Origin of the sequence: Segatella baroniae B14 (assembly GCF_022024235.1) — a bacterium.
GTDB classification, from domain to species: Bacteria; Bacteroidota; Bacteroidia; order Bacteroidales; family Bacteroidaceae; genus Prevotella; species Prevotella bryantii.
This window is the reverse complement of the sequence record NZ_CP091799.1, coordinates 555,687-613,357: the sequence shown is the minus strand read 5'-3', so window position 1 is coordinate 613,357 and position 57,671 is coordinate 555,687. Positions and strand designations below refer to the sequence as shown.

Annotated in this window: 45 protein-coding genes and 4 tRNA genes (2 of these 49 cut by a window edge); 25 read left to right on the top strand and 24 right to left on the bottom strand. The window is 36.9% G+C overall.

All coding sequences use genetic code 11. The annotated features are described in order from the left end of the window. The 6 genes from L6469_RS02565 to L6469_RS02540 all read left to right on the top strand — a co-directional run. A protein-coding gene (locus L6469_RS02565) for a DUF4301 family protein (RefSeq protein WP_006282290.1) crosses the window boundary here: on the top strand, nucleotides 1-890 show its 3' portion. Its footprint begins 640 nt before the window's first position; 890 of the gene's 1,530 nt are visible here — the last part of the coding sequence; its start codon lies beyond the left edge, outside the window; it ends in the stop codon at nucleotides 888-890. Nucleotides 891-1,466: 576 nt separating this feature from the next. Then, on the top strand, nucleotides 1,467-3,680 hold the full coding sequence (locus L6469_RS02560) for a RelA/SpoT family protein (RefSeq protein WP_006282291.1): 2,214 nt from the start codon (nucleotides 1,467-1,469) through the stop codon (nucleotides 3,678-3,680). 84 nt (nucleotides 3,681-3,764) lie between these two features. Beyond that, nucleotides 3,765-6,158 (top strand): carboxypeptidase-like regulatory domain-containing protein, encoded by a 2,394-nt coding sequence (locus L6469_RS02555; RefSeq protein ID WP_006282292.1) that lies wholly within the window; start codon nucleotides 3,765-3,767, stop codon nucleotides 6,156-6,158. A 69-nt stretch (nucleotides 6,159-6,227) separates the two neighbouring features. Next, nucleotides 6,228-7,793 carry an acyl-CoA carboxylase subunit beta gene (locus L6469_RS02550; protein ID WP_006282293.1) on the top strand — a complete coding sequence of 522 codons (1,566 nt, stop codon included), beginning with the start codon at nucleotides 6,228-6,230 and terminating at the stop codon, nucleotides 7,791-7,793. Between the two features lie 29 nt (nucleotides 7,794-7,822). Next, complete coding sequence (locus L6469_RS02545) at nucleotides 7,823-7,972, top strand: hypothetical protein (RefSeq protein WP_006282294.1); 150 nt, start codon at nucleotides 7,823-7,825, stop codon at nucleotides 7,970-7,972. 34 nt (nucleotides 7,973-8,006) lie between these two features. Beyond that, nucleotides 8,007-8,432 carry a biotin/lipoyl-containing protein gene (locus L6469_RS02540; protein WP_006282295.1) on the top strand — a complete coding sequence of 142 codons (426 nt, stop codon included), beginning with the start codon at nucleotides 8,007-8,009 and terminating at the stop codon, nucleotides 8,430-8,432. Between the two features lie 140 nt (nucleotides 8,433-8,572). On the opposite strand, the gene panD is transcribed toward L6469_RS02540, so the two are convergent. Both panD and panC read right to left on the bottom strand, forming a co-directional pair. Next, complete coding sequence (gene panD, locus L6469_RS02535) at nucleotides 8,573-8,917, bottom strand: aspartate 1-decarboxylase (RefSeq protein ID WP_006282296.1); 345 nt, start codon at nucleotides 8,915-8,917, stop codon at nucleotides 8,573-8,575. Nucleotides 8,918-8,919: 2 nt separating this feature from the next. Continuing rightward, a complete protein-coding gene (panC, locus tag L6469_RS02530) occupies nucleotides 8,920-9,777 on the bottom strand; it encodes a pantoate--beta-alanine ligase (RefSeq protein ID WP_006282297.1) in 858 nt (285 codons plus the stop codon). Between the two features lie 171 nt (nucleotides 9,778-9,948). Here panC and L6469_RS02525 point away from each other — a divergent pair, with 171 nt between their 5' ends. Genes L6469_RS02525 through L6469_RS02515 form a run of 3 tightly spaced genes read left to right on the top strand, consistent with a single transcriptional unit; the run spans nucleotide 9,949 to nucleotide 12,450 of the window. Then, entirely contained in the window at nucleotides 9,949-10,755 is an 807-nt protein-coding gene (locus tag L6469_RS02525) for a glycogen/starch synthase (RefSeq protein ID WP_027453722.1), read from the top strand. A 33-nt stretch (nucleotides 10,756-10,788) separates the two neighbouring features. Continuing rightward, nucleotides 10,789-12,312: a DUF4270 domain-containing protein gene (locus tag L6469_RS02520; protein ID WP_006282299.1), complete on the top strand. Its 1,524-nt coding sequence runs from the start codon at nucleotides 10,789-10,791 to the stop codon at nucleotides 12,310-12,312. A 6-nt stretch (nucleotides 12,313-12,318) separates the two neighbouring features. Continuing rightward, on the top strand, nucleotides 12,319-12,450 hold the full coding sequence (locus tag L6469_RS02515) for a hypothetical protein (RefSeq protein ID WP_006282300.1): 132 nt from the start codon (nucleotides 12,319-12,321) through the stop codon (nucleotides 12,448-12,450). A gap of 65 nt (nucleotides 12,451-12,515) precedes the next feature. Here L6469_RS02515 and L6469_RS02510 read toward each other — a convergent pair whose 3' ends face one another. From L6469_RS02510 to L6469_RS02500, 3 genes are read right to left on the bottom strand one after another with little or no spacing between them, the layout of a single operon-like run. After that, nucleotides 12,516-14,870, bottom strand: a complete 2,355-nt coding sequence (locus L6469_RS02510; protein WP_006282301.1) for an ATP-dependent helicase — start codon at nucleotides 14,868-14,870, stop codon at nucleotides 12,516-12,518. A gap of 45 nt (nucleotides 14,871-14,915) precedes the next feature. After that, complete coding sequence (mtgA, locus tag L6469_RS02505; RefSeq protein ID WP_006282302.1) at nucleotides 14,916-15,656, bottom strand: monofunctional biosynthetic peptidoglycan transglycosylase; 741 nt, start codon at nucleotides 15,654-15,656, stop codon at nucleotides 14,916-14,918. Beyond that, nucleotides 15,653-16,342: an OmpA family protein gene (locus L6469_RS02500; RefSeq protein ID WP_006282303.1), complete on the bottom strand. Its 690-nt coding sequence runs from the start codon at nucleotides 16,340-16,342 to the stop codon at nucleotides 15,653-15,655. The genes mtgA and L6469_RS02500 overlap by 4 nt, the downstream gene beginning before the upstream one ends. Before the next feature lie 121 nt (nucleotides 16,343-16,463). Between L6469_RS02500 and proS the strand changes: the two genes are divergently transcribed. From proS to L6469_RS02480, 4 genes are all read left to right on the top strand, one after another. Further along, on the top strand, nucleotides 16,464-17,945 hold the full coding sequence (gene proS / locus L6469_RS02495; RefSeq protein ID WP_006282304.1) for a proline--tRNA ligase: 1,482 nt from the start codon (nucleotides 16,464-16,466) through the stop codon (nucleotides 17,943-17,945). Between the two features lie 66 nt (nucleotides 17,946-18,011). Continuing rightward, a complete protein-coding gene (locus L6469_RS02490; protein WP_027453718.1) occupies nucleotides 18,012-18,239 on the top strand; it encodes a FeoB-associated Cys-rich membrane protein in 228 nt (75 codons plus the stop codon). A gap of 84 nt (nucleotides 18,240-18,323) precedes the next feature. Then, nucleotides 18,324-18,394 (top strand) — tRNA-Cys (locus L6469_RS02485). Nucleotides 18,395-18,584: 190 nt separating this feature from the next. Continuing rightward, nucleotides 18,585-18,655, top strand: a tRNA-Cys gene (locus L6469_RS02480). Nucleotides 18,656-19,159: 504 nt separating this feature from the next. Here the strand turns inward: L6469_RS02480 and nqrF are convergent. Genes nqrF through L6469_RS02450 form a run of 6 tightly spaced genes read right to left on the bottom strand, consistent with a single transcriptional unit; the run spans nucleotide 19,160 to nucleotide 24,927 of the window. Next, nucleotides 19,160-20,428 carry an NADH:ubiquinone reductase (Na(+)-transporting) subunit F gene (gene nqrF / locus L6469_RS02475; RefSeq protein ID WP_006282305.1) on the bottom strand — a complete coding sequence of 423 codons (1,269 nt, stop codon included), beginning with the start codon at nucleotides 20,426-20,428 and terminating at the stop codon, nucleotides 19,160-19,162. 28 nt (nucleotides 20,429-20,456) lie between these two features. After that, nucleotides 20,457-21,083, bottom strand: a complete 627-nt coding sequence (nqrE, locus tag L6469_RS02470; protein ID WP_006282306.1) for an NADH:ubiquinone reductase (Na(+)-transporting) subunit E — start codon at nucleotides 21,081-21,083, stop codon at nucleotides 20,457-20,459. A gap of 18 nt (nucleotides 21,084-21,101) precedes the next feature. Then, a complete protein-coding gene (locus L6469_RS02465) occupies nucleotides 21,102-21,731 on the bottom strand; it encodes an NADH:ubiquinone reductase (Na(+)-transporting) subunit D (protein ID WP_006282307.1) in 630 nt (209 codons plus the stop codon). Nucleotides 21,732-21,755: 24 nt separating this feature from the next. Then, on the bottom strand, nucleotides 21,756-22,388 hold the full coding sequence (locus tag L6469_RS02460) for an FMN-binding protein (protein ID WP_006282308.1): 633 nt from the start codon (nucleotides 22,386-22,388) through the stop codon (nucleotides 21,756-21,758). Between the two features lie 13 nt (nucleotides 22,389-22,401). After that, the gene (locus L6469_RS02455; RefSeq protein ID WP_006282309.1) at nucleotides 22,402-23,559 is read right to left on the bottom strand and encodes an NADH:ubiquinone reductase (Na(+)-transporting) subunit B; all 1,158 of its coding nucleotides are present in this window, start codon (nucleotides 23,557-23,559) and stop codon (nucleotides 22,402-22,404) included. Nucleotides 23,560-23,577: 18 nt separating this feature from the next. Next, on the bottom strand, nucleotides 23,578-24,927 hold the full coding sequence (locus L6469_RS02450) for a Na(+)-translocating NADH-quinone reductase subunit A (protein WP_006282310.1): 1,350 nt from the start codon (nucleotides 24,925-24,927) through the stop codon (nucleotides 23,578-23,580). Nucleotides 24,928-25,373: 446 nt separating this feature from the next. Here L6469_RS02450 and L6469_RS02445 point away from each other — a divergent pair, with 446 nt between their 5' ends. From L6469_RS02445 to L6469_RS02430, 4 genes are all read left to right on the top strand, one after another. Next, complete coding sequence (locus tag L6469_RS02445) at nucleotides 25,374-29,618, top strand: translocation/assembly module TamB domain-containing protein (protein WP_237851119.1); 4,245 nt, start codon at nucleotides 25,374-25,376, stop codon at nucleotides 29,616-29,618. Between the two features lie 146 nt (nucleotides 29,619-29,764). Next, a complete protein-coding gene (locus L6469_RS02440) occupies nucleotides 29,765-30,037 on the top strand; it encodes an ACT domain-containing protein (protein WP_006282313.1) in 273 nt (90 codons plus the stop codon). A 21-nt stretch (nucleotides 30,038-30,058) separates the two neighbouring features. Continuing rightward, nucleotides 30,059-31,465 carry a PFL family protein gene (locus tag L6469_RS02435; protein WP_006282314.1) on the top strand — a complete coding sequence of 469 codons (1,407 nt, stop codon included), beginning with the start codon at nucleotides 30,059-30,061 and terminating at the stop codon, nucleotides 31,463-31,465. Nucleotides 31,466-31,962: 497 nt separating this feature from the next. Continuing rightward, on the top strand, nucleotides 31,963-33,423 hold the full coding sequence (locus L6469_RS02430) for a sodium:solute symporter (RefSeq protein ID WP_027453715.1): 1,461 nt from the start codon (nucleotides 31,963-31,965) through the stop codon (nucleotides 33,421-33,423). Nucleotides 33,424-33,526: 103 nt separating this feature from the next. Here L6469_RS02430 and L6469_RS02425 read toward each other — a convergent pair whose 3' ends face one another. Beyond that, nucleotides 33,527-34,393, bottom strand: a complete 867-nt coding sequence (locus L6469_RS02425) for a hypothetical protein (RefSeq protein WP_006282316.1) — start codon at nucleotides 34,391-34,393, stop codon at nucleotides 33,527-33,529. A gap of 376 nt (nucleotides 34,394-34,769) precedes the next feature. Beyond that, entirely contained in the window at nucleotides 34,770-36,467 is a 1,698-nt protein-coding gene (gene ettA / locus L6469_RS02420; RefSeq protein WP_006282317.1) for an energy-dependent translational throttle protein EttA, read from the bottom strand. A gap of 578 nt (nucleotides 36,468-37,045) precedes the next feature. Between ettA and L6469_RS02415 the strand changes: the two genes are divergently transcribed. The 3 genes from L6469_RS02415 (at nucleotide 37,046) to L6469_RS02405 (ending at nucleotide 40,456) form a co-directional block, all read left to right on the top strand. Then, nucleotides 37,046-38,308, top strand: a complete 1,263-nt coding sequence (locus tag L6469_RS02415; RefSeq protein ID WP_006282318.1) for a D-alanyl-D-alanine carboxypeptidase/D-alanyl-D-alanine-endopeptidase — start codon at nucleotides 37,046-37,048, stop codon at nucleotides 38,306-38,308. Between the two features lie 6 nt (nucleotides 38,309-38,314). Next, complete coding sequence (locus L6469_RS02410) at nucleotides 38,315-39,133, top strand: Cof-type HAD-IIB family hydrolase (protein ID WP_074802979.1); 819 nt, start codon at nucleotides 38,315-38,317, stop codon at nucleotides 39,131-39,133. Between the two features lie 288 nt (nucleotides 39,134-39,421). Beyond that, nucleotides 39,422-40,456 carry a hypothetical protein gene (locus L6469_RS02405; RefSeq protein ID WP_223918697.1) on the top strand — a complete coding sequence of 345 codons (1,035 nt, stop codon included), beginning with the start codon at nucleotides 39,422-39,424 and terminating at the stop codon, nucleotides 40,454-40,456. 84 nt (nucleotides 40,457-40,540) lie between these two features. On the opposite strand, the gene L6469_RS02400 is transcribed toward L6469_RS02405, so the two are convergent. The 4 genes from L6469_RS02400 to L6469_RS02385 all read right to left on the bottom strand — a co-directional run bounded on the left by L6469_RS02400 (nucleotide 40,541) and on the right by L6469_RS02385 (nucleotide 46,918). Then, on the bottom strand, nucleotides 40,541-41,695 hold the full coding sequence (locus tag L6469_RS02400; protein ID WP_074802981.1) for a hypothetical protein: 1,155 nt from the start codon (nucleotides 41,693-41,695) through the stop codon (nucleotides 40,541-40,543). A gap of 85 nt (nucleotides 41,696-41,780) precedes the next feature. Further along, complete coding sequence (locus L6469_RS02395) at nucleotides 41,781-42,902, bottom strand: OmpA family protein (RefSeq protein ID WP_006282322.1); 1,122 nt, start codon at nucleotides 42,900-42,902, stop codon at nucleotides 41,781-41,783. A 34-nt stretch (nucleotides 42,903-42,936) separates the two neighbouring features. After that, the gene (locus L6469_RS02390; RefSeq protein WP_006282323.1) at nucleotides 42,937-44,850 is read right to left on the bottom strand and encodes a hypothetical protein; all 1,914 of its coding nucleotides are present in this window, start codon (nucleotides 44,848-44,850) and stop codon (nucleotides 42,937-42,939) included. A gap of 313 nt (nucleotides 44,851-45,163) precedes the next feature. Further along, entirely contained in the window at nucleotides 45,164-46,918 is a 1,755-nt protein-coding gene (locus tag L6469_RS02385; protein WP_039870354.1) for a sugar-binding domain-containing protein, read from the bottom strand. 199 nt (nucleotides 46,919-47,117) lie between these two features. On the opposite strand from L6469_RS02385, the gene L6469_RS02380 reads away from it, so the two are divergent. Continuing rightward, on the top strand, nucleotides 47,118-48,023 hold the full coding sequence (locus L6469_RS02380; RefSeq protein ID WP_006282325.1) for a YitT family protein: 906 nt from the start codon (nucleotides 47,118-47,120) through the stop codon (nucleotides 48,021-48,023). 439 nt (nucleotides 48,024-48,462) lie between these two features. On the opposite strand, the gene L6469_RS02375 is transcribed toward L6469_RS02380, so the two are convergent. Next, nucleotides 48,463-49,848 carry a DUF5723 family protein gene (locus tag L6469_RS02375; RefSeq protein ID WP_176759727.1) on the bottom strand — a complete coding sequence of 462 codons (1,386 nt, stop codon included), beginning with the start codon at nucleotides 49,846-49,848 and terminating at the stop codon, nucleotides 48,463-48,465. 55 nt (nucleotides 49,849-49,903) lie between these two features. After that, nucleotides 49,904-51,715: a hypothetical protein gene (locus tag L6469_RS02370; protein ID WP_006282327.1), complete on the bottom strand. Its 1,812-nt coding sequence runs from the start codon at nucleotides 51,713-51,715 to the stop codon at nucleotides 49,904-49,906. Nucleotides 51,716-51,901: 186 nt separating this feature from the next. Between L6469_RS02370 and L6469_RS02365 the strand changes: the two genes are divergently transcribed. Further along, nucleotides 51,902-52,273, top strand: a complete 372-nt coding sequence (locus L6469_RS02365) for a hypothetical protein (RefSeq protein ID WP_027453707.1) — start codon at nucleotides 51,902-51,904, stop codon at nucleotides 52,271-52,273. A 78-nt stretch (nucleotides 52,274-52,351) separates the two neighbouring features. After that, nucleotides 52,352-53,098 carry a polysaccharide biosynthesis/export family protein gene (locus tag L6469_RS02360; protein ID WP_006282328.1) on the top strand — a complete coding sequence of 249 codons (747 nt, stop codon included), beginning with the start codon at nucleotides 52,352-52,354 and terminating at the stop codon, nucleotides 53,096-53,098. A 223-nt stretch (nucleotides 53,099-53,321) separates the two neighbouring features. On the opposite strand, the gene L6469_RS02355 is transcribed toward L6469_RS02360, so the two are convergent. Then, nucleotides 53,322-53,852: a M15 family metallopeptidase gene (locus L6469_RS02355; RefSeq protein WP_006282329.1), complete on the bottom strand. Its 531-nt coding sequence runs from the start codon at nucleotides 53,850-53,852 to the stop codon at nucleotides 53,322-53,324. A 624-nt stretch (nucleotides 53,853-54,476) separates the two neighbouring features. Between L6469_RS02355 and L6469_RS02350 the strand changes: the two genes are divergently transcribed. Beyond that, nucleotides 54,477-54,550: transfer RNA gene (locus L6469_RS02350), tRNA-Arg, on the top strand. A 30-nt stretch (nucleotides 54,551-54,580) separates the two neighbouring features. Beyond that, nucleotides 54,581-54,655 (top strand) — tRNA-Arg (locus L6469_RS02345). 254 nt (nucleotides 54,656-54,909) lie between these two features. Here L6469_RS02345 and L6469_RS02340 read toward each other — a convergent pair. The 4 genes in view from L6469_RS02340 to L6469_RS02325 are tightly spaced (at most 51 nt apart) and all read right to left on the bottom strand, a layout consistent with a single transcriptional unit that may run on beyond the window. Beyond that, nucleotides 54,910-55,359 (bottom strand): hypothetical protein, encoded by a 450-nt coding sequence (locus tag L6469_RS02340; RefSeq protein ID WP_006282330.1) that lies wholly within the window; start codon nucleotides 55,357-55,359, stop codon nucleotides 54,910-54,912. A gap of 28 nt (nucleotides 55,360-55,387) precedes the next feature. Continuing rightward, nucleotides 55,388-55,762 (bottom strand): hypothetical protein, encoded by a 375-nt coding sequence (locus L6469_RS02335; RefSeq protein WP_006282331.1) that lies wholly within the window; start codon nucleotides 55,760-55,762, stop codon nucleotides 55,388-55,390. Nucleotides 55,763-55,813: 51 nt separating this feature from the next. Then, the gene (locus tag L6469_RS02330) at nucleotides 55,814-56,359 is read right to left on the bottom strand and encodes an RNA polymerase sigma factor (RefSeq protein WP_006282332.1); all 546 of its coding nucleotides are present in this window, start codon (nucleotides 56,357-56,359) and stop codon (nucleotides 55,814-55,816) included. A 27-nt stretch (nucleotides 56,360-56,386) separates the two neighbouring features. Next, nucleotides 56,387-57,671, bottom strand: the 3' portion of a protein-coding gene (locus L6469_RS02325) for a L,D-transpeptidase family protein (RefSeq protein ID WP_006282333.1). The gene runs 239 nt beyond the window's last position; 1,285 of the gene's 1,524 nt are visible here — the last part of the coding sequence; its start codon lies off the right edge, out of view; the stop codon is at nucleotides 56,387-56,389.

Genomic DNA, 57,671 nt, shown 5'->3' with positions numbered 1-57,671 from the left:
CAGACAAAGCTCCTATCTATGAGAAGAAGTTTGGCATCAAATATAATATTTCTTTTTCTGAACAAAAAGCTAGTACCGATACTATAGCTGCCAATGAGGATAATACTCCATTCCGTAACGAAGACGGCTCACTTTTGTTCCGTCCAGGTGGCCATGGCGCACTTATCGAGAATCTAAATGCTATTGATGCCGACGTCATATTCATTAAGAATATCGACAATGTTGTTCCAGACAGACTGAAGCAAGATACCGTAACTTGGAAACAGGTTATTGCAGGTGTACTTATCTCATTGCAGAAAAAAGCTTTTGAATATCTTCAAATTCTCGATAGTGGTAGCTATAACCACGATAAACTTGAAGAAATTATTCGCTTTATTCAGCGCGATCTATGCTGCAGAAGAACAGATATTAAAGAATTAGAAGATGCAGATTTAGTCATCTACTTACGGAAAAAGCTTAACCGACCAATGCGTGTATGCGGTGTCGTTAAAAATGTAGGTGAACCTGGCGGTGGTCCGTTCCTTACATACAATCAAGACGGTACTATCAGCTTACAGATTCTTGAATCTTCTCAGATTGATCAAAATAACGAAGAATACCTTAAAATGTTTAAAAACGGCACTCATTTCAACCCGGTAGATTTGGTTTGTGCTACAAAAGACTACAAAGGTAATAAGTTTGATTTGCCAAAATACGTAGATGAAACGACAGGGTTTATCAGCAGTAAGAGTAAGAATGGCAAACAACTGAAAGCACTAGAGTTGCCAGGACTTTGGAATGGTAGCATGAGCGACTGGAACACAGTATTTGTAGAAGTGCCTTTAAGCACATTCAACCCAGTAAAAACTGTCAACGACTTACTAAGAGACGCTCATCAAGGCAAAGCATAAAACAATACAAAAAGGGGCTTGATTATTGATATCAAAGCCCCTTTTTTAGATCCTTAAAGTTGAAGTTTAATTTCCTTTATCAGTTGTACCATAGCGATTTAGGTTTCATAGTACTTTAATTGTACCAGATTTCTCCACCAAGTTTCTCTTCTAAACATTCTTTTTTTGTATGAACTTTTGAGTAATCCTTGAAGATAACTTGCTTTTTTGAGTCATTAATTTTCATGATGTAAACGATTAAAATGAGTTAATATTAAATGTATGTGAGTAAATGAATTATTGTTTATATTTTCGCTCTACTTAAGTTTGCTGCAAATATATATAAAAATAAAATAAAAAGCAAGCTATATCGTTACAAATTATAGGTTTTAACTCTTTTTCAAAGATAATACCAGCTTCAACCAAATAACTCAAAATTAAATGAAATCCACATATCATCATGTTTAAATAGAAATTATTCCATACATTTCTGAATTCGCGATGTTCTTATCTAATAAAGCAAGTTAAATGTTTAAAAAATAGAGCCTATATTCAAAATTTTAAGTAACTTTGTAGAAAACAAACCATAAAAAGCTTATGTCCGAAACAAAATTCGAATTCACTGCTGAAGAGAGAGAAGAAACAACTCAGCTACTTGAACATGTCAAGCAGGCCATCGGAGACACTCTTCAGGAAAATGACGAAAAGAAAATATACGAACACATCAAAGAAGGATTAGAACGAGGGCAGTTTCAACGAGACATTTTCGGACTCAACCCTATCCTTCATGCTCTAAGAACAGCAAAAATAGCTGTAGATGAGATTAACTTAAAACGCGATGGTGTATTATCTATACTTGCTTATTACAGCGTAGTCAATGGTTATAATACCATTGACGACATGCAAGCTAAATTTGGAGATAGCGTCGCTCATATTATACGTGGGCTCGTCCGCATACATGATCTATACAAGAAAAACCCAGTAATAGAAAGTGAAAATTTCCGTAATCTACTCATATCGTTTTCTGAAGATATGCGAGTTATTCTGATTATGATAGCAGACCGAGTAAACGTCATGAGACAGATTAGGGATACTAACGCCGTAGAAGCCCGCCATCAAGTAGCTGAAGAAGCAAGTTATCTGTATGCGCCCCTCGCCCATAAATTAGGTTTGTATACTTTAAAAAGTGAACTAGAGGATTTGTCTCTTAAATACCTTGAGCATGATGCTTACTATATGATCAAGGATAAACTGAATGCGACTAAGGCAACACGTGATGCTTATATAGCTCGTTTTATCAAACCTGTTGAAGAGAAATTGAAAGCTGCAGGATTAAAATTTCATATCAAAGGAAGAACCAAAAGTATACACTCTATTTGGCAAAAGATGAAAAAGCAGAAATGTGGATTCGAAGGTATCTATGACCTCTTTGCTATCCGCATTATTCTTGACTCTCCTTTTGATAAAGAAAAGATGCAATGCTGGCAGGTATATTCCATTATAACAGACATGTATCAACCTAACCCTAAACGATTACGCGATTGGTTAAGTGTTCCTAAAAGTAATGGTTACGAGTGTCTGCATATCACGGTTCTTGGTCCAGAAAATAAATGGGTTGAGTGTCAGATTCGTACAGAAAGAATGGACGAAATCGCAGAACATGGTCTTGCAGCTCATTGGCGTTACAAAGGCATCAAGAGTGAAGGAGGCATAGATGGTTGGCTGGCTAACATACGTTCTGCATTGGAAAGCAAAGATGACTTGCAACTCATGGATCAGTTCAAACTCGATCTCTATGAAGACGAGGTTTATGTTTTCACACCAAAGGGAGATTTATTAAAATTTCCAAAAGGTGCAACCATACTCGACTTTGCTTACCATATTCACTCCAACATAGGTAACACCTGTATCGGTGGTAAGGTAAATGGTAAAGCTGTCAGTTTCAGAACACCAATGAAATCTGGTGATACCATTGAGATTCTAACACAAAGCAATCAAAAGCCAAAAGACGAATGGGTAAAAATAGTTCAGACGTCACGAGCTAAAGCCAAAATAAGACTAGCATTAAAAGAGACCCAACGCAAAGAAGGTCTTTATGCTAAAGAAATTCTGGAACGAAGATTTAAGAATAAGAAGGTTGATTTGGAAGAAAGTCTGATTGCACAAGTGATCAAAAAAATGGGTTACAAAGAAAACTCAGACTTCTACAAAGATATCGCAGAAGAAAAACTCGATCCTAATACTGTTATCGATCGATATATCGAACTTCAAGAGCACAAAGAAAAAACAGGCGATGGCGTTCCGGCTGTGAGTGCTGAAAAATTTGAGTTTGAAAATCCAAACGAAGAAGTTCTCAAACAGAAGGAAGACGTACTGACTATTGATCAAGACTTAAAAGGTATAGACTATAAACTTGCAAAATGTTGTCATCCTATCTATGGCGATTCTATATTCGGTTTCGTAACGGTTAATGGTGGTATCACGATTCACAGAACTGACTGTCCGAATGCCCCAGAGTTACGTTCTCGATTTGGCTATCGCATAGTTAAAGCAAAATGGAGCGGAAAAGGTAGCAGTCAATATGCCATTAGCTTACGTATAGTAGGTAATGATGACATTGGTATCGTAAGCAACATTACGAATCTTATCTCAAAAGAAGACAAGTTGACGATGCGCAGTATACGTATCGACAGTAATGACGGCCTCTTTTCCGGTAATATTGTAGTACAACTTGATGATACCAGTAAACTTAATGCCCTGATCAAGAAATTAAGTGCCATCAAAGGTGTTAAGCAAGTTACAAGACTATAAACAGGTTATTCATCTCTAGATAAATAAGTAAGTTACAAGGTGTGCATCATGCAATAATGCACACCTTGTAACGTTATAATACTAATGAAAAGAACTATTTTATTCGTCACAATAATATGGTTGAGTGCCTTGCAGGCTATCGCTCAACAATTCATACTCCAAGGGAAGGTTATGGATCAGGATATGAACCCCGTAGAACTGGCCACAGTAGCTTGTATAAAACAAGGTAAAGTTACAATGACCTCACTAAAGGGCGAATATTCCATAACCTTACAATCAGCAGATTCTGTCGTTATCCGCTTTTCAATGGTAGGCTATAAGACTAAGACAAGAGTTCTTCGTAGACCTAGAGGAAAACAAACCCTACAAATTCAACTTTTCAGTGATAACACCCTAAGCGAAGTTGAAGTTCAAGGAGAGCGAATACAAACTGGCCAAAATCAAGAACTGAATAAAGAAGATTTGAAAAAAATGCCATCGGCAAATGGCAATGCCGTAGAAGCTCTTATACAGTCACAAGCAGGTGTTTCTACGCATTCTGAATTATCATCACAATATAATGTTAGAGGTGGTACATTCAACGAAAACTCTGTATACATCAATGGTGTAGAAATATTCAGACCTTTCCTTGTTCGCTCTGGACAGCAAGAAGGACTTAGTATCATCAACCCATATATGGTAGACCGTATTCATTTCTCTACCGGTGGCTTCGCTGCCAAATATGGTGATAAAATGAGTTCTGCATTAGATATCACCTACAAAAATCTTACACCTAAAAACGGGCATAAATTTACACACGAAGGAAACATAAGTGCTAGTTTATTAGGAGCAGATACTTATTTCGGATTTGGAACAAAAAAAATAAGTTGGCTCAACTCTATAAGATATAAAACCAATAAATATCTCATGGGAAGTACTGAGACTTCCGGTGAGTACCGTCCCAATTTTCTTGATTTCCAAACCTACTTAAACTATCGTCCTAATGAAAGATGGAAAATTGATATTATTGGCAATATTTCTGATAACCATTACAATTTTAAGCCTAAAGACAGAGAAACCTCTTTTGGCACACTGGAAAATATAACTAAATTCAGAGTATATTTTGACGGCGAAGAAAAAGACCATTTTCTCACCTACTTCGGCACTGTCGGACTTACACGTTTTATCAACAAACAAACAAGTGTTTCACTTATAGGTAGCGCCTTCAGCACAAAAGAGCAAGAGACATACGACATACAAGGACAATATTGGCTTGATGATACAGAAACAACGCAAAACTTAGGTGTGGGAACCTACTTCCAACATACACGAAATTATCTGAAAGCAAATGTTCTCAGCGCTAAACTCATGTTACAACACAAAAGCAAAATACATGAAGTAGAAGCTGGACTTAATTGGAAAAAAGAACATGTAGAGGAAAACTCACTTGAATATGAAATGCGCGACTCTGCCGGGTATAGCATACCCCATACAGGTACAGATCTCAACATGATTTATTCGCTCAAAGCACAAAATACACTTGACGCAAATCGCATCGAGGTATACGCCCAAGATACTTACCGCTTTTCTAGCAAAGGCGAGCATACCCATTTCACGCTTAACTATGGTGTGCGCATGAGCCATTGGAACTTTAATAAAGAAACTATTTTAAGCCCACGTGTATCACTCGGCATCATACCTGCTTACAGCGAAAACACAACATTCCGCATAGCAACAGGCTTATACTACCAGACCCCATTTTTCAAGGAACTGCGCGATACTACAATAACAAATGGTATTACTACAGCCACCCTGAATCGTAAAATCAAAAGTCAACAGAGTATTCACTTCATCTTAGGATACGACTATCGTTTTAAACTCAACAACCGCAGATACAGATTTAGTAGTGAACTGTACTATAAAGCACTACGAAATCTGGTACCATATTCTGTCAACAATGTACAGGTTATCTATTATGGCGACAATAAGGCCACAGGACACGCCATGGGATTAGACATGAAACTCTATGGAGAATTTGTACCAGGAACAGATAGCTGGCTTAGTTTATCACTGATGAATACTCGCATGAATTTTAATGGCGTAAGCATGCCACTGCCAACAGATCAACGGTATGCCATTAATCTCTTCTTCACTGACTACATGCCTGGTACCGAAAAATGGAAAGTTAATCTAAACATAGCCGTTGCCGATGGACTACCCTTCTCTGCACCACACAAGGAATTAGAACGTAATAATTTCCGTGCACCAGCTTACAGACGTGTAGATTTAGGTATGAGCTATCGATTACTCGACAATGAAAAGCGTGAAAAGAAGACCATCTTCAAGAATATATGGCTCGGACTGGACGTCCTCAACCTTTTCGATATCAACAATGTTAACAGCTATATATGGATAACAGATGTCACCAACCAACAATATGCCGTACCAAACTATCTGACAGGCCGACAAATTAATGGGCGCATTAGTTTTGATTTCTAATAAAATATTAGTATCTTTGCACGGTTATTATAAAATACGACTAAACGGAAAAATAATATAAATTATATTATGAGTAAGCAATTAGAAAAGATTAAAGAACTGATCGCTAAGCGCGAACAGGCACGTCTTGGTGGTGGCCAAAAAGCTATCGACAAACAGCACGCACGTGGTAAATACACAGCACGTGAACGTATCGACATGCTCGTTGATGAAGGTAGCTTCGAGGAATATGATATGTTTAAGCTCCATCGCTGTCATAACTTTGGCATGGAGAAGAAACAATACCTCGGCGATGGTGTCGTAGCCGGTTCAGCAACTATCGATGGTCGATTAGTATATGTTTATGCTCAGGACTTTACCGTTAATGGTGGTTCACTTTCAGAGACCATGGCAGAAAAAATCTGCAAGGTTATGGATATGGCCATGAAAATGGGTGCTCCTGTTATCTGCATGAATGACTCTGGAGGAGCACGAATACAGGAAGGTATCTCAGCTCTCGCTGGTTACGGTGAACTTTTTGAACGTAATATTCTTGCCAGTGGTGTAGTTCCTCAGATTTCAGCCATCATGGGTCCTTGTGCCGGTGGTGCAGTTTACTCTCCTGCTCTTACCGACTTCATCATCATGAAGGAAGGTACATCGTACATGTTCCTTACAGGTCCAAAGGTAGTAAAGACTGTAACTGGTGAGGATATCGATGCAGAGCATCTTGGTGGTGCTTCAGTACACGCTTCTAAGAGTGGTGTTACTCACTTCACTGCTAAAACTGAGGAAGAAGTATTTGAGTTGATTAAGACTTTGCTTTCTTATCTTCCATCAAATAATATGGAAGAAGCTCCTCGCACAGAATGTACAGACCCTATCAATCGTATGGATGACAGTTTGAACGCTATTATCCCAGAAGACCCTAACCAGGCCTATGATATGTATAAGGTTATTGCAGCAGTTACCGACAATGGCGAGTTTTTTGAGGTTCAGCCTAAATTTGCAAAAAATATAATCACAGGTTTCGCTCGTTTCAACGGTCAGAGTGTAGGTATCGTTGCAAACCAGCCAGCAGCATACGCAGGTGTTCTCGATGTTAACGCTAGCCGTAAAGGTGCACGCTTTGTACGCTTCTGTGATGCATTCAACATTCCTATTGTTTCTTTGGTAGACGTTCCAGGTTTCTTACCAGGTACAGGTCAGGAGTACAATGCAGTTATCCAGCATGGTGCCAAATTGCTTTATGCTTACGGTGAAGCTACAGTGCCTAAGATTACGATTACTCTCCGTAAGAGCTATGGTGGTAGTCACATTGTTATGGGCTGCAAGCAGCTTCGTGCTGACCTCAACTTCGCATGGCCTTCTGCAGAAATCGCAGTTATGGGTGCTAGTGGTGCTGTTGCTATTCTTTGTGGTAAAGAGGCTAAAGCAGTTAAGGAAGAAGGTGGAGATGTTAAGGCATTCCTCGCTGAAAAAGAAGATGAATATACTGAGCAATTTGCAAATCCTTATCAGGCAGCTCAGTTCGGTTACATCGATGATGTTATCGAACCAAGAAACACTCGTTTCCGTATCTGCCGCGGTTTAGCACAACTCCGTACAAAACGCCAGACTCTTCCTGCTAAGAAGCATGGTTGCGAGCCAATGTAATCGAGTCACATATACTAAAATCAATAGTTATGGATAAGAATATATATGCAGCCATTGCTATGGCTATCTATGAATACCAGGGCAATAATGTTCACGATAAGGAATCAGGTATTATCACTATTAAACCAAAGGAAACTTTATGGAACGCTAAGCCATTTGGTATTACTCCTAGGCCATAAGCAATACATCAATAACATTTAAAGAAGAAATTCAATGAAAGAATTCAAATATACAATCGACGGAAAAGAATACAATGTTTCCATCAATGAAGTTGATGAAAATTATGTAGCTTCTGTATCAGTCAATGGCGAAAATTATCAGGTGCAGTTAGAGAAACCTGAAGAGCCAGAAAAGAAAAAACCGGTATTGGGTCAGCCTGTTGCTGAAGAGAGTGGAGATACAACTCCTGCAGCAAACATCAATGCTAATAACGCTATCAAAGCTCCATTACCTGGTACCATCACTGGTATCAATGTTGAAGTGGGCCAGGAAGTAAAGGCTGGTGATACAGTAGTTATTCTCGAAGCTATGAAAATGGCCAATAATATCGAAGCAGAAAAAGACGGTAAGGTTACAGCTATCTGCGTAAAAGTAGGTCAGGCCGTCCTCGAAGAAGATCCACTGGTTGTTATCGAATAATAACCAAAAATCAAAATATTTCATAAAGGAATGAAGTCAAAAACTTCATTCCTTTTTATATTCATTCAACATCAAAAAAAAGAGCCAATCGTTAAATAACGACCGACTCTAACTTCTGCTCTCGACAATTTATATTTCTTTTAAAGCTTGTTTCCTTCTTTTGGGAATATTACAGTTGGCTTAAAGGTCTTAGCCTCTTCAAAATCCATAATTGCATAAGCTATGATAATAACAGTATCACCAACCTGAACCTTACGTGCAGCAGCTCCATTCAAACAAATAGCACCAGAACCACGCTCACCCTTTATAATATAAGTCTCTAGACGCTCACCATTATTATTATCAACAATCTGAACTTTCTCGCCAGCAATCAATCCTGCAGCATCCATCAAATCTTCATCGATGGTAATGCTTCCCATGTAATTCAAGTTAGCTTCAGTAACCGTCGCACAATGCAGTTTTGATTTTAACACTTCGATTTGCATGACTAGTTTTTATTTTTATATGTAATATGATCGATTAAACGAATTGGTGTTTTACCACAGTATACTGTGATACAACCAGCGATATATGGAGCATCCCAACTTTCTACATCTGTAAGCATATTACCATCGACTATAGAAAAGTATTCAACCTCCAAACCTTCAACAGCATTAATATCAGCTACTACTTTATCATGAGTTTCCTGTACAGTATGACTCTTAGCATATTCAACACTTGCTACAAGCGTAGCATATATTTTAGGAGCTATAGCACGCTCATCATCTGTTAATAACGTATTTCTACTACTTTTCGCTAATCCATTAGTTTCACGAACAGTTGGACATTCAACTATCTCCACATCAGAATTAATGTACTTAACCAACTGCTTGATAACAGCAATCTGCTGCCAATCTTTTTCTCCAAAATAAGCTCTATCTGGCTTAACTATATAAAAAAGGCGACTAACCACTTGGCATACGCCATTAAAATGCCCAGGACGACGAGCACCTTCCATAACAGTTGTAACAGGAGGAAACTCAAAGTGACGCTGATCAGGAGTAGGATACATCTCCTCGACTGTTGGTGCGAACACGATATCTGCGCCACAAGATTCAACCAATGCACAATCAGCATCAAGTGTACGTGGATAACGCTCCAAATCACCTTTATCATTAAATTGAGTAGGATTCAGGAAAACAGACACCACTGTTATATCATTATCCTCAACGCTCTTTTTGATAAGTGAAGCATGTCCCTCATGAAGGGCACCCATTGTAGGGACAAATCCTACCATCTTCTTACCTTCACGGCGAACATCAAAAAGTTCGTTCTGGAGGTCAACAATTCTATTGAATACTTTCATTTCGCAAAATAAGTTTTCTCAATCGGTTTGCAAAATAACAACTTTTTTCTTAAATAAGAAAGAAATATTATAAAAATATGCCAAAAATGGTCACAATTATCGGTTTTAATAGATTTTATGACAAAAAAAGAACTTTTTTTTGTACCTTTGCAACACTATAAAAGTTATAAAATGGCAAAGAAAGTATTATTCATTAACCAGGAAATTACTCCGTACGTACCAGAGACAGAAATGTCTATATTAGGTAGAGACCTACCACAGAAGACACAAGAAGCAGGATTTGAGATCCGCACATTCATGCCTAAGTGGGGTACAATTAATGAACGTAGGGGCCAATTACACGAAGTAATTCGCCTTTCAGGAATGAATCTTATTATCGATGAAACGGACCACCCACTAATCATTAAGGTGGCTTCAATACCTACCTCAAGATTGCAGATTTACTTCATCGACAACGATGACTATTTCCAAAAGCGACAAATGAGTGCAAATGAAAGTGGCGATGACTATGCAGACAATGGTGAACGAGCTATTTTCTATGCTCGTGGCGTATTGGAAACTGTTAAGAAATTGCGTTGGACACCTGATATTATCGTATGTCAAGGATGGATTAGTGCAGTTGTTCCTTTTTACATTAAGAAAGCTTTCAATGAAGAACCTTCATTTGCAAATGCTAAAGTTATCACTTCATTCCACGAAAATCAGCTGAAGAGTGATCTTGGCGAAGACTTTACTAAATTAGTTGATTTCAAAGAAGCACAAAGCAGTTTACTCGAAGGTTATGCAAAACCGTTTGATTTTATGGAATTAGGTAAACTAGCTATCGACTATAGTGATGGCATCATTGAAGCTGGTAAAGACGTTAATCCAGAACTTTTGGCATATGCCAAGGAGAAAAACATTCCTGTAATGAGCAATCCTGGCGATGACTATGCTCAGTCTTATGCTGACTTCTTTAATAAGATAGCCGGTGAATAAAAAATATATATATTATATCATTTATAATATCACATGAATTTTAAATCTTTGGCAACTATTGCTGCCGTTGCTTTTGCATTTACAGCATGCGACGACACAACCGACACTATTGGCGGAAGCCTTACTGATGATATGGATAACATCATTGTATCTACAGATACATTTGGTGTAATTTCTGATTCTTATGTACCAGATTCTGTGTTGGCAAATAATACGACTGGCTATCTGGGACGAGTAAAAGACCCAGAAACGATGAGTTACATTACAGGTAACTATATGACGCAGTTGCATGTTCTTGAGGACGAAGCATACTTTGTTGACTCTACATACATGCTCAATGACTCTGTAAGAGTTACACGCAAAATCAATAGAGATACCGATGGTTCCGTTATCGTGGATTCTACAAGCGTTCTCGTCTACTATAATAGTTTTTACGGAGATAGCTTGACCAATATGAAAGCATCTATCTATCCGATGGACAAGCCGATGGAAGAAGGTGTGAATTATTATACCACTTTTAATCCTAAAACTGCAGGCTATGTAAATGAAAAGGCTATTAGCTCTCGCGTGTATACTGCTGCAGACTTTAATAGAACTAACGGATTAGGTGATTTAACTGGTTATCAACACTTTACAAGATTTTGGCTAAACGATAACTATACTAAAGATGGTGTCACTTACAAGAACTATGGTGACTATATCGCAAAGATGTATAATAAAGAGCCGAAGAATTTTAAAAATAGTTACAAATTTAATCACTACGTATCTCCAGGTCTATATTTCGAGCATACTGCAGGTACAGGAAACATGCTATACATTTATAATGCTCGTTTAACAATGTTCTATGATACTACTGTAAAATACGATACCATTTCAGGTGTAAAACAGGGAAATTCTAGTACTGTTAAATATGTTTCGTACGATTTTCTCGATGGAACCTCAGAGGTATTGCAGCATACAAGCATAGCTAACAATAAAGAGCTAATGACACAAATGGCAGCAGATCAGAGCTGTACTTATATCAAGACTCCCGCCGGACTGTTTACTACTGTAACATTGCCTATCGAGGAAATTATGCGCAATCATGAAAATGATTCAATTAGTAGTGCGAAAATGGTAATAAGACGTATCAATAATCAAACTTCAGAAAAGTACGAATTACCAATCCCTACTACACTGATGATTATTCCTGTAGACAGTATGAAATCATTCTTTGAAAATAGAGATATTATTAATTATCGCACATCCTACTATACAACTTATACTTCAACTTCTACAAGTACAGTTTCTAATGCTTACAACTTCAATAACATTTCAGGCATTGTAACTAGCATGTGGAAGGCAAAACAGAATGGTACAAATAGTGAGAACTGGAATAAAGCAATCATCGTACCTATTACGATTTCTACGACGACAAATAGTTCTACAACAACTATTTCTAAGGTAACAAATGATATGTCGTTAGGAAGTACCAAATTAGTTAGAGGTACAAGTTTCGATAAAAATGAATCTCCAATAACAATCAGTGTTATTTATAGTAGATTCGATAAAGAATAAATCTATATGGCTGATAATTATCTAGAGCGTCATCGCGAAGATTATGAAAAAAGGAAAGCGGCTTGGCTTCGACGTAAACAAAGATTACCCAAGACAAATTCTAGAAATATCGAAAAGCCTGATGATGAAAGTCTATAAGAACTTTAAAAGGCATCCTTTATTTTAAAGGATGCCTTTTAAAGTTCTTATAGACTTGGTATTAATTAGCCCACAATACTAAAACGTGCGAATTTCAAAAGAAGTTGCTTAGTACCGGCATTCTTAAATTCTACTGTAGCTTTGGTGTTTTCTCCAGTTCCCTCTAATTTTTGAACGACACCGATACCAAAACGCTGATGTTCTATAATACTACCTACTGACAGATTACCAGCATTAGTACTAACCATAGATGACGAAACTGTACTCGCGGCAGAAGAAGAAGAAGGCACTACCCTTCTCAAATTCTGATTCGAATGCGATTGAGTTAAATGAACTTCTTTTGGCTTAGACTGATTATAAATACTTGAATAACGACTTGTATGCCCACTATAACGGGCAGTATAATCTGTATCAATAGAGCTATCCATTCCGCCCCTTTCACTTTCCACATTCAGCAAAGCAGGGTCAATATCACGAAGGAATCGGCTTGGAGTGTCATATTCCATCTTACCATAACGCCAACGATTTCTAGCGCAAGTAAGAATACAGTGTTTTTCTGCACGTGTAATAGCAACATAAAGCAATCTACGCTCCTCTTCCAATTCCCGTGCCGAACTAACAGCCATAGGACTTGGAAAGATATTCTCCTCTAATCCGACTATAAAGACTGTAGAGAACTCAAGACCTTTTGCACTATGAATAGTCATCAGTGAGACTCTACTCTGCTCGTCTTCACCATTACTATCACTATCCAAATCTGACATCAAAGCAACATCTTGAAGAAAATCGGAAAGAAATATTTCATCTTCTCTTCCCTCTTCTCGTCTACCTTCGACAAAATCTTGCATACCACTCAGGAACTCTTCTAAATTTTCCTGTCGAGACAAGGCTTCAGGTTCACGTGAAGAATAAATATCAGCAGTGATGCCACTAACTTTAATAATTTCCTGTCCCAACTCAAATGCATCTACTTTTGGCATTTTTTCAATGAAAGAAGTAATCAGAGCTCTAAAAACATCCAATTTATTAAGAGTTCCCTTGTTTACATTCAGGCCAAATTGAGTAGGTGAACAGATAACATCCCAAAAACTTACTCCATATTTACGTGCCACCTCTGCAATTTTTGCCAAAGTGGTATTGCCGATTCCACGAGACGGATAATTAATAATACGTTTAAAAGCCTCCTCGTCATTCGGATTAGCAATCAAACGAAAATAAGCAATGATATCCTTAATTTCTTTACGTTGATAAAAACTCAACCCTCCAAAAATACGATATGGAATATCCTGTTTACGCATTTCCTCCTCAAAACTTCTACTCTGAGAATTAGTACGATATAAAATAGCAAAATCACAATACTGTGCATGATCTGCCGCCATAATACGCTTGATATCTTTGCAGACAATCATTGCTTCTTCTTTATCACTGTAAGCAGGCTTCAACGTCAACTTCTCACCTTCTGCATTTGTACTGAATACATCTTTCGGTATCTGACGTTCATTTTTTTTCATCAAACTGTTAGCAGCAGACACAATATGTTGAGTACTACGATAATTCTGTTCTAATTTAAAAAGTTGTGCATTAGCATACAACTTACTAAACTTAAGAATATTATCAATATTCGCACCACGGAAACCATAAATACTTTGATAATCGTCGCCTACTACACAAACATGTGGATTTTCTTTAGTTAACTGCAATATGATACACTGTTGTGCATAGTTGGTATCCTGATACTCGTCCACCAAAATGAATCTAAAATGATCTGCATACTTTCGGCGTACATCTTCATGATCTCTGAAAAGTATATATGTCAAAACTAACAAATCATCAAAATCCATTGCATTTGCGTTTTGGCACCGTTGCTGATAAGTCGTATATATCTGACTAATAGCAGGTTGACGAGTATCAATATCACGACTAATCAACTCTCTATCCAGCGCATAATCAGCTGGCATTATCAAATGGTTTTTAGCCATTGAAATCTTACTATGTACACCAGCAGGTTTATAAATTTTATCATCCAACTGCAGCTCTTTGATAATCGTCTTAATCAAAGAACGAGAATCAGCTTCATCATAAATAGTAAAATTAGGATTATAACCAATATGAGCAGCTTCACGACGAAGGATACGGGCAAAAATGGAATGAAAAGTACCCATATTGAGATAACGGGCACGATCAGCACCAACAAGGCTTCCTATACGCGATTGCATTTCCTTAGCAGCTTTATTAGTAAAGGTAAGAGCCAAAATATCCCAAGGCTCATATCCTTTCATTAACAAATATGCAATTTTATAGGTCAGCACACGTGTCTTACCAGAACCAGCTCCAGCTATAACTAATGATGCTCCATCAAGATATTCGACAGCAGCCCGCTGAGAATCATTCAGCTGACTTAACAATTCTTTTTCTTCCATTTTATTATTCTATCAAGTTTTCCAGACTAGCTACTTATCATGCTATTATTTACCACGATAAGCACCGCCCACAACAGTTTTGGGATCAACATCTTCACCCTCTTCTGGAAAAACAGGTATAAACTTCATTTCTCGTTCAATACGTCTTTTGCGTTTGCGCATATATGCACTAGGATTAGACGAGTCAAATCGACGCGGGTTAGGCAGAGTTGCAGCAATAAGTGCACATTCTCCCCTAAACAAATCCTTAGCATTCTTATGGAAATGATATTCAGCAACAGCATCTACACCATAAATACCATCACCCATCTCTATACTATTAAGATACACCTCCATTATACGTTGCTTACTCCATAGAGTTTCAATAAGAAAAGTAAAATACACTTCGAAGCCTTTACGAACCCAACTACGACCCGGCCAAAGGAACACATTCTTAGCCGTTTGCTGACTAATTGTACTTCCACCATGGATTTTACTTCCTCCACGCAAATTGTGCTTAGCAGCATTCTGGATAGCGCCAAAATCAAAACCATGATGAAGTAAAAATCTTTGATCTTCACTAGCCATTACTGCCACTGGCATGTGCTCTGAGATTTTATCCATAGACACCCAGTGATGATGCATGGTAAGACTCTTACCATCAGCTAATTGTTCACCACAACGAATAAACATTAAAGGGGTAAAATATACAGGTAAAAACCTATATATCACTACAGCAAGAATGGTGGTACTGAAAAACAGTGCCACCATCCATCTTAAAATTACAAATATTTTTTTTTTCATCATTCAAGCGTACCATTTTCTGCACTCTTTACCATTTTATCGCTGGCGTACAGATAAACCTCAACTCGACGGTTTTCAGGAGCTACAGTAGCATTAACGATTGGGTTAGCACTAGCGTAACCTGCAACATTCTTAAACTGACTGCTAGAAACACCCTGAGAGACCAAGTATGAAGAAACGGCCTTAGCACGCTTATCACTCAAAGGTAGATTAATAGCATCACCACCTGTTGCATCTGTATAACCTTGAATATCTACAGCCAACATTGGATCATTTTTCAATGTTGAAGCAAATTTAGCCAAATCATTTTTTGCTGCAGACTTAAGAGTAGACTTACCCAAATCAAATTGTAAACCACTATCGAAAGTAACCTTAATAGCTTTCAAACCATTCGCATCAGTAACTTCCTCAACCTTAGCATTAGAAACCTGCTGAGCAATTTCAGCCTTTTTCTTGTCCATGTGAGCACCAATACGATTACCAGCCAAACCACCAACAGCAGCACCGATAGCAGCACCTACAACAGCACCTGTTCCATGATGACTATTATTAGCCAAACCACCAATTAAACCACCTAAAACTGCACCAGCACCAGCACCAATACCAGTACCTGTTCCCTGGCTTGTACCACAGCTTGAAACTGTTAACAAAGCAGCCAATGCGACTACTGTAATCTTCATCTTTCTCATAATCTCTAATCTTTTTATAAACGAATTATTTGCAAAGATAATTGTTTTTTCACTAAGTAATTCAGTTTATCAACATTTTTTTGTACTTTTGCGAGCAAAATAAAATATAAACATTAGTATAATGGCAAAAGAATTAAAAGAACTTACCAAACGTTCTGACAATTATAGTCAGTGGTATAACGATTTGGTGACCAAGGCAGACTTGGTAGAACAGGCTCCTGTCAGAGGATGTATGATTATCAAACCTTATGGTTTTGCTATCTGGGAGAAAATGAAAGAGCAATTGGACAAAATGTTCAAAACTAAAGGTGTACAGAACGCCTATTTCCCTCTCCTTATCCCTAAAAGCTTTCTTTCTCGCGAGGCAGAGCACGTTAAAGGCTTTGCAAAGGAATGTGCCGTTGTTACTCACTATCGTCTGAAATCTTCAGAAGACGGTAATAGCGTTGAGGTAGACTCTGAGGCTAAGTTAGAAGAAGAACTTATTATCCGCCCTACTTCTGAGACTATTATCTGGAATACATATAAAAATTGGATTCACAGTTGGCGAGATCTGCCTATTAAGTGCAATCAATGGTGCAACGTTATGCGCTGGGAAATGCGTACCCGTCCTTTCCTTCGTACTTCAGAGTTTTTATGGCAGGAAGGTCACACTGCTCATGCAACTCGCGAAGAGGCTGAAAAGATGGCACAGGATATGCTTCATGTATATGCAGATTTTGCAGAAAAATATATGGCTGTACCAGTTATTCAGGGCGTAAAAAGTGAGACAGAACGTTTTGCAGGTGCTCTCGACACTTACACTATTGAGGCTATGATGCAGGACGGTAAAGCTCTCCAGAGTGGTACTTCTCACTTCTTAGGACAGAACTTTGCTAAGAGTTTCGATGTTACATATCTTACCAAAGAGAATAAACCTGAATATGTTTGGGCTACTTCATGGGGTGTTTCTACTCGTTTGATGGGTGCACTTATCATGACTCACTCTGACGATAATGGCTTAGTACTTCCTCCAAAATTAGCTCCAGTGCAAGTAGTTATCATTCCTATATATAAGAATGACGAACAACATGAACAGCTGAACCAAAAACTACAGCCTGTTATCGATCAATTAACAGAACTTGGTGTTTCTGTAAAATATGACGATGCTGACAATAAGCGTCCTGGATTCAAATATGCAGATTATGAGTTGAAGGGTGTACCTGTTCGTCTTGTTATGGGTGGTCGTGACCTCGAAAACAACACTATTGAGGTAATGCGTCGTGATACTCTCGAGAAAGAAAACGTTACTTTTGATGGTATCGTAGAACGTATCAAAAATTTGCTTGATGATATCCAGCAGAATATCTACGACCGTGCTGTGAAATATCGTGATTCTAAGATTTACGAATGCGATGATTACGAAGAATTTAAAGAGCGTATTAAGGATGGTGGTTTCTTCCTTTGCCACTGGGATGGTACAGCAGAAACTGAAGCTAAAATCAAAGAAGACACACAGGCTACTATCCGTTGCGTGCCTTTCGCTTACGAACAAACTCCTGGTGTCGACATGGTTACAGGTAAGCCTTCTAAGTATCGCGTAATTATTGCGAAAAGCTATTAATTTAGTCACACATAATATATGGGGGCAGTTCTTGATAACTTGCCCCTATTTTTTTATTTTAACAATATGGAATTATTAACTTTACAATATATCGTTGTTGCCATAATTGTCTTAAGTGCATGGATTTATGCCATTTATCGTATCATTCAAACCATAAAGCATTCCAAAGACAAATGTTATGGCTGCGCTGGCTGCACACTTCACGACGAAATTCTAAAAAAACAAAGACAACAAAGTAGCTCACGACCACGCTGTTACAGAAAAGCATCAGCTTTTTCACAAAAAAATCAATAAAAAAGCAAACAAAAGTTTGGCTATATCAAAAAAAATCCATACCTTTGCACTCGCAATTAAGAAATGGTGCTTCACCGTAATAATGGTGCCTTGGCCGATCGGTTAGGTAACGGTCTGCAAAACCGTGTAGAGCAGTTCGACTCTGCTAGGCACCTCTTAATTATAATAGGAAGAAAATATTTTTATTTTCTTCCTATTTTATTTTTCGACCTTCCAAACCGCCATACATGCAATTCCAAATATTCTAAAAAAATATACAATCTAAACAATTAAAAGTTTGGTGGTATCATTTTTTTTTCATACCTTTGCACTCGCAATCAAGAAATGGTGCTTCACCGTGATAACGGTGCCTTGGCCGATCGGTTAGGTAACGGTCTGCAAAACCGTGTAGAGCAGTTCGACTCTGCTAGGCACCTCATTAAAAAGGAATCTTTCTTTTAGAAAGGTTTCTTTTTTTTATTCTCTATCCCCTCATTCATTACCTATCGATTCCAATCAGAGACTTAATAAAGATATCATTTATCCTTAAATACCAAACTACGAAAATCTCTAAAAAAAACTGTAAAAAAGATTATCAACTCGCTTAAAAAGACATTTGATATTCTACAAAAAAACATATAATTGAACCATTTTACTTCACAGCCAGCCATTAAAGGCTTCCAAAAGCATTCTTTGGAGAAAACAATCTTACTCTTATGGATGTATTTTATTAAACAGCCGATAGGAATGAGTATTAAGTGATTAGTGACATACCTTTAAAAAACAACATTCAATCGCTTATAATCAGCAATTGAATGTTACTTCTGTGACAATAAAAAAGTTTTAGCGGATAGCACTAAAAGATAATGAACAAAAAAAAAGAGATCGGGCAACCAATTAGCCAGATCCCTTTTTTTTTACACTATCATGTTGAAAATATATTAGCCAAAATTATCATACATGATACTCTCCGGCTCTACACCAATACTATCCAAATAATCAGTTACAGTCTTAATCAGCATTGGAGGTCCACAGAGATAGTATTCACAATCTTCAGGTGCTTCATGATCCTTCAAATAAGTATCACGTACACAGTTAACAGCAAAACCAGCATAATACTTCACACCAGCTTCATCAGCCTTAGGGTCAGGACGATCGAGACTCAAATGCAAGTGGAAATTAGGAAATTCTTTCTCCAGCTCCCAGAAGTCTTCCATAAAGAAAGCCTCGCTCAAACTACGAGCACCATAGAAGAAATGCATTTCGCGATCAGTACAGTGCAATGTTTTTGTCATATGCATAATCTGAGCACGTAAAGGAGCCATACCAGCACCACCACCAATCCAAATCATCTCCTTTCCACTAGTGAAATTAGGATGGAAGTCACCATAAGGCCCACTCATCATTACTTTATCACCAGGCTTCAAAGAGAAGATATATGAAGAACCAATACCTGTTGGTACATCCTGGAAACCGACCTGAGGACGTGGTAAAAATGGAGTACTTGCAATACGAACTGTCAAAGTAATAATATCACCCTCAGCAGGATAGTTAGCCATAGAGTAAGCACGAACTGTATCTTCTGGGTTATGAGCCTTCAGAGAGAGTATATTAAAATTCTTCCATGCACCAATATACTCCTCACCAATAAGTTCTTTATCAAAATCCTTATCATAGTCAATACAGTCATAAGCAGGTATCTTAATCTGTGCATAAGAACCCGGGATGAAGTCCATGTGTTCACCTGGAGGTAAAGCCACCTTAAACTCTTTGATAAAGCTTGATACATTCTTATTACTGATAACAGTACACTCCCATTCTTTTACATTAAGGATAGCATCACTAACCTTAATTGAAAGATCATTTTTCACCTTGGTTTGGCATCCTAAACGCCAATGATCCTTGATTTCCTTACGAGTAAAGTGACCTTTTTCTGTATCTAAAATTTCACCACCGCCTTCAAGCACCTGACAGCGACACTGACCACAACTACCCTTACCACCACAGGCAGAAGAAAGATGTATGCCATTTTCATTTAACGTAGAAAGCAGAGTACTACCCTGTTCTACTTCCAACTTCTGATCACCATTGATTGTGATAGTAACCTTACCACTTGGACTAAGATATTTCTTAGCAACAAGCAGAATAACCACCAAAAGCAAAATGATGATCAAGAAGACTGCTATACTTAGTATTATAAATTGTCCCATAATTATTATCTTCTTGTAAGCATGTTAACTAAAACTGCAGACCACTGAAGCACATCATAGCCATAGCCATGAGACCCACAGTAATAAAAGCGATACCCATACCCTGAAGAGGCTTAGGTACATCGCTATAAGCCATTTTTTCACGAATAGCACCAAACATCACAATAGCAAGCGTCCATCCGATACCACTACCCAAAGCATAAGCAAAACTATCCCAAATATTAGAAATAGCCTGAGCATTAGAAGAATCGAGAAGAATACGTTGCTGCATAAACAAAGAGGCACCCATAATTGCACAGTTTACAGCAATCAACGGCAAGAAGATACCAAGGGCTGCATAGAGTGATGGAGAGTATTTTTCTACAGCCATCTCTACCAACTGTACAATACCAGCTATAACTGCGATAAAAAGAATAAAGCTCAAATAGCTCAAATCTACGCCGTCAACTAGACAATTAGGGCCAAGCACCATTGTTTGAAGCAAATAGTTAACAGGTTCGGTTACAAGCAACACAAAAGTAACTGCGATACCCAATCCAAGCGACGTTTTAACATTCTTACTTACAGCCAAATATGAACACATACCTAAAAAGTATGCGAAAATCATATTATCTACAAAAATAGACTTGAAGAATAATGATATTGCGTGTTCCATTTTTCTTGTCTTTTAAAATTATTTATCGTCCTTAGCAAAAAAAGCACGATTAATCCAGATAACAACACCAATAAGAATAAGGGCTGTACAAGACATAGTCATCATACCATTATTCATATATCCTACTGTATCATAGAATGACTGAGGAATAAGTTGGAAACCTAAAAGGCTACCACGACCAAACAACTCTCGGAAAGCACCTACGATAATTAGAATGATAGCATAGCCTAAGCCATTACCCACACCATCGAGAAAAGAAGGCCAAGGTTTATTGCTCATAGCAAACGCTTCGAGACGCCCCATCAGAATACAGTTTGTGATAATCAGACCAACGTATACAGACAATTGAACGCTCACATCATAAGCGAAAGCCTTCAATACCTGATTAACGATAGTCACCAAGGCAGCAACCACTACCAACTGTACAATAATACGAATTCGCATAGGAATTGTATTACGGATGATAGAAATAATTACATTAGCAAAAGCAGTAATCACTGTTACAGCCAAACCCATAACGAGAGCAGGCTTCAACTGTGAAGTTACAGCCAACGCACTACAGATACCTAGAACCTGAACCATAATAGGGTTGTTCAAGTGCAGAGGCTCCATGAATGCGGCTTTATTTTGTTTTGAAAATAAACTCATCTTGAAATAATATATTACGGTTAATTATTTTTGATTCAAGAAATCAAGATACTGTCCTAGACCTTTATCTTTATCCATCAGCATCTCAGCAACACCATTACTGGTCAGAGTAGCTCCAGTCACAGCATCTACCTGTGTAACAGGGTCTTCCACCTTTTTCTTTACAGAGAGTGCAATTTCATTAGTTACACCATCCTTAAAAAGTTTCTTTCCCTGGAATTTTTCTTGCCAACTCTGATTATCTTTGATTTCTGCACCAAGTCCAGCAGTTTCACCTTCATGAGTAAAGTAAGCACCATATACTGTATTTTTATCATCATTTACTGAGATATAACCACCGATGCCACCCCAAAGACCCATTCCTTTGACGGTGAATACATACTTAGTTTTACCATCGATATTACAAGTATAGATAGTACCCCTACCCTCATTCACACTTTTTTCCGATTTAACAACCTTCGCATAAGTTTCCTCTGTTTCAGCGTTATTCAGATTACGAATATTCAAACTATATAAAATCTGCTTTTTCTTATCAAGTGCTTCATTAGCATCCTGCATAGGCTTCAAGGCCTTGAAAACAAATGCGAGCAGGAAGGCTACAATTATGACAATTACTGCCGAATAAATAATGGTATATGAATTTGAATTAGTTTTCATTGCCATGCCCTCCTTATTTAATTAAACGTTTTGCTCTCTTAGAAATGTTGCGTTCTACCACACAATAATCAATAAGAGGAGCTATCATATTACCGAAGAAAATGGCCAACATCATACCTTCAGGATAACCTGGGTTTAGTACACGAACGATTACCGCAAGCGCACCAATAATGAAACCATATACCCATTTACCACATTCTGTACGTGCTGATGTAACAGGATCTGTTGCCATAAATACAGCACCAAAACAGAAACCACCTAAAACAATGTGCTCATACCAAGCGATAGGAGTCTTACCAGTGGCAGAGAAAAGAAGAGCCATAGCAATTCCACCTACGAAGACACTCAACATTGTCTTCCAACTAGCGATACCTGTACAGAGCAAAATAACAGCTCCTATAGCAATAGCAATTACAGAAGTTTCACCTATAGAACCTGGAATAAAGCCGAAGATCATATCGCTTAAGGAAGCCTGAACAGCAGAGCCCTGAGCAATCTGTCCTAAAGGAGTAGCCATAGTGAAAGCATCTGGCAGATTATTACCTAGTCCCAGAATAGCATCTTTAGCAACCCATACATTATCACCTGTCATACAACTTGGATAAGAAAAGAACAGAAACATACGGGCACCTATAGCAACATTAAAGATATTCATACCAGTACCACCGAAGATTTCCTTGCAGAAGACTACAGAAAAAGCAATAGCTAATACCAATATCCACCACGGTGTAGTTACAGGGATGATCAGTGGAATTATAATACCTGTAACAAGATAACCCTCCTGAATTTCCTCATGTTTCCACTGGGCCCAAGCGAACTCAATGCCTAAACCTACAACGTAGCTTAATATTACCTTCGGCAATACAGCTAAAAATCCAAAGCCAAAAATCTCACAGAAAGAAGCATTTGCAAGTGTACCTGCTGCCAAATAATTCTGGTAACCTACATTATACATACCAAACAATAGAGCTGGCAACAAAGCGATAACCACAAAACTCATGATGCGCTTGCTATCGATAGCATCATGGATAGAAACACCACTCTGCGATGTCTTATTAGGCACAAAGAGGAAACTCTCGAAACCATCATAGACACTCCAAAGCGAATGCAGCTTACCACCCTCTTCAAAGTTTGGCTTTATCTTATTTAAATAATTTTTTAAAGCACTCATTTTGTAATAATTAAATAATTAAGCATTCTCCTTTCGAAGTGTATTCAGTCCTTCTCTAACAATTTTCTGCAACGGCAGTTTAGATGAATCAACAAACTCTGCCAAAGCAAAATCTTCAGGACTTACTTCATAAATACCTAATTGTTCCTGTTTATCAATATCACCAGCGATAATGGCCTTTATTAGATATTCGCTATAAATATCCATTGGCAAGACCTTATCATATTCGCCACTCATAATCATATGACGCTCACCACCTTTAATACGGGCGTCCAGATTGTAGGCTTTCTTACCAAAGAGCCATGAAAAATAACTATGATTAGCAGAATACTGTTTAGTTCTTGGCATAATCCAACCCAGGAGTTCATCTACATTATCACCTTCTGGTATTACAGTAACCTCTGAGACATGTGCATGAAGATAATCCTCAATCGAAGATTTTATACCTGTAAGTGGGTTACCATTCAAGATACGTACATGTTCCGTTTGTTTTAAATTACCTTCGAGTATAGCCTTCAATGGTGTGCCTACCAATACTTCAACATAAGAAGGGTCTTTAACTTCACTACCAGCAACAGCTACTTTCTTACGAAGATCCACTTTACCCGTCAAGAAAAGACGACCAAAGAAGATTACTGCAGAAGGATCCACAGTCCAAACGACTTCACCTTTATTAACAGGATCTATATGATTAATTTGAACTCCTACATTACCTGCAGGACACTTTCCATCGAAAACGTTAACTTCCGCATTCTTAGCAGATAACAGAGTTTGATTAGACTGATTCTTTCCGACCCCTAAATACACCTTTGCAATTTTTGAGAGGGCAGAAATACCAGTCTGAAAAGCCTCCTCATTTCCTTTCAATTCATACTCAAAATTACCAGCAAGAGGCATGTCGCGCAAAGCAGAAACAAAAATAGCCTTAGGCGTTGTACTTGGATTTGTTGCAATAGCATAAGGAAGTTGGTTCATGTAGCCAAACAAACCTGCATCCAACAGACTTTTCTTTACTTCTTCACTAGTTAATTCATCGACATTCTTGATACCGAAATCTACATACTGCTGATTTAGATCAGCCCTTACTTTTACGCAGAGCACCTTTCTACGTTCACCTCTAACGATAGCAGTAACAGTACCACTAACAGGTGAAGCAAATTTTTCCTCAGGAAAAGCTTTATTCACAAACAAAGCATCTCCAGCCTTGACCACATCTCCCTCATGGACAACAACTTTAGGAGTAATACCAACAAAAGCCTCTGGAACCAATGCGAATTCCTCACATTTAGAGAGTTCTGTTAGTTTCTCCTCAGCCTTTCCTATAAGATTAATGTCTAGGCCCCGACGTAACTTAATTACATTTGCCATAACTACATCTTTTATGGGATATTCTCATCCCTGCTGAAATATTAATTGAATAAATTTTCTTTAATGAATAGTATGTTTGCAAATATAGCGAAAATTATGTTAATTCAGAAACAAAAAGTTATATTTTCTTGCAAAAATTGGCAAATTATAAACTTTTGTAAAGCAGGGTTTACAAATTACAAACTTTTTTACTATCTTTGCTTAGCTTTAAGCAAAACATATTAAATTAGGGACATCTGAAAAGACTCAAACATATCATTAACACCTTTATATGGACCTTAGCAGGACTATATTTTGGTATTGTTACATTACTGCATATTCCAGTAGTGCAGTCTTATGTAGGTAGCCAAGTAAGCACAGCCTTGGAAAATAAGTTTGGAACAAGGGTTTCCGTAGAAAAAATTGACATTGGAATATTTAACCGACTTATTATCGACAATGTCCAGATGTACGATCATGAAGAAGAACGTATGCTCCAAGCATATCGCCTTTCTGTGCGTATAGATTTACTCGACCTACTTCAAGGTAAGATTAGAATTTCTTCAGCCCAAATTTTCGGTCTGAATGCTAATTTATATCAACAAACTAGGCAATCTAAGCCTAACTTTCAATTTATACTCGATTCTTTGGCCTCTAAGGATACGACGAGCCACTCTCCTATTAATTTACAGATTAACTCTCTCATCATTAGACATGGATCTGTGCAATGGAACAAGCGATTTATTGCACAAACCCCTGGCCTTTTCACGCTTGATCACATTAACATTCATGATATCAGCGCACATATCATTGTGAATGCACTGGAAGAAGATTCTGCCAACATCAATATTAAGCGTTTGGCTATGGAAGAAGCTTCAGGACTAAAATTAAAAGATTTGAACTTTAAAGTTAAAGCTAACCATCGACAGGCGCAGTTGACAGATTTCCATATTTGTTTACCACATACCACTATCGATATTCCTCAGATTTCAGCACAATATCGATTCGAAAATGGTAAGCTACTCATGCCGACACTTGAATATGAAGGCGAGATCGCTCCATCAGCGGTTACACTTAACGATATCGCAGCCCTGATACCGGAACTGTACAAGGTACAAAGTACAGTTCATATCTCTACTAGTTTCAATGGTACTAGTACATCTTGCCGTATACAACACCTAAATATCAAAACCGACGCCAATGAAGTAGTGGTAGACGCTTCAGGATTTGTAAGAGATTGGAGTTACAAACCTAAATGGAATGCCGAAATCAGACAACTGAGAATTACCGACAAGGGCATTTCACTCATTGCCAATAATTCAGGAGCACATTTTAAGATACCAGACATGATTAAGAGACTAGGCAACATAGCCTATCATGGACAAATAGGTGGCTATGGCAACTATCTTGCTGCCAAAGGAGTTCTTACCACTTCTCAAGGTCTTGTTAACTTAAGTGTAGGGAAACATAACCAACAGTTTAATGGAACGCTGGAAACCAGGGGTATAAATCTAGATAAAATACTAAATGATAAGCATTTAGGCATTCTCAGTACAAGTATTCATATAAAAGGTAAGACCGATAAAAAAAATCATTTATCACAACTTATAGCTAAAGGAAACATTGAGCGAATAGATTACAAGGGGTATTCATATCGCAACATACACGTAGATGGTACGTTTTTTAACGGACTTTTCCGTGGTCTTGCTTCTATCAACGATGCCAATGCGAAAGTAACACTTCAAGGACTTTTTAACTCTGCATCAAGCAAGCCTTCTGTAACAGCAAAGGTTCAAGTTGATCGTTTTAATCCATCCGCACTCCATCTTACTCATACCTTTCCTGCTACCACTTTTGCCTTTACAGCTAAAGCTGACTTTGTAGGAAACAATATCAATACGATAGCAGGAAATCTTGACCTATCACATTTTAAGATGCATTCAGCAAAAGAAGATTATTATCTATATAAATTACACATAACTGCTGGTAACCAAAATAAAACTCACGAACTAAAACTACAAAGTGATTTTGCTGATTTACAGCTAAAAGGTCATTTCAATTATGAAACTCTAGCTCAAAGTATTATCAATCTTGTTGGCAATAAACTACCTACCCTACCTGGACTTCCTGCCCCAAAACCAGTACACGGCAACGACTTTACGATTCAGGGATCAATTAGCAAAAGCGACTGGTTGCAACACCTTTTCCACTTGCCGGTTACTATTCAGCAGCCTATTACCCTCAATGGAATGCTCAATGACCGTATCCACCAACTTAACTTACATGCAGACATGCCACAATTTATAATCAATGGTAAGCAATACAAGAATGGCTATATCCGCATGAACACACCTAACGATACTCTAAAAGCAGACATTCATGTAAGCATGTTGGCAGAATCTGGACGCACAAATAGTTTCAAAGTAGAAGCTTCTGCATATAACAATAAACTGGCCACCTCACTACATTATAACAATAACAATCCTGAACTCAAAATTAAAGGATTGCTCAATACTGAAACTCAATTCTATAAGATGAATACAGGATTACCAGCTGCCCACATGAGCATACATCGTTCCGATATTCTTATAGGTGACTCTTTGTGGGCAATTGAGCCTTCAGACATTATTTATTACAAAAATCATTTAACCGTAGACCATTTTAATATAAGACACAATGATCAGCACATTCTCATTTCTGGATTAGCAACAGATCAGGCAACAGATTCACTCCTTGTCAACCTTCAGAATGTAAATATCAAATACATTCTTAACCTTATCAATTTTCACTCGGTAGAATTTGGAGGATACGCTTCTGGTGAAGCAAGTCTTAAATCTGTATTCAAATCGCCTGACGCCAAGGCTGACCTTACCGTTAGTCATTTCACTTTCCAAGATGGAACAATGGGAACCCTACAGGCTCACGTTAACTATAATAAGCCTAAGGAGCAAATTGATATTCAAGCTATTGCAGACGAAGGATCAGGGCATTACACACAGATTAACGGATGGGTAGCACCAGGAAGAAATGATATTTTGCTAAACATTGGTGCAAGAGGGACCAACCTTGACTTCCTCAAATCTTTCTGCGGAAGCTTTATGGACCAAATAGACGCCCGAGCATATGGCGATGTACAACTCGTCGGTCCTTTGAGTCACGGTGGTCCTAACTTAATAGGAGACATCGAGGCTTCAGGTAAGACACATATAGCTCCACTCAACACCGAATATTCCTTCCAGCACATGAAGGCAAAAGCGACTCGTAATAAAATAACCTTATACAATGACACCGTGTACGATCGCGAAGGACATATCGGTATTGTAGATGGAGACTTACTCCACACCAACCTATCCAAACTGCACTATAATATAAATATCCAAGCACAAAATCTGTTAGGCTATGACCAAAAAACATTTGGTAACAATACTTTCTGTGGAACAGTATATGCTACAGGAACCTGCTCTATCAGAGGTAAAAGTGGAGAAACCATCATAGACATTGATGCTAGTCCAGAACAAGGTTCAACATTCGAATATAATGTATCAAGCCCTGAAAGTGTTGGACAACAAGACTTTATTCATTGGCACGATGCCACACCTAAAAATACTACAGTTGTTGAACCCCAACAGCAAGAGCAACCTTCAGAAATTGATATTCCATCTGATATGAAAATCAATTTTCTGATTCATGCAAATCCAAACCTTACTGTAAAATTGTTAATGGATGCAGCAACAGGAGACTACATCACTCTTCATGGTGATGGTGTTATCCATGCAAATTACTTTAATAAGGGTGCCTTCAATATGTTTGGTACTTATGCTATCAACAATGGCATTTATCAGCTCACTATTCAGAATATTATTCAGAAACAGTTTCAGTTTATGCCAGGAAGTTCCATTACTTTTAGTGGAGACCCATTCCTTTCCCCACTTCAACTCAAGGCACAATATACAGTAAACGGAGTGAGTCTAAGTGATTTGAACCTAGGCAACTCTTTCGGCGGTGGAACTATACGTGTAAACTGTTTAATGAATATTACAGGTACTCCAGCAGATCCGAAAGTTAACTTCGACATGGATTTACCTCATGTAGACAGTAACATCAAGCAAATGATTTACAGTACGATCAATGGTACTGATGAAATGAAGCAACAAGTGGTATATCTGCTTGCCATCGGTCGATTCTATAATAAAAACACCAATAATGCTGTTGCAGAAGAAGCGAATCGACAAAGCCAAGCCTCCTTGGCGATGCAGAGCCTTATTAGTGGAACGATTAGTCAACAGTTTAACAATGTACTAAAGACAGTAGTTCACAATACCAACTGGAATTTTGGTGCCAATATCTCTACCGGTGACGAAGGCTGGAACAATGCAGAATACGAAGGACTATTAAGCGGCCGTATGCTCAACAATCGTTTACTTTTCAATGGTCAATTTGGCTATCGAGATAATTCAAAATCAGCAACAAACAGTAGTTTTATCGGTGATTTTGATCTTCGCTATTTACTCCACCCTAATGGAAATTTCGCCATTCGTGTGTATAATCAGAGCAATGATCGCTATTTCATCAAGAATACACTCAACACCCAAGGTATCGGTCTGATTCTGAAAAAAGACTTTAATGGTATCCATGATTTTTTCGGCATTAAGAAGACAAAGAAAAAAAATAAGTCAAAAAAGATAGCAAACAAAAAGGAAAACAAAAAATAGGCTAAACGAGAAGAAGACAGTACGACGAGTCTATGTTTGACAAAAAGTCTATAAATGTTCAAGTTTTCTTATTTTTCTAATCAAAAATTCATGATATCCTTATAATTTGCTTACCTTTGCATAAAATAATTCAAAATAAGTATATCATGACAAGAGCAATAATAACTGTAGTTGGCAAAGATACCGTAGGTATCATCGCTAAAGTATGTACTTACCTAGCTGATAATCAGATTAACATCCTTGATATTAGTCAGACCATCGTTCAAGAATTTTTCAATATGATGATGATTGTTGACATGACAAAATCGTCAAAATCATTCGATACTATCAGTACCGAACTTACCCAATTAGGCAAGGAAACTGGCGTACAGGTAAAAATACAGCTTGAAGATATCTTCAACAAAATGCATCGTATATAATCTGAAAAAGACTACACAGCTATGATTAATATTTCGGAAGTACTCGAAACAAATCGCATGGTGGAGCAAGAAAATCTAGATGTGCGAACCATCACAATGGGTATAAGCCTTCTAGATTGTGCTGATAGTGATCTCAATACTACATGCGAAAAGATATATACAAAAATTACCACAGTAGCCAAAAATCTTGTAGCTACAGGTGAACAGATTTCTCGAGAAATAGGTATTCCTATTGTACACAAGCGAATCAGTATCACTCCTATTGCAATGGTAGGTAGTGCATGCTGTCATACCCCAGGAGATTATGTACAAATTGCAAAGACTCTCGACAAAGCTGCTCTAGAAGTAGGCGTTAATTTTCTTGGTGGTTATTCTGCAATAGTAAGTAAGGGAATGACTAAGAGTGATGAACTTCTTATCAGGTCTATCCCTAAAGCTATGGCCTGCACTGAACGTATCTGCTCTAGTGTAAATGTTGGCTCTACCAAAACAGGTATCAATATGGATGCGGTACGATTAATGGGCGACATTATTAAAGAAACATCTATGGAAACCAAAGATGCAGACTCTCTTGGTTGCGCTAAACTGGTAGTTCTGTGTAACGCACCAGATGATAATCCGTTCATGGCAGGTGCATTTCACGGTGTAAGCGAAGCAGATGCTATCATTAATGTAGGTGTAAGCGGACCAGGTGTAGTAAAATATGCCTTGGAACAGATGGACCTTCAGGCCGGAAGAGAACTCGATAAAAATGGTAAGCCTAAACTTGCTAACTTTGAATTACTTTGTGAAACTATCAAAAAGACCGCTTTCAAGATTACACGTGTTGGTCAGTTAGTTGCACAGGAGGCAAGTCGCCGGCTAAATGTCCCATTCGGCATCATCGACCTTTCACTTGCTCCTACCCCTGCCATTGGCGACTCTGTTGCTGACATTCTAAAGTGCATAGGTGTAGAACATCCTGGTGCTCCGGGTACAACTGCAGCTTTAGCCTTACTCAATGATCAGGTAAAAAAAGGTGGTGTTATGGCTAGTTCATATGTTGGAGGACTTTCAGGTGCTTTTATTCCTGTTAGTGAAGATCAAGGTATGATCGATGCAGTAGAAGCAGGAGCACTTACTATCGAGAAGTTGGAAGCCATGACTTGCGTATGTTCTGTAGGTCTCGATATGATTGCTATCCCTGGTGACACTCCTGCTACAACTATATCAGGTATTATTGCAGACGAAAGCGCTATCGGTATGATCAACCAAAAGACCACAGCCGTACGAATAATTCCAACAGTCGGCAAGTCGGTTGGCGATACTGTAGAATATGGTGGTTTACTAGGTCATGCACCTATCATGCCTGTCAACACCTTCTCAAGCCAGCGATTTGTAGATCGTTGTGGAAGAATTCCTGCACCAATCCATTCGTTTAAGAACTGAAAACACTTAATCTTACAGATATTTATCCTTTTAGCTCAAAAAGAATGCTGAAAGGGTAAATATCTGTATTATCTGCCTTTTTCCTATTATCTCTTGTATAATTGATATTTTTTCTTTACCTTTGCAATCAAGAAATAAAAACGACTGTAAAACAAAATAATTTAGCGGAAAATTTATAGTCGTAATCAATAAAAATAAAGCGAATAAACATATTTTATTTACAGCGAATAATATTACACAAAAACTATGATTGTTTTAGGTATAATAATTTATATATTATTAGGTTTAGCCTATACAGTGATTATTAATTATTGTATAGCACATTTTACATGGGCACAAAACCTCGTGCAAGTTCTTTTTTTCCCAATTTGTCTACTCATACTTATAGCAGGCCTATTACTTTCAGCCACATTTGGACGTGGCAATACACGATATCGGTATTAATATAGCATTTTCTTCATAATATTTTGTACCTTTGCACAAAATAAAAATATATGATTGAAATTATCGATCTAGTTGTTTTCTTTGCATTTACAATTGGTATAGTCTTCTTGGGCGCTTCATTTTATCACAAAGAGACATCTGTATCTGATTATATTCGTGGTGGAGGTAATATTCCCTCCTGGGTAGTAGGTTTATCAATATTGTCTACCTATATCAGTTCTATTAGTTATCTAGGCAATCCCGGCATGTCATACGAGCACAACTGGAATCCTTTTGTGTTCGATTTAGCTATACCTATTGCAGCCTGGATAGCTTGTCGATACTTTGTTCCTTTCTATCGTAATCAAGATAGTATATCCACTTATGGATTTTTAGAAAAAAGATTTGGCCGATGGGCTAGAGTCTACGCGTCATTCTGTTATCTTCTTACCCAGATTGCTCGTATCGGCACTATCATTTTTCTTTTAGCCCTTCCTATGAATATGCTCTTAGGATGGAATATCATAACTGTGATCATACTCACATCTATAGCTATCATTTTCTATGCAATACTTGGTGGTATACGCGGGGTTATATGGACAGAAGCTATTCAAGCTACGATTATGATTATTGGTGCTTTCACCTGTCTTATTATTATCTTTTTCGAGATGCCGGAAGGTCCGCAGCAAGTATTTTCCATTGCTATAAGCAACCATAAATTTTCGCTTGGCAGTTTCTCACTAACTGATTTTTCGACATCCACATTTTGGGTCTGTATGATTTATGGCATTTTTGTGAATCTACAGAACTTTGGTGTAGATCAGAACTATGTACAACGCTATCATACCACCAACACTCTTGAAGAAGCTCGCCGTGCTGTAAAACAGAGCACATGGACACTGATACCTGTAGCTGGCATGTTCTTCCTTATAGGAACATCACTATACAGTTACTATCAAGTGCATACTAATCTATTACCAAGTGAAGGTATCAAGAGCGATTATGTATTCCCTTATTTTATAGTTCATCAGCTACCGCACGGTATAACAGGACTGCTTATCGCCTCCATCTTTGCAGCGGGTATGAGTACAGTTGCTACCGGTATTACAAGTTCGTCTACCATCGTACTAACCGACTATGTAAAGCCTCTTTTACCAAAAGCCAAAGAGTGGCACTACTTAGCAATACTTAAGATATCCGGTTTAATAATCGGTTTACTAGGTATGTGCATTGCTATTCTGATGATCAATGTAGCCAATATACTTGATGCCTGGTGGAAACTGAGCAGTATCTTCAGTGGTGGTATGCTCGGTCTCTTTTTACTCGGGTTTGTTAGCAAGAGAGCATGCAATGTCGATGCAGCTATCGGCACTATTTGCGGCATTTTAATTATAGCCTGGATTAGTGCTTTTGAATGGCTTCATCTACCTAATCCCCACATCCACAATTATCTCACAATCGTATGTGGAACCGCAACCATCTTTCTCATAGGTTTTCTTGCATGCCATCTAAGAATAAGATTTAAGAACGCATAAAAAAGGATTTCAGCGACTCTGCTGAAATCCTTTTATACACCTTATAAGATTAACCTTTGATTAAGATTATATAATTACTCGTATAAAATGCCATTAAACAAATTTATTTAATTCCTAAAATATCCTTCCAATCAGAAAAAGCATCATCGATTGCAACTTTCTCGCTTGCCCAATCATGGCTATATGGAACACAAAGTTTATGCGGCACACCTGTTAAAGTAGTAGACAATACACTTTTACTACCATCAGCATAAGTAACCACAACAGGAATATCATTATTGAAATCAAAAGTAGTAATATTATCAGCAACCTTCTTGACTATCAATATAGAACTCGTAGCATCATGCTTTCCCGCTTCTGTATTTACCATCTGAGAAGTTGACACACCAAATAGTTTATGAATTTCGTTGCCATCAACAGTAATAGGCAAAGTTCCTCCAGCAGCCTCAATCTGGACAAAGAGCCATACACCAGGCTGGTATCCTGTATTTTCTCCTGTACCAGGAACTTTATATTTACCTTTCACACATGCTACACTAAATACTGCATCATTATAGTCCATATCGTTTTTAGAAGAAGAACCAAGATCTTCAACTAAGATTCTGTACTTAAAAGGAATTTCTTCTTTTGCTTTACCTGGATATACGTGCCCCTGCTCCACAACATTCCATTGACCACTTGTCCAATCTATGTCTTCACCAGAAAAAGCACGTGTAGTATTAGTCTTAGCACTAGCAGAATTATCTGTCCCAAATAATTCTGTCAAATCAAGCACGTCATCGCTAACAGACATATCTGCACTCTTGAAACCACCCATATTCCATGAAGAGTTTGGTTTACCAAATATCTGGATAAAGGCATTATCATACTCTACTCCCTTAATTTCGGCTTGTGAAGTTGTCTCTGTACTATTGGTACATGAACTCAAAACTAACGATACTAAAGCGAAGCCAAAAATAATTTTTTTCATAAAAATGTTACAACTATATTGTTTCTAAAATAAGAGAATATGGATACAAAATAAAGTACTTCATGAAGTTAAAAATTAAAAAACCTCTATACTTGCTATTTTCATAAATAGTTCAACCAAATTCCAATTTCTCTGATATCTATAATTCACTGTTCAAATATACTACTTTTTTTAATAACAACAATAAAAAAAAGAATAAATTACAAAAAAATAAGCTGTAAGTTGCTCATCTTAGGTATATTACACCTAATTTCGATCCTAAAAACACACTTCGATGTCTTAGCAATATCCTATAAAATTATCAACAAAAAACGCCTATAGAATTCTGTCAACAAACAGTTATTCTATAGGCAAAATTTTCAAATTAACGTCAAACTTAATCTTCCATCAACTTACGATAACGGGTTTTCTTGATTTCATCGTTACCTAGACGCTTAGCCTTGTTGATTTCATATTCAGAATAGTCACCTTCGAAGAAGACGACTTCACCATTACCCTCAAAAGCCAAAATATGTGTACAAATACGGTCGAGGAACCAACGGTCATGACTGATAACAACGGCACAACCAGCAAAGGCTTCTAAACCTTCCTCGAGAGCACGCAAAGTATTCACATCGATATCATTGGTAGGCTCATCAAGCAAAAGGACGTTACCCTCTTGCTTTAAAGCCAAAGCCAACTGTAAACGATTTCGCTCACCACCAGATAGAACACTACAGAGTTTACCCTGATCAGTACCTGCAAAGTTAAAACGAGAAAGGTATGCACGACTGTTCACATCGCGTCCACCCATGCGGAAACTTTCATTACCCTGAGATACTACTTCATAAACCGTTTTATTTGGATCAATATCCTTATGTTGCTGATCTACATAAGCAAGTTTAACGGTCTCACCCACTTCAAACTGACCTCCATCAGGTGTCTCTAAGCCCATGATAAGACGGAATAAGGTAGTCTTACCTGCACCATTAGGACCGATAACTCCGACTATACCATTTGGTGGGAGCATAAAATTGAGATCCTTAAAGAGCACTTTCTCACCAAAAGCCTTCTGAACATGCTGAGCATTGATAACCTTATTACCTAGACGAGGACCGTTAGGGATAAAGATCTCAAGTTTTTCATCTCGTTCTTTCTGTTCTTCATTAAGCATCTGCTCATAATTATTCAGACGAGCCTTACCCTTAGCCTGTCGAGCCTTTGGAGCCATTCTAACCCACTCCAACTCACGCTCAAGAGTCTTACGACGCTTAGAAGCAGACTTTTCTTCCTGAGCCATACGCTTGGTTTTCTGATCCAACCAAGAAGAATAGTTACCCTTCCAAGGTATACCTTCACCACGGTCAAGTTCTAGAATCCACTCACTCACATCATCAAGGAAGTAACGGTCGTGAGTAACAGCGATTACGGTACCCTCATACTGCTGCAAATGTTGTTCTAACCAGTCGATACTCTCTGCATCCAAGTGGTTAGTAGGCTCATCAAGCAATAAGACATCAGGTTTTTGTAAAAGCAAACGACAGAGTGCTACTCGACGACGTTCACCACCTGAAAGGTTAGCTACAGACCAATCGGCAGGCGGACAGCGAAGAGCATCCATTGCACGTTCTAATTTTGAATCGATATTCCAAGCATCTGTTGCATCAATAATATCTTGTACTTCCGCCTGACGCTTCATCAACTGATCCATTTTGTCAGGATCACTATAATATTCCTCCAGGCCGAATTTCACATTAATATCATCATACTCTTTAAGGGCATCATACACATATTGTACACCCTCCATAACATTCTCCTTAACGGTCTTTTCCTCATTCAATGGAGGATCTTGTGGCAGATAACCTACACTATAACCAGGACTCCAAACCACCTCACCTTGAGTAGGTTGTTCCAGACCTGCAATAATTTTCATCAAAGTAGATTTACCTGCACCATTAAGACCGATAATTCCAATTTTTGCACCATAGAAGAACGAGAGATAAATGTTCTTCAGAATCTGTTTCTGGTTCTGTGGGATAATTTTAGAAACACCCACCATGGAGAAGATAATCTTCTTGTCGTCTACTGTTGCCATGTATATATTTTTGGATTTATATTTTGAATATCATATCGAACTTTTGCAAATATACGAAAATTTTCTGAGTCTACCACTATTTTCAATAGATTGACTGAACATATTTTAAAGTAAAAAAGATAGATTTATGTGCTTGTTTGATTAAAACAAAATACACGATATCTTCAACTTTTGTTCTGAACAGACAAACACCATGTTTTTGAGTCGTAAACATTATACTTTTGAGTTGTAAACACTATACTAATGAGTCGTAAACACTATACTTTTGGCATGCATGTATTAAACTGACGAAGCTAAAACGCATAAACTATTGATTTTCAAATAGATATAAAATACTGCACAATTTGTATATTTGAGTCATTCTATCATGGCAATTCCAAGTAAGCAAATCACAAGACGATACATGTCAACAAAATTCAAAAAAAGCAAGAAAAATACCAATAGCTAAAAAGAAAACTATTAAAACAAGAAAAAACTTAAGCATAAAAAAGGATGAGTAAATAAAAACTAAAAAAAAAGATTGGATTTTCGAGTATCATATGTTTTTAGTATATTTGTGACACAAAAAAATAGAACCAATGTATACATTTAATAATAAATATTTCAAAAGCAGCAAAATACGTATCACCACTCTTTCACTGGTATCTCTCTTCGTTTTGTCTGCATGTGGAAATAAAGAGAATACAAAGAAGATAGAAAACAACAAGTATAGTGGTCAATCAATTACAATAGACCAACAGTTGAAGGATAATTTAGATGAATTTGCCAACAAACCTAGATGTAAGGGCAAATTTGCCATTTATGTTTATGATATAACAGCCAACAAACCGGTATATGGCAATAACGAAAATCTTGCTTTACCTTCAGCATCGTGTATGAAACTCATCAGTGGTATTGCTGGACTCCACCTTTTGGGTACAGATTATCGCTATACAACAGACATCTATACTCGAGGTACCATTAAAAATGACACTCTACAAGGCGACATTACATTGAAAGCAGATCTCGACCCACAATTGAAAGGTACAGATTTAAAGATGTTTATTAATGCTCTTCACCGGAAAGGTATAAAAAAACTATCGGGAAAAGTATATATGGATTTGACCATCCAGAAACCTGTAACAGCCGAGCCTCACTGGTATCCATGGGACTTATCATTCTCACAGTACGGTTTATTATACAAGGGTAAAGAGCGTGTTAAAAATGAATTTAAGACCATGCTGCGTAATCAAGGCTTTCAATTAGCAGATTCTCAGTTTGTTTTTAGTAAAACACCAAAAGGTTCAAAATGCATTTTTCGTTTTCAGCGAAGCATCGACCGTGTGATACAGCGTATGTGGAAAAATAGTTCTAACACGCAAGCTACTGCCATGCTTTATACCATCAGTAACCATATCAATGCTAAAGACAGCACGTTTACACGATCTGGAATAAATTATCTATATAAGTTTGTACAGAATGATTTAGGCCTAAAAGACAAGAAGCTAGTAATACATGATGGATGTGGTCTCTGTACCCATAATCATCTTTCACCTAAATCCTTAGTCACAGCCTTACGCTATGGCTATAAGGACAATGCTATCCGAAAAAATTTATATACTCACCTTTCAGTAGCAGGAATAAACGGAACAGCCAGAAGACTCTTAAGTAAGCCAGAACTAAGAGGTAAATTACATGTTAAGACAGGTACCCTGTCACACCCTTATGGCATCAGTAGTCTTGCAGGATTTTGCAAAGCATCCAACGGTCACACCTTGGCTTTTGCAATCATGGATAGCGAAATGTCTGTATTAGATGCACATGTATTACAAAGTAAACTAGCTCAAGTACTTGTAAAATAAAAAAATATGAAATATCAAATGATTGTGCTCGACCTAGACGGCACACTGACAAACGCAAAAAAGGAAATTACACCTAAGACAAAAACTGCTTTAATGAAAGCACAACAGATGGGGGTAAGAGTGGTTCTGGCTTCCGGAAGACCTACTTATGGTATTACTCCACTAGCCGACGAACTAGAAATTGGCAAATATGGTGGATTTATCATGTCATTTAATGGTGGAAAGATAACCGACTGGAGTAATCATGAAGTACTTTTCGAGCAGAAACTGAATGAGGAATTGGTACCTCAGATCTATCAAAAAGCAAGAAATGCAGGTATGCATATTCTTACCTATCAAGGTGAGGGTATTGCCGCGACCAATAAAAACGATCAATACGTACAGCATGAGGCATTCATCAATAAAATGCCTGTAGAACAATATGACGATTTTCTTCATCAAATAAAATATCCTATCAATAAATGCCTTGTCGTAGGCGATCCTATCCCACTTCACAAACTTGAACTGCACATGGCTAAAGAAATGGAAGGGAAAATCAGCGTGTACCGTTCTGCTGATTTTTTCCTTGAATGTGTACCACTAGGCATAGACAAAGCACAATCACTCGAACGGCTGATAACAAAACTAGGTATCAAACGTGAAAATATTATCGCTTGTGGAGATGGCTACAATGACTTAAGCATGATAAAATATGCTGGGCTTGGTGTAGCAATGGCCAATGCTGCAGAAGAAGTAAAACAGTCAGCAGACTATGTTACTCTCTCTAATGAAGAAGATGGTGTGGCCCATGTAGTAGAAAAATTTATCACAAATATAGTAAAATAGAAACTAAACCTCTTTTTTACAAATAATTACCCTCTAAGTGAAAGAAATTACCCCACTTTGAGGGTTTTTTCTTATATATTTGCAAAATACAATCAATAAGAAATATAACCGAAATATAATATTATTAGATTATTTTTATTAGTAAAAAATTGGGAAATTGCCCGTGAGGGTCATTTTCCAATCTTTTATAACTAAAAATTATTAACTTTTTAGTAATAAACTAAATTTTTCACTTTTTTATGTATCTTTGTACCTAATTTTGTGAAATAATATAAAACCTAAAATAAAATGACAAGAAAAACCATTCTTCTTAGCTTAGTAATTTTGTTCACGTCTGTTCCTATTATAGCCCAACAGAATGACCAGCAGCCAAAGGCTTTTAATAATATAGACCTGAATATGACAGCTGGTACTACAGGTATCGGTGTAGAGCTTTCTACCAAATTATCAAAAGTAGTTGGCATACGCGCAGGCTTCTCTTTTATGCCCCATTTCCTGTATAATATGCATTTTACGGCTCAGGTAGGCGATACTCCTGAATCTAAATATGACGAACAAGGCAACCGCGTGGAAACAAAATTTGATAAACTTCAGGCTACCATGAAAGACTACACAGGATTCACTGTAGACGAAGACCTTACTATGGAAGCACGTCCTAAATTCTACAATTTCAGCGTTTTGGTAGACGTTCATCCCTTTAAGAATAAGAATTGGTATTTAACAGGAGGTATCTATTGGGGAAATAGTACTTTTGCTGATTCTCAGGTATCCCAAGATGACATGATAACAACTCTCGCTGTAGGTCTTTATAACAATATGTATACGAAATCTATTAACAATGAACCTTTCTATCATGTCAATAACATGGATGTATACAATGAAGAAATGGCTGAGCGATTTATTAGTTATGGTAGAATGCACTATAGCATAGGAACCTTGAAATCAACAGGTGAACAATGTTATATCGAACCTGATGAAGCTGGTTATATCCGTGCAACAGCCAAGGTTAACCCATTAAAACCATATATCGGTTTCGGCTATTCTGGACGAATGACCAAAAACAACAATAACTGGAAAATTGGTATTGATGCAGGTGTCATGTTTTGGGGTGGTCGACCTGCCATATATATTGATAGAACGATAGAAACTGCATCTATTGATTCTGATACAGGTATTAGCTCATATAGCTATAGCACAGAAACTATCGATATGACCCGCGATTTAAAAGATTACAAGAATAGTATAAAGAGTAAAATGAACTTTATAAAAACACTTGGTGTTTATCCTGTCATCAATCTCAAAATTAGTCGTAAATTGTGGTAATCACAAAAAATAAAACTAGAAAAAAGCCATAAATCAAATCACTGATTTACGGCTTTTTTCATATATTGTCGTCAAATGAAATACCTATTTCAAAATCTTTATACCATTTTGGATATAGACCCCATGAGGTAATATATCAGTATTGTCCCCTACTTTTTGACCTGAAAGATTATATACATCGCCAGCCTTCTCCGATTGAGAATCAGAAATTACAGCATGAATACCCGTTAAATAATCTTCAGGAGACAAAACCCGATATACATCAGGTGCACTGGTAGAAACAGACATGTAGAATGAATTGCGAGGAATATATTTCCAGTCTACTTTCTTCAAAACTAATGCACCATCTTGTACCTGAAGAACACGCATAGTAGCTGGATTATTCTCTACATAATTATCATGATTATAAATCTGATCATACCAAACAAACTGTGAAGGCACCGAACAAAAATAAACACCCGTAAGTAAATTATCTGAAGGAGCTGTAACAGATGATGTCAATAGATTGACACGATTATCAGAAGGGTTATCAGAATTACTCTTAATAATCATTGGTGTAGAAGCTGGTAAATCTTGGCCTGTAAACTCTTTAAGTTCAACAATTCCACGCTCATCACTCTTCTTATCTATATAATACGCTTTAGTATTAGTGGAAGCAAAAGAGAATGGGAATGATGCATAGAAACTCTGATAGTAATCATTACCCACTTTTAAATCGGGCTTGAAACCGAAATAATTGGTATCATCAGCAGAACTAATAGCATTGATATACCAATATTTCAGATTACCAGAAGTAGCCATATATGCCAAAGTATCAGCATCACTTGAAAAGCTTTTTCCATCATCAAACCCCTCATCACACAAATACACACTATAGTTGTTATAAGTACCATAAGCGGTATACGCAATAGCACTTGCCTTTTTAATAATCAGAGAATATTCACCCATCATCTCGCAAGTAGAACTTCCCTGAACCTTTAAAGCATAATTATCATTTTCGCTATCAATGTAAATCACCGAAGCAGGATCAGAAACGATGCGATCATAATAATAATAAGTTCTTATAGCAGACAAATCTGCGTTAGTAGCAAGCTTATCTACTTTTGCTTTGGTATCATATAATGCGGCATATCGCTTTGTATTAGCATTCTGTACACGATAATATCCTGTGGCCACCTGTGCAAAATTTGTTGAAGAACTCAACAAACTGAAAAATAATAGGAATAATTTCTTTTTCATAAGAGCATAACTAAAAAAAATACTCTGCCTGCAACATTATAATAGATGAACAGACAGAGTATTGTAAGTTTATAATCTATTAAGATTATTCAGCAATACAGATAGAAACACGGTTCTTATCATTCTCGCTGAAAGGCTGAATGTAAGCACCTTTAGAATCTGAAGTAATGCGGCTTTCTGAAACACCATACTTATCACGAAGCATAGCTACAACAGCCTGAGCACGTTTAGCTGCAATTTTCTCATTAATCTTAGCAGAACCTGTACCAGCATCTGCATAACCTGTAACAGCAACCTTAGCGTCCTTGTTCTCGTTCAAGTAATCTACCAATTCCTTAATCTTAGCCTCCTCTGTAGCTGAGATTTTATTAGAACCTATTGTAAAGAATACATCTTTACGAAGCGCTTCTACTTTCTTTTCTTCCTTAACAGGAGTTGGAACTGGTTTCTCAACTATACGTTCAATAATACGCTCAACAGGTTTTGGAGCCTCAACAACACGCTTTGTATGAGTCTTACCCAAAGCTATCTTTACACCAGCGAGTGCATTAAAGTACCAATCTGGGTTACCAGCCTTCTTGCTGTTATAGTGATCGTTAAGTACATTAGCATTAACCTCGATACCAATCTTAACGCGATCGCTTACACGGAAATCAACATCAGCACCTGCACGACCTACGAAACGTACTTTAGAACCATCCCAAAGATAATCTAGATTCTGGCCTTCAACGCCTTGACTATAAGGCAATTGAGCAGCAATCTGACCATAAACAGTCTGAGCCTCATCATTATTCCATGCAATGTTAGCACCTGCACCAGCAAATACGGTAACATCTACAACACGATTTGGATTAAAACCGCAGAAAAGATTACTCAAGTTGAACATAAAGTCTACACCAGGAGCAACATAATTGTATTTCCACTTATACTTGTTACCATCAAGCTTCCAACCACCACGGCTCTGCCAAGCATTGGCCTGAAGACGCATGCCGAATACCTTATTAAAGTTATAACCTACCGCTACCTGTGCAGTTGGAGAAAGTAAATCTGAAAATTTAGTTTCACCTAGTGTATACTGACCACCTGCTTGCAATTGTACGAACCAATGTGGCTGAAAGTCGTAAACAGTCTTAGCTGGCTCTTGAGCGTTAGCTGAAGCTACGCCCATGAGCAAAAGACTTGATAATAAAATATTATTAAATTTCATAATCGATTTTTCTTTAAAATTTTACCAATGTGAATTACTGTGCAATTACAAACAACTTAGTAGCTGCAATATTTCCATGGAAGTCAATACACTCATATACAAGTTCATAAACTTTACCTGAAGTCAAGCCACTAATCTGAACTACCTTCTGAGAACCATCAAAAACTTCGCCGAATCCAGCAGGCTGAGAAGTAACAGCAGTACCACTTTCACCAGTAGCAGCATCAGCTATTGAATTGTATACCTTGTTAACTTTAATCCATCTCTTGTAAGCAGGAGTCAACATCTCACCTGTATAAGTTGTTAAGTAAAGGTTAGAACCATTAGCTACAGGCATAGCACCAGCAACAGCTGTTGTTGGAACTTGGTTGAAAGTATTATTATTAGCTACCAATACAACTGGCTGCAAATAATGATTAGCATTGTTAATGTAGTTAGCTATTCGAGAAATAAAGTTATTGTACTTATCCTGCAAAGCAACACCCTTACTAATCAAATCATTGAACTTCGTAATCTGGCTCAAATTTTCATTCAATGCATTTGCTGTAGCAGACAACTTACTATTAATCTGATTCTGCAAACCATCTACGAAATCTTTAATTGAAGCTGTACCTATTTCATTACCATTAGCATCGACAACAGTTACAGTTTTCAATTCTTCATTAACTGTAATAGAACCAATCTCAACATCATTATATGTTAACTTCAAATCATTACTGATCATGTTAATCTTTAGACGATTCAAAGTATAGTTAAAGTTTTCAAATGAAGTATAAGATAAAGGTTTGATAGCTGTTGCAGCAATAACAGAGTTAGAGAATGCATTACCATAATTTTCAGCATTGTTTACACTAAGTGCCAACTGAGGAAGTACATTATGGATGTTGTTATAAATCAAACCTGCAATCTTTGTAGAGTTAACCTGTTTATTTTGAATTGCACTCTTAACTTCACTTACCAGTTCCTTAATATTTTCAAGAGATACATTAGACTTGACATCATTAACATTCTCTGGCTTTATTGTTGCATCGAATGAATAGAAAGGAACATCTACTGTAGCACGAGAATAACCATATGTCAACTCATCAGAAGACTTAGCTGCCTCTGACAAAGTAACAGGAACGACCTCTCCACTAGTCTTAACAAGAACACCTGTCTTACCAGTAAAGTCCAAGTTATTCTCATTCCAATTATTCAAAGTCGCATAAAGACGACCAGCATTACCTGTTGCTCCATCACCAGTTACAACAACACCACCACCGACTCTTGTTACACCGGTTACTTCGGAAGTCGAGATAACACCAGATACGGCCTTAGGGAAGTTTACAGCATCAAAATCACCATAGAATGTACCAAGAATAGTAGAACGGACATTACCTGCTGGGATTGCATATGTACCATAGATTGGATTATATGTACCATTGATTTCTACGCTTGTTACATTTTTCTTTAGAGCTTCTTCTATCTTGGTTACACGAGCATCCAAAGAATCAATCTGATCCTGAAGCAAAGAATCTGCTGTCCGATAAGCCTTTGTCAAAGCAGCAACTGTAGTATCAACCTTTACATCCAAAGCTTTAATTGCCAAAGAATCATGCAAGTGATTTAAAGAATCTGCAGCAGCAAGAGTTGCTGAATCTGCAACAGCCTTTTTATAAAGATTTTTGTAATCTTCAGAGAGACCAGCAATCAGATCATCATGATCAAGTAATTTTTGATTGTTTGCCGCAATTGCTTGAGCAAGAGTGTAAATTGAATCTTTGTTAATAACAACTTGCTTACCTAAAGCATCCTGTTGTAATCTGTAAGCTTCAAAAAGAGACATAGTCTTAGCAACATTCTCTTTCCAAATTGAATCTCCTTCGTAATCTTTACAAGATACGAAAGTACTTGCTGTAAGAGACACAACTCCAAAAGCAAGATACAATTTAGTAAAACGGTTTTTCATTTGACTTAAATTTTTTATTTAATAATAAATATATATGTTTTTCTTAAACATAAATCTGATGGATTATAATATGATTTTCATGATTTAACCCATTAACTTATTTTCTTTTTATCTACAATATGGGAACAAAATTAATTTTTTTTTTAATAGTATCCAAACATTTATTTGCTTTTTTTTAAAAAAAAGACACTTTAATGTTATAAATCAAGAATAAAATCAGGGCAATAAGTTAAATTATACAAGTAATAGTCTATTAAAATAAAAAAGGTGCAAAAGCAAACAACCTTTACACCTTATTATTCTCTATCAAAAATTACCTACGAAATAAATTTAATGCAAAATTCTTAACTGTTGGAACAATAGTCATTTGAGTCTTAGTTTTACCTGGAATTATTCCAAATCCTTCTTTTGAAATCAAACGTAACCCATAACCACTGGCTTCCATCTGTTCCCACCACTTCACATCAGCAACCATACTATTATATTTTCGTGAATATATAGGAGTTATATCTCCCTTAGCATAATACTCTAATTGATCCATATACGGAGTATAATCTAGCTGGATGCTAGTATTGTTTGTTATGCTGACAGTTAATACTCCACTCAATGAAATAGAATAAGTCATTGTGAAATCACGTGTATCACCATCTCCTTTATAATGAACTACTACAACTGTTGGCTTTTTCTTGTCGGGCTTACTAACTGTAATATTATTTAAATGGCAAGAAACCGCAGGGCGAATTCCAGTGAGATAATGATGATTAAACAACGTATACTTTGTAAGATAACCTGTTGTTTTATCGAATGTTACGGTATAATCATCACATGTTACTTCAAGCATCTCTTTGTCAATCAATTTTGGCTTGCGCATCTCACTATATTGTTGAGTTTTTGCCTCTCCCTTAGCAATTGCGTCACTGGCATTATATGGACGAAGATCTAGAAGATCATAACCAAACACATCACCAGATTTATGGTCCTGATAAATCATTTTAAGAATAAGTTCCTCATTTACCGGTACCTCGTCTTGCTTACAACTAATAGCATATTCACGACTACTCAAATGAACTAGATCCGCAGGAATACTACCATGATCAATAACATGTCCATTAGCATACAACTGCCATATCAAATCCAGACCTTTGAAATCTTTATAAACATCCTTATTGCTAATTTTTACTTGAACATGAGACGCATCTACAAGCTTAGCCTCTAACAACTGCGTTTGATGAAGTGCACGTAAACCTGCATCCGTAAACTGTCCCCTCTCATCAATAAAACATTCTTGGGTTGGCGCTTCTGCACGAACCACAGCTATACCATTGTTTTCACAAGCCTCCATAAACGAATTTTCAGAAGAAGCTTTATTATATGCAACAGCATTATAATTGAGTCGCTTGATCAAATCAATCGTACGTCGAGTATGCTTAGGAGACTCAACCCATCCCGTAGGAGGTTCTACAGATAACCTATCAATAATACGAACGGGAATTCCCTTGACTTTTCCATTTTTTACCTCATCAGGAATTTTACTAAGAACTGGCTCGGCACCATTCTTCAAGCGATAAATAAAAGAAGGACTAATTATACCAGGAAGTAAAACCGTTTCTCCTTTTTCCCAACGACTCATTATGAAAGTATAAAGGTTACGGCCTTTTTTTAAATATTTCGTAATATCATACTCCATAGTAGCATAATATTTAGAAGTAATCCCCACCTTAAATCCATTAACATAGATATCCATTGGAGCCGTACTATTACCTACATGTAGCATAACACGAGTACTCTTATTGGCCCATTCAGGCAACAGTTTAACCCATCCACGATAAACACCAACGACATTATCTTTTGCCCATTTTTGAGGAATAGCACGCCATTGTGCAGGCATCATCTGAAAAGTCCATTGAGAATCATCAAAATTTGCACTCATTACATTTTGAGGAACAACGTTTACAGAACGATACATCTTAAAAAGCCAAGTTTCATTAAAAGAGATCGTATCAGGTACTTGAGCTAAGACTGGTATCCCCATCAGGGTTAAAAAAGATGCAAGTAATAATTTTTTCATTTACAAATAAAACTAGTTTCAAATATACCGCAAAAATATAAATAAAATGCGATATTCTTCATAAAGCGAAACAAAAAGTCAATATTTTAAAGAAAAAAGTGACAGATAAAAAAAAATTAAGCAAAACATTATCGAATAACATATAAAAAACACTACCTTTGTACAGCAATTTAAACTTCTACGCTAATACGAGAGAGAAATGGAAAATAAAATGCTTTTCAAAGAGCTCCGAGATTATCTAATGATTGCCATAGGCATGATTTCATACGGAATGGGATGGACCCTTTTCTTGTTACCAAACCATATAACCAGTTCTGGAGTACCGGGTATAGCCAGTGTACTATATTGGGGTACAGGCATTCCACCACAGACTAGCTATTTTGTTATCAACGCTATTTTATTACTGATAGCACTAAAAATTCTTGGTTGGAAATTCTGCGTTAAAACCATTTTTGCCGTTATTATCCTCACCTTTTATACATCCTTTTTCAGCACAACAGCTGCCAGCCAACATTTGTTGGCCGACCAACCCTTCATGGCCGCACTAATCGGAGCAATTTTCTGCGGATCAGGAATTGGTCTGGCGCTGTCATATAATGGATCTTCCGGCGGTACAGATATCGTAGCAGCGATTATTAATAAATATCGTGATATTTCATTAGGACGAATCATCATGATAATTGACATTATTATCATTTCTTCATCCTACCTTGTTCTTCACAATTGGGAAAAAGTGATTTATGGTTATGTAGTACTTTGCGTTAGTAGTTTCTGCGTTGACCAAGTGTTTGAAAGTAGAAGAAAAAATGTACAGTTCTTTATTATTAGCAAAAAATATAAAGAAATCGCATCACGCATCGCTGTTTACCCACATCGAGGAGCTACTGTTATAGAAGCACACGGTTTCTATACAGGACGAGATGTCAAGATGCTTTTCATTATGGCAAAGCGTAGAGAAAAAAATATAATATTTAATCTCATAAACGAAATAGATCCAAATGCCTTTGTTACAGAGAGTAATGTTCAAGCTGTTGTTGGTGAAGGATTTGACCAGTTTAAGGTCCATAATAAATCACAACCCCCCAAAAAAGAAAGTAAAGAATAAATACATAATGTATAGAATATAACAAAAAAATGTAAAAAAAGATAGCAATTATTTCACAATTCAGAAATAATTGCTACCTTTGCATATGAACATACGTACAAACATTCTATCATGATAAAACAGAATAATGAGAATAATAAATTATAAAAACTCAACAAGTATTAATTCAAACATGATATTTCTGTTGGCATAAAGCCGAAATCCATAGAATGGATGATCTTGTAGAAATACAATTTCATGCTTTCCAATTATAATCCAATTACTATTGCTTTTTAACGAATATATTAATTATTTAAAGACTTCAATGAAAGAAATTTTTTTATCCGCTAATCATATGTTAATTTAGTTTCGACCGGCTTGCTCGCGAGAGCAGACCGGTTTGTATTTTTACACAAGAAGCATCTCAAATTGAGATGCTTCTTGTGTAAAAAATTATAATTTAGAACTGTATATTAAAACCAGTACTTAATTGAACATTACTATTCAAAGGAATTCCTTCCTTAGACAGCTTACCCAACACATGATCCATACCAATAAAGAAATTGAAACCCATAGGATGAAAATTCAACAACCAGCCTATACTAGGACCAAATGTTCCTACAGCAACATTTACATTACCATCTACCCAAGACAATGGCATAAAGTTACCACTTAATCGAGCCTCTGTCCAGCTGAATGATCCATGCAAACGGGTAGAACTTAACAATCCAGCCTTAAACCAATCGCATGCTTTATAACTAGCAGCAAGATTAAGGGTTGCACCAAGCATAGTGGTACGCTTTCCCTGATCCCCTAAAGAGGTAAGATGAGCAAAATCCATAAACTGATCAGCATATTCATCAGCAGGCTTATCCATCGGATTATCACTATCACCACCAACAGTCAAATCATGAAAACCATCAAAGGTAACATGATTAGAAATATTCTTAGCCTGAATATCATTACTCCAACTAATAAAACCAAAATCAAGTAAAGCAGCACTTAGATTCCATCTATCTCCAGCCTTATATTCAGCACCAAAATCAGCAGCCATACCAAAACCACTGATACCGTATCCACTTACTTTAACGTCATTTACATAACTATACTGCTCATCCCTACTATTGTATTGCTTATACTTACTTTTATACTCAAAGCCCTTAATAGAAACATCTGCTACTGCATCACCAGAAATCTCCCACTTCTGATTATCAGAAAGAGTAGCTTTCATATTATGCATTTGAAGACGTGCATTGCCAAGCCCCAAAAGGAATTTTAGTTTTCCACCGACCTTCCACCGATCGCTAACTTGGTGACTGTGCCCCAAAGCTATTTCTACATAACTAGTAGCCTCTGCATCAAGATCACCCATATCATAATCTTTATTGCCTGTATCTTTAGCAAATGCGAGAAATTCATAAGGTATCTTTACATCGGCAGTAGCTCGTAGATTAACATCAAAAGTGTTATAGCCACCCATTCCTTTCCAACCTGCAGAAAGTAAACCTACTTTTACATCAGCACCAACACGATTATTACCCTTACTGAAGCCATCTAATCCATTTTCGATATACGGACTCAAGAAAGTCGTTTTTTTCTTATTACTAGCATCTGGATAACGAGGATTATCAAAGAGAACATCCTGAAGTCCAAAATTACCATACATTCTTGCATTGACATTACCAATAACAGGAATAGAAATATAAGTAGTACTATCGTTGCCAAGAGCTGGATTCATCTGATGACGGTACAAGAACCCATCTGTAAAAAAGCCAGACATAGAACCTTGAGCCTGTGCTGGCAATATTGCGAAACTGAAAATTGATACCAACCCCAGTTGTTTCATTCGATTTTTCATCTATTCTAAAAAAATTAAATTCAAACTTAACAATATTTATGGATTAATTCGCATCATAGATAAGCTTTCCATAAATTGTTACAGCTATATTGTTCATTTTCAATGTCTGATAATAGGCATTCAAGCCAACATTCTGAATGGACTCACCATCATAACTTGTAGTTCCATCAAAACGAATCTTTATACCATCTAAATCTTTGAGAACAGTTGGATCTAATGGTTTAACAACAACACGCACAGAAGTATGCACTGGTGTTTTACCATCCAAAGACGGAGCTATAACATTCTCTACAACAATCTTAAGACGACTATCACTTATCGCTTGACCTCTATTATTAACACCATAAGCAGAAAGCTGAAGATACATAGGAATCTTGTTTTCCACATCAGATGTTACCACAATTTCAGTATCTTCATCTTTAAACTGAAGATCTTTCAAACTGCTGTTCCACCCTGTCATATCCTTACGATATACGATACGTGCACTATCTGCAAAAGCCAAAGGACAGTCTACTGCATATTTACTAGTTAATGTATAGCTAGTACCCAACTGAACTGAAGTAGAAGTCGAAGTATCGCCAATAGCTTTAATATCCGCAAATTTAATAACAGAAGGAATCTTATTTACTAAAGTAGAGAGCTCTGGAACTACCACTACAGAAGTATCACCACTGCTAGCAGCATATCTACGTCTGAGACTAACTACTCCTGCATTTCTAGGAATAATAAACGGATCTATAGCCAAAGACTTTATCACTTGATTAGCTGCATCATAAGCTATAAGATTTCCTGAAACCTTAACATCTATCGGCAATATAGGAGTAGATGATATGGTAAGATTAACATGAGGATCATAAAGATCTACCTTAACAGAATCATCAGACAACACTGATGGAATATTATTTAGCTTCACGCTACCCCAATTGGCAAAATTAAACGATGGAGAAAATTTACCTGTAGCATAGCTAATAGTTGTCTTACTCACCTTAGCAGATCCCACGATGGCACCATTAACCAATCCTTCTGTCTTTATCAAATCTTGCTTAAGCAAAGTCATAGCCAAACCAACACGACCTGATGCTTTTATGCTTTCCCCTTTTTTGAATACTAAAGATCCAAGTTTATCGTTTGCAGTAAAATCGAGACCCTTCACATAAAAACGGATAGTATGACTAGAACTGGTAGAAAGATTAAGCAATGACACTTGATTTGCTGTAGGATTAATTTCTTGCCCGTTATAAACTGCTTTATCAAGAACAAAGAATGATGGCAAACGGAAAGCCATATTGTAAACCTGCTTAAAACAACCTTGAAAAGCAGAATTGAAGGAGAATGTTACATCCAAATATGTATCATCAAAAGTTGCTGAAGTTAAATCATATATTTCATCAGGCACATTACTAATGGAATAATCAAAAGTGGCCAATGCAAGACTATCAGCTTCAGTTATTACAAAAGTTCCATCGCCATCACCTATTGCTGAAGTACGCTTACGAGTATTATTCTTTGCAAGCCCCATTAGTGGTAAAGATACATAACGTTGTGGAAATTCACGAGCTTCCTGAGTTACTTCCTTTACTGTGGCAGAGGCCGTCTTTTCTGAAGCATCAGAAAGATGGAAAACATAATCTCCATTATCTAAAATATCAATAAAATTGGACGTATTGATGTGGACAAATGAATCTAATGGTATCTCTGCAGTAGAGTTGTTTACAGGCAATGCCAAAGAGTCTGAACCAATTCCAAAAATTGCATCGATATCCGACAAAGAATAGTCTCTATCCATGCATGAGGAACAAAATATTCCTATAGCAAGGGCTAAGCTGAGCCAGAAATAATGTAATGATTTCTTCATGTCTAAAATTATATGATTTCTAAAAAAAATAAAGCGATGTATAAATCTTGTGCAAATTTATAAAATAATACTTAAAAATAGCAAGCATTTTATTAATTATTACAGCGCGACCATGAAGAAACAATTGCATTTGGACGTTATCTTTTTTTTTAGTATCTTTGCATCAATAAATGAAATTTCAATTCAATGGATATAGCAATTTATGAACTAAAACAACCAGGTGAGGACCACGAATACATTAGCTTTCGTGTCAACGCCGACTGCAATCTTGGGCGCTTTCTAGTTTATGATACCAGTTATCTTGACAGAAAGGGACAAATGGAAAATCCCAATCATCATGTTTACCATTTTCCGGATGTGGATGTCTCACAGGATGAGATACAGATGATAAGGCTGTATACAAAGTATCCATATAAACCTAAAAAATGGGTTGATCCTGATGGAAACAATACACTTATTCTGAGTTGGTTTTTACCACGGCCTATCTTAAATAGCGCCGGACATAGCATCCACCTCGTTGAAATTGCACACGCTGATTTCAAGTCGTATAATGACTAGTTGACAAGCCTTATGAGATTGTTCCGTCAAATCTTGGCCATTTTAATAACTCTGCCTTTATTCAGCAGTTGCACGATTATGGACATGTATAAATATTCTAAGGATGTTCCATATTTTCAAAATGCTAATCAGGTAGTAATGCGTCTGTCAAGTCACGACTATAGTATTCGAATAAAGCCAAAAGATTTTCTCTCGATTACCGTACAGTCTATCGACCCAGAAACTTCTCAACCATTCAATTTGAATTTTTCTACTAATAGCACCACCGGACAACAATCTCCTTCAGAAAGCTTACAAAAATATCTAGTAGAAAACGATGGAACCATCAATTTTCCTGTAATTGGACGGCTAAAAGTAGTAGGAAAAACAACTGATGAGGTAAGAGATCTGATTTCCTCACAAGTAAACAAATATTTTACTAAACGTGGAAGACCGGTCGTAACCGTAAAAATACAAGACTTCTTCGTGACAGTAGTAGGAGAAGTAAGAAGTCCTAAAGACATTCAAATAACAGGAGATCATATCGGCTTAGTTGAAGCTTTGGCACAAGCTGGTGATCTTACAGAATATGGTCGCCGTGATAATATTCTATTAATAAGAGAAGGCTTCGATGGAGCTAAAGTGGTACACCGCTTTGACCTGAGGGATGCCAATGTATTTAACGACCCCTTTTATTACCTTCAACAACGTGATTGTATTTATGTGATGCCCAATGATCTGAAAGCAAAAGAAGGAAAAATACAAGAGGATGTCAACTATTATACATCAATGACAAGAATGCCATTTAGTATAGCAAATCTCATTGTCAGTCTCTATAATAAATAAAAAATCATTTAAAAATAAAAAGGATTGCGGTCTTCTCAGACAACAACCCTTCAAGCGAATAAATTAACCTCAATTGTATAATTAACGCTACAAATATAGTCATTTCAAATCTAAGCAGCAAATCTTTTTGAAAAAAAATATCTTTTTCCATCACCTTTTACGAGTATATTTACAAAATGATTACATTTCTTACCGCCTCCGTCAAAAAAAATCTACAACAGACTTATTTTTCGAAATGTTGATAGTCTTTACTAGACTTCCATTCACCACCCCATTTAAAGCCATATTTTTTGAACAATCTATAACATAAATCACCTTTTACTATTTTATATGGAAAATTAGCATTCCGATTAAGATAAGGTTTAGCTGTAATCGGCTCAACAATTTCCTTACCGTCTTTAAGATATTTATGATAAGGATTGTATAGCGTATTAATATCTATAGCCAATCCCAAACCATGTTTAGACACAACATTAGTATGAGAAATAAAACGAAAATTAAAACTGCTAGAATTGTTAGCCCGCATAGACATTTCATCATCAGCATTCCAATAATCGACCAGTCTCATGCGTTCTATAGGATATGAAGCTTCATAGAGTTGACGAAAAATACTTAGAATATCTTGAGCAATAGAAGCATTGACCACCATCTCTCCCACAATGGTTTTGCCAGCAATATCCTTATGAAGACAAAGAATATAACGCAAAGAACTACGGGGCACAGTACAATTTTCTTTATAAGATTTTCCAAACATCTTCTTAAAGATTGTATCAGGAATCTGATGTGAAGTAAAAAAAGAACGATAACCGTATGATTTAATATACGACCCCGGAACTACTTCACCAGGCCTAAACACTTTTTTACTAAAAACTTGATGAGCATATACACAAAAGAAAAATAAAACAAATAAAATCAACTTTCGCATGATAGTAAAATAATAAACCTTAACTCTGCAACACTTTGATTTGATTTTCATTATAAGCACCGAACAACATTTTTTTGCTCATGATTCTGCCGTGTCGTAAAATACACCTATTTTAGTGTTGCTAAATAAAAACAAGCGTTTCCACAACAGACATGACAAAAATACAAATTAAATCTAAAAGCCCTGCCCCTTTTGAGATATATTTTTCAGCATAAAGCGTTTTGACATTTTTTCCATGACAGGATCACTCCTTGGCTGAAGTTATCATCTTATGGCCATCAATATCGCTTTTTCCTAACAAAGGCATCGGTAAGAACAGGCATCTAAAGTCCTTTATAACAGAAAATTAATTAGTACTACAAATATTTACTTGACAAAGTATATAAGAAAAGTTAGAAAAAAATTTGGTTAATTCAAAAAAATATAGTACCTTTGCAAACGCAAATAGAAAAAGGCTTCGTAGCTCAACTGAATAGAGCATCTGACTACGGATCAGAAGGTTCCGGGTTTGAATCCCAGCGAAGTCACTTTAAGTTTGTATAACAAACGGTATCCATGGTTCCGTAGCTCAGTTGGATTAGAGCAACAGCCTTCTAAGCTGTGGGTCTTGGGTTCGAACCCCAACGGAATCACTTGATGTTCAAACATCAAGTTGGATTAAAAAGGAGAGTAAAATAATTACTCTCCTTTTTTAGTTTTATATCCTCTCGCACTTCCTAACAAAAAACGCACACTTTCATACCACTCTAATTAAATAACTTAAAACTACAAACTGGCTAATATACACAAAAGGAGAAATACATCACTGCATCTCCCCTTCTTCGCGCTTATGAAATTTTACACAAAAAGTAAAATCTATATTATTAATTCCTTAAAACTAAATAAACTAATCATTATTTTGTCTACGCTGAACCATTCTTTTAAAAGCATTACGATGAAATTTTTCTTCCGCTTTGATAATCTTAAGCACCTTCGCTGGCGAAAGAACTTTCATGAATTTTAGATGATATGTCCTTTGAACTTCCTTAAGTTCCAAATCTAACTCATCCATCTTTATAATAGCCTGTTTACAAGCTCGCTGGTTGGACAAATCTGTCATGTGACAGCGTCGCATTTCTTCAAAGAGCACACGTGCTTTCTTTTGCATTTCCCTATATACAGGGAAAAAAGACGCAGCTTCAGACGGACTTAACGCCGCTTGGCTCGTAATAAACTGTTCCATCTCTGCTTCAAATCGTTTCGGATCAAACTTTGCTTTTACTCTTTCAGGATTATCAGACCAAACCTGAACTGACATCATAAGAGCAACGAGAAGCATTATTATTTTAAATTTCATACTCATTTATGCGTTAATTACTTTTATTCTATTTGCCGAAATCTTCCATAGAGGCATATAGATCTGCATTATCAAACATAGTGTAGTCTACAGCCTCATCCCACGCATCAGAATTGCTCTGCTGTTTATATATAGAAGCAGAAGCTGAACCAAGTTCACTATCATGATGATTTTGAACATAAGTAGTTATGCTAAAGATAGCCACACATACGCTAGCTGCTGCAACTGCATACGGACGTAAGCGATGCCAATGCGAAGAACGAATATTCACCACCTTTGCTGTAGAATTTTCTGGTATCTGAGCCATCATTCGATCAGCAAAATCTTCAAAATATCCTTTAGGAACCATGAATCCAGGATCCTTACCATATTTATCAGAAAGTAACTTTTCTTCTTTCGTCATTGCTAATGTTGTTATTTATATATTTGTTAGACGTAGTAAAAAAATAAAGGTTTAATGGTGAGCCTTTAAAAATTCTGTAATTTTTTGCACTGCTATATGATAAGAAGCTTTCAAGGCACCTTCTGTTGTCCCTAAAATCTTGCTCATATCACTATATTTCATACCATCGTAATATTTCATATTAAATACTACTCGCTGCTTTTCAGGCAATCTACTAATAGCCTCCTGCAACAAAGCCTGCATCTCATCACCATCGAAAAAATCATCTGCCAATAAACGGTTCGCTACGGATACATCCGCATCAATATCAATATCCAATTCTTGCTTCTTTTTACGCAAGAAGTCAAGAGATTCATTGATGGCAATACGATAAAGCCAAGTTGATAATGAGGATTTCCCCTCAAACTGATCTAAATTATTCCATACTTTAATGAAAGTATTTTGAAGCACATCGTCAGCATCGTCATGACTGAGTACAATCTGACGAATCTTCCAGTAAAGCGATTGGCTAAACTGCTTTACCAGCATGGGAAACCCTACACGAACAGTAGAGGGATCTCGTAAATTCTTTAATATGGAAGACTCATCTATATTCACAAGAAATCTTTTAATTAATTATCCACATTAAAACATATAGTTTTTAAGATGCTTATAAATGATCTGATCATAACCATATACATCCTGATACTGCTCCAACTCACCTTGTCTATTTGGATACAGTGTATAATAGACGATAAACACCGGAATATCCTGCATCACCTTCATGCTGTGGATGAGTTTATTTTTATCAGGTCCTGTCACAGAGTCAACTGTCATTGAATATTTGATTCGCCCGATAACAGACTTATTATTATCTAACATAAAAACTGCTAAATCAAAGGGATTTTCTACACGAACACAACCATGGCTCAAACAACGATCTTCTTTTTGGAATACACCTCTAGAATTGGTATCATGCAAATATATGGAATAATCATTATTAAAACGAAAGATAATTCGTCCGAGACTATTATAAGGTCCACCCTCTTGCACAACCACATAGTTACCACTAAGAATCATGGCACTGGTTACCTGATTTGTAGGAACAACTTTACCTGTACTACGATTACGTATAAAATAGTGATGTCGATTGAAATAAGAAGTATTGCCAGCAAAGCGAGCAACACTCGACTTCAATATACTCATCGGTATTAACCATTGAGGATTTATATCCATACGAGTAAAATTACTATGCAAAAGAGGCGTTTTCGTTTTCAGAGCACCTACAACTACTTTCATTTGCTGTACTTTGTCCCCATCTACAGCGAACAAGGATAGTGCTGGAATATTAACAATAACATATTTGGTATGAAGATATGGATAATCTGACAAACGCCATCGGCTTCTTTCCATATTTACCAGAAGTAGTCTACGTTGTTCTGCTGTTATATTTGGCTTTTGTAACCGACTCATCAAATCTTTATAAAAAGGATTAGTCGGTTGTATTTCCCTTAACACTTCCTTTACACTATCAACAGTAACTTTATGAAGTATCGAATCATAGAACTCTCGATTACTAGCTTCGCTTTTATCGCCATAAAGAGTTCTAAATCTATCAGTCCCGTCAATTTTGTCTAGTTGATTAAACACATAACTTGGATTTACAAATCCAAACCGTTGCCCTGAGGTATATCGCAGATAAGCTTTGGTAAGATTATACTCCAAACGAGCCATTACATCATTAATTCGATTATCATCCTTACTATCCACTTTCAACTGACGAATACGAATTAAATCATCTTCTATCTGCTTTACACGGAATTTTTTTTGTGAGAATCCCATATCAGATACTGTCCGCAAATAAGCTAAAAGAGTATCCACCCTTTCATCTACACCATGTCGAGTAATCCACAAGAATGGATTACGCTCA

What these genes read in the sequence shown, in the direction of transcription:
- L6469_RS02445 (WP_237851119.1), top strand. Translation starts at nt 25,374, where the DNA reads ATGTACGATCATGAAGAAGAACGTATGCTCCAAGCATATCGCCTTTCT.
- ettA (WP_006282317.1), bottom strand. Translation starts at nt 36,467, where the DNA reads ATGGCAACAGTAGACGACAAGAAGATTATCTTCTCCATGGTGGGTGTT.
- L6469_RS02395 (WP_006282322.1), bottom strand. Translation starts at nt 42,902, where the DNA reads ATGAAATTTAATAATATTTTATTATCAAGTCTTTTGCTCATGGGCGTA.
- L6469_RS02335 (WP_006282331.1), bottom strand. Translation starts at nt 55,762, where the DNA reads ATGACGAAAGAAGAAAAGTTACTTTCTGATAAATATGGTAAGGATCCT.
- L6469_RS02425 (WP_006282316.1), bottom strand. Translation starts at nt 34,393, where the DNA reads ATGAAAAAAATTATTTTTGGCTTCGCTTTAGTATCGTTAGTTTTGAGT.
- L6469_RS02385 (WP_039870354.1), bottom strand. Translation starts at nt 46,918, where the DNA reads ATGAAAAAATTATTACTTGCATCTTTTTTAACCCTGATGGGGATACCA.
- L6469_RS02380 (WP_006282325.1), top strand. Translation starts at nt 47,118, where the DNA reads ATGGAAAATAAAATGCTTTTCAAAGAGCTCCGAGATTATCTAATGATT.
- L6469_RS02520 (WP_006282299.1), top strand. Translation starts at nt 10,789, where the DNA reads ATGAATTTTAAATCTTTGGCAACTATTGCTGCCGTTGCTTTTGCATTT.
- L6469_RS02415 (WP_006282318.1), top strand. Translation starts at nt 37,046, where the DNA reads ATGTATACATTTAATAATAAATATTTCAAAAGCAGCAAAATACGTATC.
- L6469_RS02510 (WP_006282301.1), bottom strand. Translation starts at nt 14,870, where the DNA reads ATGGAAGAAAAAGAATTGTTAAGTCAGCTGAATGATTCTCAGCGGGCT.
- L6469_RS02515 (WP_006282300.1), top strand. Translation starts at nt 12,319, where the DNA reads ATGGCTGATAATTATCTAGAGCGTCATCGCGAAGATTATGAAAAAAGG.
- L6469_RS02555 (WP_006282292.1), top strand. Translation starts at nt 3,765, where the DNA reads ATGAAAAGAACTATTTTATTCGTCACAATAATATGGTTGAGTGCCTTG.
- L6469_RS02540 (WP_006282295.1), top strand. Translation starts at nt 8,007, where the DNA reads ATGAAAGAATTCAAATATACAATCGACGGAAAAGAATACAATGTTTCC.
- L6469_RS02370 (WP_006282327.1), bottom strand. Translation starts at nt 51,715, where the DNA reads ATGAAGAAATCATTACATTATTTCTGGCTCAGCTTAGCCCTTGCTATA.
- L6469_RS02410 (WP_074802979.1), top strand. Translation starts at nt 38,315, where the DNA reads ATGAAATATCAAATGATTGTGCTCGACCTAGACGGCACACTGACAAAC.
- panC (WP_006282297.1), bottom strand. Translation starts at nt 9,777, where the DNA reads ATGAAAGTATTCAATAGAATTGTTGACCTCCAGAACGAACTTTTTGAT.
- L6469_RS02340 (WP_006282330.1), bottom strand. Translation starts at nt 55,359, where the DNA reads ATGAAATTTAAAATAATAATGCTTCTCGTTGCTCTTATGATGTCAGTT.
- L6469_RS02550 (WP_006282293.1), top strand. Translation starts at nt 6,228, where the DNA reads ATGAGTAAGCAATTAGAAAAGATTAAAGAACTGATCGCTAAGCGCGAA.
- L6469_RS02450 (WP_006282310.1), bottom strand. Translation starts at nt 24,927, where the DNA reads ATGGCAAATGTAATTAAGTTACGTCGGGGCCTAGACATTAATCTTATA.
- L6469_RS02560 (WP_006282291.1), top strand. Translation starts at nt 1,467, where the DNA reads ATGTCCGAAACAAAATTCGAATTCACTGCTGAAGAGAGAGAAGAAACA.
- L6469_RS02525 (WP_027453722.1), top strand. Translation starts at nt 9,949, where the DNA reads ATGGCAAAGAAAGTATTATTCATTAACCAGGAAATTACTCCGTACGTA.
- proS (WP_006282304.1), top strand. Translation starts at nt 16,464, where the DNA reads ATGGCAAAAGAATTAAAAGAACTTACCAAACGTTCTGACAATTATAGT.
- mtgA (WP_006282302.1), bottom strand. Translation starts at nt 15,656, where the DNA reads ATGATGAAAAAAAAAATATTTGTAATTTTAAGATGGATGGTGGCACTG.
- L6469_RS02390 (WP_006282323.1), bottom strand. Translation starts at nt 44,850, where the DNA reads ATGAAAAACCGTTTTACTAAATTGTATCTTGCTTTTGGAGTTGTGTCT.
- L6469_RS02405 (WP_223918697.1), top strand. Translation starts at nt 39,422, where the DNA reads ATGACAAGAAAAACCATTCTTCTTAGCTTAGTAATTTTGTTCACGTCT.
- L6469_RS02500 (WP_006282303.1), bottom strand. Translation starts at nt 16,342, where the DNA reads ATGAGAAAGATGAAGATTACAGTAGTCGCATTGGCTGCTTTGTTAACA.
- L6469_RS02435 (WP_006282314.1), top strand. Translation starts at nt 30,059, where the DNA reads ATGATTAATATTTCGGAAGTACTCGAAACAAATCGCATGGTGGAGCAA.
- L6469_RS02365 (WP_027453707.1), top strand. Translation starts at nt 51,902, where the DNA reads ATGGATATAGCAATTTATGAACTAAAACAACCAGGTGAGGACCACGAA.
- L6469_RS02455 (WP_006282309.1), bottom strand. Translation starts at nt 23,559, where the DNA reads ATGAGTGCTTTAAAAAATTATTTAAATAAGATAAAGCCAAACTTTGAA.
- panD (WP_006282296.1), bottom strand. Translation starts at nt 8,917, where the DNA reads ATGCAAATCGAAGTGTTAAAATCAAAACTGCATTGTGCGACGGTTACT.
- L6469_RS02375 (WP_176759727.1), bottom strand. Translation starts at nt 49,848, where the DNA reads ATGAAACAACTGGGGTTGGTATCAATTTTCAGTTTCGCAATATTGCCA.
- L6469_RS02490 (WP_027453718.1), top strand. Translation starts at nt 18,012, where the DNA reads ATGGAATTATTAACTTTACAATATATCGTTGTTGCCATAATTGTCTTA.
- L6469_RS02440 (WP_006282313.1), top strand. Translation starts at nt 29,765, where the DNA reads ATGACAAGAGCAATAATAACTGTAGTTGGCAAAGATACCGTAGGTATC.
- nqrF (WP_006282305.1), bottom strand. Translation starts at nt 20,428, where the DNA reads ATGGGACAATTTATAATACTAAGTATAGCAGTCTTCTTGATCATCATT.
- L6469_RS02360 (WP_006282328.1), top strand. Translation starts at nt 52,352, where the DNA reads ATGGACATGTATAAATATTCTAAGGATGTTCCATATTTTCAAAATGCT.
- L6469_RS02355 (WP_006282329.1), bottom strand. Translation starts at nt 53,852, where the DNA reads ATGTTTGGAAAATCTTATAAAGAAAATTGTACTGTGCCCCGTAGTTCT.
- L6469_RS02400 (WP_074802981.1), bottom strand. Translation starts at nt 41,695, where the DNA reads ATGAAAAAGAAATTATTCCTATTATTTTTCAGTTTGTTGAGTTCTTCA.
- nqrE (WP_006282306.1), bottom strand. Translation starts at nt 21,083, where the DNA reads ATGGAACACGCAATATCATTATTCTTCAAGTCTATTTTTGTAGATAAT.
- L6469_RS02460 (WP_006282308.1), bottom strand. Translation starts at nt 22,388, where the DNA reads ATGAAAACTAATTCAAATTCATATACCATTATTTATTCGGCAGTAATT.
- L6469_RS02545 (WP_006282294.1), top strand. Translation starts at nt 7,823, where the DNA reads ATGGATAAGAATATATATGCAGCCATTGCTATGGCTATCTATGAATAC.
- L6469_RS02465 (WP_006282307.1), bottom strand. Translation starts at nt 21,731, where the DNA reads ATGAGTTTATTTTCAAAACAAAATAAAGCCGCATTCATGGAGCCTCTG.